Genomic DNA, 56,648 nt, shown 5'->3' on the forward strand with positions numbered 1-56,648 from the left:
ACATCAAACCTTCTGTATGAAGAGAGAAACAATATCATTATATTTCTATTTTCACATAAAAGCTCAATAGCATTTTTACGGACTGCGTAGAGAAATGGAAAAGCGACGATGACAAGTTTTCTTGAGACCGGTGCCATTGTCCTGACAATGGCAGATCTGATCGCGATACTTGGTGCATGTGTCTTTGGAGCCATCGCCTTGCTCCATCACTTCAACCATGATAGAAGCAACGCAACGTTCCACCATACTGAATTAGCGAAGCTCTGTGCACTCTTGTCCTGCGCACTCTCTCTGGCCGTGATGCTGTGCTGGGGATATTACGCCTCATCCTACCTTCATGATTATTTGCAATCATGCCACTCGCTCTTTAACTGCTCATCGCCATCGCAGCCAATAAACTAAATACACTATAAGAACTAATCGGCACACATACGCGTCATGCACACCATTGCCCACACCACAACACCATGAAATTGCCTCACGTTCACACTGAGCCTGCTCCTCGTTCACCTGGAACACCACCCCCGTTTCGAGTTACATTGAGAGTTCGCGTTGCACATTCCTCTGGCAGCCTTCATAGGCCATGCAGAAGCATGAGTGAAGGATGTGGTAGAGTTACATCCCGTTCATGGCAAACGTGAAACGTGTGGTGGAGGAAAGCGGGGAATGCACGATTGTTCTCTCAAGCGAAAAGAGAAGGAGAATTGCAATGAAGGTTTTGATGGTCCTTACCTCCCATGATCAGCTCGGCAACACGGGTAAGAAGACTGGTTTCTGGCTGGAAGAGTTTGCCGCCCCCTATTATGTCCTGAAAGATGCTGGCGTCACCATAACGCTTGCCTCACCAAAGGGCGGGCAGCCACCACTCGATCCGAAAAGCGACCAGCCCGAATTCCAGACGGATTTGACGAGGCGCTTCCACACCGATGCTGCGGCAGCGGCAGAACTTGCCCATACCAGCAAGCTCGCCGATATAGCGGCGAACGATTTTGACGCCGTTTTCTATCCCGGCGGCCATGGTCCGATGTGGGATATGCCAGACAACCCCCACTCCATCGCGATCATTGAGGCCCTGGTGAAGGCCGATAAGCCGGTTGCAGCCGTTTGTCACGCACCAGTCGCATTCATCAATGTCCATGATGCCCATGGTCAGTTCCTCATCAAAGGCAAGCATGTGACAGGATTTACCAATGAGGAAGAGGCAGCGATGGGCCTGACCACAGTCGTCCCATTTCTGCTCGAGGATAAGCTCAAGGAGAGAGGTGGCATCTATAGCAAAGCCGAACCTTTTGTGCCTTATGTGCAAACCGATGGCAAACTGGTAACCGGTCAGAGTCCAGCATCTTCGGGTCCTGCGGCGAAAGCATTATTGCAGGTACTTCGCTCAACTCGATCCAGAGCGATGGCCTGAAGCTCCCCGCGCTAAAACGCTGACACTTACACAGAAATTGTGACGTGCTGCAAAGGAAAGGCCAGAACAAGCAAAGGAAGAAGACATATGGAACAAGCACCCTTGCAACATGCCGACACATGGGCGGTTGAGACCTTTGGAGCAGCAGAATTGGGAGATCCGCGTCGTACTGATCGTTTGATGAAGATTGCTCATGCCCTGGCAGAGAGGCCATCGGCCTCATTGCCTCGCGCTTTAGAGACCTGGGGGGAAACGCAGGGGGGATATCGTTTCCTGAGCAACCCTGCATTCGGGTACGAAGATCTCTTGCTCCCTCACTGGAGTCAAACGTACTACGCGGCGACCCAGTGTGCTCGTACGCTCCTGTTGGCTGACATCACCGAGTTTGATTTCACCAGGCATAACGCACTCAAAGGTCGGGGACCGGTGGGCAACAGTCGTGAGAATATCGGTTTCAGTTTGCACACCGTGCTTGCGATGGACCCACAAACCCAGGCGATCTTAGGATGTATGATGCTCTCACCTTTCATTCGTCAGCTTGCCCCTCTGGGGGAAACAAAGGCGGAGCGCAAAAAGCGGGAGCGAGAATCGCAGGTCTGGGAAGAGAGTATCCAACAGATCGGACGGGTTCCTGAGCGCCACCAATGGATCTACGTAAGCGACAGCAATAGCGATGTCTACACGTTTTGGCAGACGTGCGAGGATCTTGGGTATGACTTCGTGTTGCGAGTGGCTCAGGATCGCAATGTCGAGATTGTTCAAGAGGATGGACAAGTTGAGCTTGACGAAGGGCATCTCAAGTCCCTGGCTCGTGCCCTTCCTAGCGTGGATGCTCATCTGGTGAACATTCCTGCCCAGCATACCCAGCCCAGACGAGAAGCCCTTTTACAGATCAATTTTCAGCAGGTACGTGTCCAGCCTCCTCTGCACGGAGCCTGGTTACGCAAAACGGAGATTGTCGCCTGGATCGTGCGGGTCTGGGAATCCCAGCCACCTGAAGGACAAGAGCCGTTGGAATGGATCTTGTTGACCACGCTGCCAATCACTTGCCCAAGCGAAGCGTGGGAGGTGGGACGATGGTATGGCTGGCGCTGGTTGCTGGAGGATTTTCACAAGGCCCTCAAAACTGGCTGCCGAATGGAACACCACAACCTACAAAGCATCGAGGCCCAATGGAAATTGCTTGCGCTGCTGACTCCCATTGCCTTGCGTTTGTTGATCATTCGGCAAACGGCACAGCAGGCGGGGGAAAGTCCAGCGACTGACGTGGTTTCGCAGAATGCTATCCAGGTTATTATCTTGTTGGATAAACGCCATCGCAGTATCACTACGGTCCAAGAATTGTGGCACGCTATTGCGCGCCTGGGAGGCTACCTCGACCGCAAAAGCGATGGTCCACCTGGATGGCAGACGTTATGGAAAGGATGGATGCGGGTCATGGACGTCTTATTGACCTCAGCATGAGGTTCTAAAGTCGTCCATCCTCAAACCGATACAAGGAGGTATGAGCAAGAAAGAACAACATCCCAGCGATTGGCGTGAATGGCGACGACTGCGCGCTTGGCACCTGTATAAGCAGGGCTGGAGACAGAAAGACATCGCCGTTGCCCTTGGAGTAACCGAAGGAGCGGTGAGTCAGTGGATGAGCCGAGCCAGGAAAGAGGGCTCGGAGTCCTTGCGACACCAACCGCCACCCGGTCCTCAGCCCAAACTGACCGAAGAACAGCGAGCCCAGTTGCCTGATCTGTTGGCCAAGGGGGCCGAGCACTATGGGTTCCGCGGCCAAGTATGGACAACGGCCCGAGTAGCAGTGCTCATCAAGCAGCACTTTGGGGTCAGCTATCATCCTGCCCATTGCAGTCGCCTCCTGCGGAGCCTCAGGCACAGTGTCCAAAAACCGGAGGAACACGCCAGCCAACGCAATGAAGAGGCCATTAACGCCTGGACAGACGAGCGCTGGCCTGCACTTAAAAAAAAGCCGAGCACGAACAGCGGCAGATCGTCTTTGTAGACGAGTCGGGCTTCTACCTGCTGCCGATGGCAGTCCGCACGTATGCTCCGGTGGGCCAGACCCCGGTGCTGCGAGTGCCGTTGACGCGCGATCACGTCTCGGCCATCGGGGCGATCACTCCCGAGGGACGCCTCTTCATGCAATCGCAATCCCGTTCCTACAAAGGAGAAGATGTCGTCAGCTTTCTCAAGCATCTGTTGCGCCACATTCCCGGGAAGCTGTTGGTTATCTGGGACGGATCGAGCATCCATCGTTGCCAGGCTGTCAAAGACTTTTTGGCACAAGGGGCTGCGGCTCGTCTTCACTTGGAACGCTTGCCTGCCTATGCGCCCGAGTTCAATCCACAGGAAGGTGTGTGGAACTTGCTCAAACGTCGTGAGCTCAAGAATGTGTGTTGCAAGGATCCCACCGAGCTGAGTTCTGCCTTGTTGCTGGCTCTCGCCCGCCTTCGGCATCGGAAGCAGACCTTGCGTCACTGTTTCGTTCATGCTGGCTACTCACTTTAGTTTTTTATGCTGAGATCAATAGATGGCGTTCATCTCGCCACGCTTCTCCATCCTTCATGATTTCTGTGTAAGTGTCAGCGCTAAAACGGCGGGGGTTCCAAGGAGGCAACCCCCGCTTCCTGTCGTGCATGCGATAGCAGCACGGTTGGCTCTAGTGAGAGTTCCTCGGGGCTTTCGGACAGACGCGCTCCGGCTCGGGATAGGACCTGCCCCTTACGTCTGATGGGAAGGGAACCATCGCTTCTGATAAGCGAAGACGTTGGGAAAATCAACCGCGAGCGTCAAACCTATGGGAATCGCTTTTCTTGTTCCATGTATGCAGGTCAAGACATTCATCACTAGCATACGCTACAAATGTATTAGAGCAGGGAGCGGAGGTATTTTCTCTTGTTTTAAAACAAGTGTGCGAAGAAAGGCCATTTTACAGATGTGAGATAGCATGATAACTATTTTTCTGGATTCTCATCCAAAAAGCTTGACAGAAAGGGCGGTTTTAGGTAATATCTGTTTTAGAACACAGAGACAAGTAGCTCTGAAGCATGAGAAGAATGGAAGTCAGACTGATGGATGCGAGAATCAAAAGTTTTGACGTGAGTGATCTGCAGATTCCTAAGCAGCGTCGCTCTGAGCAGGCACGACGCACCAACGCCAGGGTGACTGAGGTGTGTGAGCGATTGCGATCACTGGCGTCAGAGCTGGGTCCAGGGAATCGTCTACCGACCATCCGTGAACTGTGTAGCAGGTTGAACACATCCAGTGCCACACTGACGACGGCTCTCGATCTGCTGGAGAATGAGCAGCTATTTTATCGCAAGGAGCGTCAGGGAATCTTTGTTTCGGACCTCCTCCTGAAGCGCTCGGTGCATATTGTATTTAACAACTCTCTGATCGCCAATAACGCAGCCTCGCCCTTCTGGTCGCTCCTCTGCGGGCGCCTGGCGTTGGTCGCGGAACAGCGCGCGAAGAGCAAAAACGAGCACATCTCCTTCCATTTTCTCTGGCGCGATATGCCACAGCCAATACCGGATGAGCATATCGCTCTGCTCAACTCCCCATCTGTTGACGGGAGCCTGATCATCGGTTTTAACGCCCATAGTTTTGAGCATGTGTCATTGCTGTCTAAACCTCACGTAGTGTTTGCGGGAGGCGGAGACTGGATGGTGCAGTATGATGAGGCAACCTCAGCGCGCCTGGCAGCCGATGTTCTGGTGCGCAAAAATTGCCAGCGCATTGGATACTGGTCTGCAAAGGAAGAAGATCCCACCAGCCCTTTCGACCAGGCTCACTACTTCTATCAGGCGTTACAACAGCAGCATTTCCCTGTTGATCGTGCCCAGTTTCGTGCCATCTCCGGCATGTCTACCCCAATGCGTCGTCCGCTTACCTCGCAGGAGCGAGGCTATCTCTTAGTAAAGGATGTATTTGGTTCTGCGCAGGAGGAACGACCGGATGGGATCTATATCAGCGATGACCTGGTAACAGATGGGGCTCTGGTAGCCTTTGATGAGCTAGGGATCCACGTTGGTCAGGATGTCCATCTCGTTTCGCTTGCAAATACTGACTCGCCCATTCTCTTTGGCCGTACACAGAATATAACCCTGCTGGAGCAAGATTCAGAAGAACTGGTACGAGGCATGTTTTCGCTCTTAGAATCCTTGCTGAATGGTATGGGACCAACCCAGCAGAGCGTGTATATTCAACCCCACCTTCGCGAAGTGTAGAGAAGCAGCTCTCCAGCGAGAAGCCAATATTCTCTCTGGAGGGCTCCAGGCACAGGTTACTATAATGGTTTACTTAGCAGACAGTCGTCCGCATGACCGTCTGTCAGGTTATTATTATTTTTTTAAGCAAAGGAGCGTAACAATGACGCGACTTCCGGACATGAATCGTCGCCGATTCATGCAAGCTACCGTAACAACTGCCGCTTTGGCCTCTCTTGGTGATATACTGGCCGCCTGTTCAAACTCGACAGGCAGTAGTGGCAAGACCGTCACCATCAAGTATTGGGACTCTGCTGTGACCCAGGGACCCTACATCGACAAAGAGATCAAGCTGTTCCAGCAGGCACATCCTGACATCAAGATCCAGAAGACAACGCAGGCTGCCGCTCAATACAGCAACCTGGTCTCCTTTGCCCAGCGGAGCACCAATATCCCTGATCTGGCAGCCATTCCCCAGACTCCCACGTTCTATGAACAGATTCAGAAGAACTGGTGGCTCCCCATGAATAAGTGGGCCGATGAGAAGTGGCGCGCCAAATTTCCTCTTCTCGCGCTGCATGAGGGGAGCAATATCTTCAACGGCAAACTCTACAGTGCACCAACAACCACATTGACGGTCCCCTTTCAGCTCTATATCAATAATGATGTATTTCGCAAGGCCGGGCTGGTCAATAGTGATGGCTCGGTCAAGATTCCCCGTACCTGGGATGATGTCACTCATGCCGCCGAGGCGATCACCAAAAAGAGCAGCGGGCAGACCTACGGTCTGGGCTTTGGCAACGGGTCGTTCCCGCTGCTGAACTGGTGGCTCTTCGTTTTTATCATCGGTGCCGATTGTCCTGGTGGCCCTGGCGATCCAGATCTGCGCACAGGCAAGTATACCTTCGCCAGCAATCGCAACTATGCCGACTGGATTCAGCTCTTCAAAGAGTGGAAAACCAAAAACTACATCTACCCCAACTCCCTGACCCTCTCCGACGAGGTCGCACGCGCCTACTTCGAGCGCGGCAAGTTCGGCATGACGGTGGGAGGTGTCTGGAATCAGGCCGAGTGGACGCAGCATCAGTTTACTGACTACAGCCTGACCACCCTGATCACACCAAATGATGAGCCTGAGAACCTCTTCCCGACCAGGCCAGGCGGCTACTCGTACGCGATTTCTGCCAAGGCCAAATACCCGGATGAAGCCTGGGCCTGGTTTGACTGGCTGACCAGCCCGGAGGCGGGCAAGCGCTGGGTTCAGATGGGAGAAGATCTCTCCATTTATCCCCAGAACAATAATCCCGCCTATAACACGTTTAAGCCGTTCTCTCAATATGTCGCGACCGCGAAGTTCGCCGTGACCGGGCCTGATCCCACAATCCGCAACCCGGAGGTGAGTTACGTTTCGCCGCAAACAGTAACCCCGGCGATGAGCGATATTCTAACAGGCTACTATACGGGCCAGGTGAGCGACCTGCAAGGTGCGCTGAAGACCTTTCAGGACAAATCCCAGAAGGCCCTGGATGATGCCATTAAACTGGCTCAGCAACAAGGACACAAGGTGAGCGCGGCCGATTATGTCTTTGCTGATTGGGATCCTAGCAAACCGTATATCACGAAGAAGATGTAGAACGCCGTCATTTCGGACATATTGGCAATCTTGCCATCCAGGAAAGATCCCGGACTTGCTGCGTAGATGAGCGTTCTTCCTGGATGGCGGGGGCAACCCACGTCTATTTCTTGTGCTTGTCTGTCGGTGGCGTATTCCGAGGAAGGAATTTCACTATGCACGTCGTATCTCCTGCGCCCGCTCCAACGCCTACGAGCTCTCGTCGCGATGATCAACATCCAACGGGGGCCGGGCGGCAGGCGCGGACACATATCTGGTCCTATGTCTACTTGCTGCCGATGGTGGTACTGCTGGTGACATTTATTCTCTATCCCAATATTGCCTCTGTGGGCTATACGCTTTACCAGTGGAATGGCATCGGTGATCCCGCCAGCTATGTGGGGCTGGACAACTTTGTCCGTGTTATTCGCGACCCCTTCTTCTGGGGTGCCTTCCAACATACGCTGATCTATACCATGGTACTCGTGCCCATCCAACTCGTGCTGGCGCTGGCTCTCGCGCTGGTTCTCAATAATCCCAGGTTGCGCTTCTCAACGTTCTATCGCGCAATCTACTTTATTCCCGCGGTGACCTCGCCGGCGGTGGTGGCGGTCGTCATCCAGTTGATCCTGACCAACTTTGGCGATAATCTCAATGCGCTCTTGATCCAGCTGCACCTCTCACATGAGCACATCGACTGGTTGGGCAATCCCACCTATGCGTTGGGAATCATTATTGCGATTGGTATCTGGCTGGGCCTGGGCTTTAACCTGGTCTACTTTATGGCGGGCCTGCAGACGATTCCAACCGAGCTCTATGAGGCAGCCCACATTGACGGGGCCAACGGCATCAATCGCTTTGTGTATATTACGATCCCCATGCTGCGTTCCATCGGCCTGATCATCGTCATTCTGGCTATCCTGGGCAGCTTGCAGGTCTTTGATCTGGTGCTGGTCATGACCAATGGTGGTCCCTATGGGGCAACGGAAGTGGTGAATTCATACATCTACCACCAGGCCTTTGGCGATGCGCGTCTGAACTTACAGCCAAATGTTGGTTTCGCCTCGGCGGCCTCGCTCTTCTATGGCCTGATCATCATGGGCCTCTCTATCGCACAAATCTTTATCTTCCGCTCTGTGAAGCGGCAGAATGCACAGGCCACGGGCTAGAAACGGAGTTCATATGCAGACAACGGGTATCCATCCCGCGCGCAACGCGCCAACTGCCAGGCGTCCAGTTCCTGGGAAACGCTTTGGAGCGTTGAAGATGCTTCCTGTCCACCTGATCTTGCTGGTTGGTGGCTTCTTCTGGGTCTATCCTTTCTTGTGGATGCTCGGCAGCTCGTTAAAGACGACCAAAGACTTTTTTGATCGTGGACTGACCATCTGGCCGGGAACGGTGGTCTGGGATAACTATGTGCGCGCCTGGAATGATGGCAACTTTGGTCAATACTTCATCAATACCATTCTCGTATCCGTCCTGGTGGTTGTCTTTGTGATCCTGTTTACGGCCATGGCGGGCTACTCTCTCTCTCGCACCACCTTTCCTGGCAAAGGCCTGGTGCTGGGAGTGATCGCGCTGACGCTGTTTTTGCCACATGGCTATACGATCATTCCAATCTTTGATCTAATCGCGCGTATCGGTTTGCTCAATACGCTGGGATCGGTCATTCTGATCGAGACGGCAGGCGGGGTCGTCTTTAGTACCTTCCTCTTCATGGGGTACTTCTTGTCGATTGACCGAGATATCGAGGACGCGGCGCGCGTCGATGGTGCCAACTTTCATCAACGCTTCTGGCGGATTATGCTGCCGCTGTCAGGACCTATTATCGCTACGGTTGCGCTGATGACCTTTATTGGTTCATGGAACAACTTCTTTGTTCCCCTGGTCTTCACGCTGGGCGTGCCGGAGCTACGCACACTGGCAGTGGGGATGTTCGCCTTTGTGGGCGAGAACACAGTTGACTGGACCTCGCTGGCCGCCGGCTCGGTGATTACGCTAGCTCCCATTATCCTGGTCTTTGTTCTATTGCAGCGCTACTTTATCAATGGTGTGGCGGGTGCCGTCAAGTCATAACTCATTTCATGTACGGATAGGAGAGATCTTTCATGGATAGTCGCCCACGTATTCGTTTGTTGACGCGAGGTGATGATCTGGGTGCCTTTGAGGCCGGCAATCGCGCTATCATTGATGCCTATCAGTATGGCATTTTGCGCAACGCCTCACTGATAGCGCCCGCACCCAACATTCATCACGCCGCCCACCTCGTGAAGCAATTTCCGCGCCTGTGCCTGGGATTGCATATCACGCTGACGTCGGAGTGGGATGCTCCACGTTGGGGGCCGGTCTCTCCTGCTGAAACAGTCCCTTCGCTGGTGAACAGAGATGGTTGCTTTTTTCGCACAACAATGGAGTTATTCCGTCAGGGGATCAATATTGATGAGGCGGTGCGTGAGGTGAAGGCACAGCTGCAGCTGGTACGCTCATTGGGGCTGGATATTTGCTATCTGGATGAGCATATGGTACCTGGCTGGATATTTCACCCGGCTGACACCTTACGCACGCCACTGAGCAGTGCCTTCAAGGCCATTGCCCGGGAAGAGGGGCTGATCTGGTACGGCGACATTACCACCCAGGCCGAAGCACTTCCGGCGTCGCGCGATCTGCCCGAGACCCTGCGCCATATCCAGCCGGGCACGTATCTGTTGGTCACGCACCCGGCTTATGATGATGCCGAGACGCGACAGGTGGTGGGGTCGGGTCACACACAGCCTGGAAACCTGGCGCGCATCCGCGCGCAGGACGCTCAACTGCTGCGCGCGCCAGAGGTTATGCGCATCATCGATGAGCGCCATATCCAGCTTGTTCGCTACGACGAAGTATCTCTTCTATAAGCAAGCATTAAGCCAGGGCAAGCCTGGCACCTACGTTTTCATAATGAAAAGGAGATTCTCATGATACGTGGATTTTTGCAACGGCGCATCCGAGTCATGGCAACATTGGCGGGCATAGGACTCCTGCTTGCCACGTTGCTCATTGTTCCTGCGAGGCTCTACGCAGCGCAGGCAGAACGTCCAGATACCACGGCACCTGATTACACCTGGAACCAGTTAAAGATTGGTGCCGGCGGCTTTGTGACCGGCATCGCGCTTCATCCTACTGTTGCGGGTCTGGCGTATATCCGTACCGATGTCGGTGGCGCGTATAAGCTCGGTCCCAACGATACGTGGCAGCAGCTCATCACGGCCAGTGCCGTTCCTAATCCGACCCCCAATGACTATAGCGTCGAGAGTATCGCGGTCAGCGAATCCAATGCTCAGACGTTGTACGTTGCCGTCGGCAATGATTTGAACAACCAGAATGGCCGCATCCTCAAGAGCAGCAACCAGGGCCAGTCGTTCAGCGATAGCGGCCAGCGCTGGACTATGGGTGGCAACGCAGACTTTCGCCAGGGCGGCGAACGCCTGGCCGTTGATCCTCATAATGATCAGGTGGTCTACTTTGGCTCACGCAAAGAAGGACTGTGGGTAACCACCGATGGAGCTCAGACCTGGAACCAGGTCCCGACCAGCAGTGTGCCCGTTGGCTCGAACGGTGGAAACACACCGGCAGGCGATAAATTCGTCGTCTTTGATCCGAATAGCGGAACCACCAATGGCAAGACCAACCGTATTTATGTGGGTGTCGCTGGTTCGGGTGTGTATATGTCCAATGACGCTGGCGCGACCTGGAGCAATATCATCAGCTCCACCCTGGTTCCATTCAGCGCGGGTGTGGCCTCGGATGGCACGCTCTACGTCGGACTCGATGGCTCACCTGGCGCAGTCGAGGAATATTCACCTTCAACCAATAGCGCGACTGTGATCTCTCCCTCGACGAGCGCGGGTGATTACGAGGTGGCCGTCGATCCCCACAATGCTCAACGCGTCATCGTGGCCTCGGCAGGTGTGACGAATGGCAACCTGTGGCGCACAACCAACGGCGGCGGCAGCTGGGATACACTGCAGACCAGCGTCTCCTCTTCCACCATCCCCTGGGTGACCAATACCGACGAAAACGGCTATCTCTCCAGCGCCCAGATCACCTTTGATCCCCTAGCCGCTGATAAGCTCTGGTTCCCTGAGGGTATCGGGCTCTGGTATTCCAGTGATAACACCGGTTCGACCATTAACTGGAACTTTTACTCCAGGGGAATCGAAGAGACAGTCACCACGGACCTTATCGCCCCTCCGGGTGGCTCGCCCATCACGAATATCTATGATCGTCAGGGCTTCTATCATGCCGACGTCAAGAGCTATCCGGCGCAACCTCTGGTCGATAACGCCTTCTGGGGAGGCACCAGTCTCGATTACAGCGGAGGCCACCCCCAGACGGTCGTGACGGTACAGGTCAAGAATAACTATTATCCCTCGCTGTCGGGTCGTGGCGCCAGCTCGACCGATGGCGGCAAGACCTGGAAGCTCTTTGGCAACACGCCCGCCAATAGTGTCGGTGGCAATATCGCTATCTCGGCGACCGACCCCAATACCCTGGCCTGGCTCCCCAGTACCGGTGACTTTGGTCAGGGCAACGCGCCCTATTACTCAAGCGATGGCGGACAGACCTGGAACCAGAGCAGCGGCATCAGCGATAGCAAAGATACCCACTGGCTCTTCTGGTGGGGCGCCAAGCGCGCACTGGCCTCCGATAAGGTCAATAACGCCTTCTATGCCATCACCTTCTCAACCACAACGTCACCGACCGGGACCTTCTATACCTCAACCGATGGTGGCAAGACCTTCGTACAGGCCGCCAATTCGCCCGCCTGCGAGCAGAACGCCAACTGCCACGTCTATGGTCAGATTCATGCTGCTCCCGATCAAGCCGGAAACGTCTGGTCGAGTGCGGGCAGTGATGGCCTGTGGTATACCACGGACGCCGGGCAGAGCGCATGGACCAAGGTGACCAACGTGCAGGAGGCTCGTTCCTTTGGCTTCGGCAAGGCTCTGCCGGGCTACAGCTATCCCGCCATCTACCTGTATGGCAAGGCCAATGGTGATAGCGCGCTCGGTATCTATCGCTCCGCCGATAAAGGTGCGACCTGGACCCTGGTCTCAGCCGCCCCACTGGGCATCTTTGACCAGGTCAACGTCACCAGTGGCGATATGAACGTAGCGGGGCGCGTCTATGTAGGCTTCACAGGAAACGGTTTTGCCTACGGCGACGATCAGAGTCTCAGCCAGTCGACTCCCACTCCGACTCCCGCGCCCGGTGGTTCCCTACCCGCACCCTGGCAGCATCAGGATGTTGGTAATACCGGCAATGCTGGCAGTGCTTCCTATAAGAGTGGGACCTTTACGGTCAAAGGCTCAGGCAGCGATATCTGGAATACCTCAGATAGCTTCCAGTATGTCTATCAGCCGATGGCCGGAGACGGCACGATCATCGCTCGTGTCGATGGCATCCAACAGACCGATCCGTGGGCCAAGGCCGGTGTGATGATTCGCGAGAGCCTCAACGACAATGCCAGCTTTGCCGATGTGCTGCTGACGCCCAGCCATGGCACCGTCTTTGAGCGGCGCCCAACGACCAACACCGCCGCCGTAGATACAGCGGGTCCCAAAGGGGCCGCACCCTATTGGGTGAAGCTCACCCGTTCCGGGAATACCTTTACGGCCTTCACCTCCAGCAATGGGAAAAGCTGGAAGAAGATCGGTTCGGCCAATATAACGATGGGGAAAACGGCGTATGTCGGCCTTGCGGTCACAGCCCACAGCTACGGGACGCTGAATACCACGACGTTCGACAAGGTCAGCGTTACCATCAAATACAACTCCATCAAAACCCAGGGCTAGCGATCAAAGAGGGCGGGAAAGGGCGGTGATTGCAAGCCTATACACTTGAAAGAAAGGGGGTGGTACACAACAGAATAGGCAATCACGTAGAGATACAGCGATGTATCGACATCCATCCAATAGTTAATACGATGTACGTAATAACAAGAACGAAAGGAATCTGATGCGATGGAACATGCATCTATTACAGGGAAGTCTCCTCACAAACGCAAGTCGATCTGGTCGTACGGCACACGCCTCTTCGCCGTCGGCAGCCTGGCCATATTGCTGGCACTCGTTATCGCGCCCGGAGCCGCGCTGGCTGATACAATCACCAATGTGAACGGCACTATCAACTTTGGCAAGTACTTTATTCAAAACAATGAGTGGGGCAATCAGTACAACGGCTGGGGAAGTGGCTATCAGAGCATCAGCCATGATAGCTCACAGAATAGTACGGGCGCCTGGTCCGCCTCGTTCAACTGGTCAAATGTCCTCTCGGATGACGCCTGGCACATTAAGGCCTGGCCCAGTATTGTTGATGGCTGGCAGTGGGGAACCTGGTCCAATAATACCGACCTGCCCGTCAAGCTGTGGGATAACAAGGACATCACCACTAGCTGGCACTTCAGTCCCAATGGGGGCAGCTCGTACCGGGCTGATGTCGCCTATGATCTCTGGATCCACAATCTCGATGTGGATTCGTACTGGCCGACCGACGAGGTCATGATCTGGCCCTGGTACACGGATGAAGATACGGGCGCCCGTAGTGGAACCTATGTTGGAACCCTGTACGCCAATGGCGCCAACTGGGATCTCTACAAAAGCTGGAACGCCAGCTCGCAGAGTCCCTATGGTGGCTGGACCTTCTGGAAGTTTATCCGCCAGGATAAAACGACCCAGCTCGACAACCTCAACATCAAGGACTTTATGATGTACCTGCAATGGAGCCTGCCTAACGCATCGGATCGCATCTCCAATGCGCTCAGTCTCACAAGCATCCAGGCTGGTAGCGAAATCTGGTACGGCAACGGCACCTTCTCCACCGACTACTACTCGGTCAACATTTCCTGATCCAGACGACGGCTCCGTCGACCTGTTGCAGGTCGACGGAGCGTCATGTGTTGCGTCTATGCCGCGGTGCGGATGCGAGTAAAGACTGCGACACTGCTGAATCTGCACTACCAGGAATTATTGGGGCCGGCCTAAACGCGGTCGGCCCCACAAAGTATTTCGCAGACGCTCCGCGCAGCCAGGTGGTCACGATAACGGACCCGGACCAGCAGCATGCCCGTGCTCTGTCGACGGAAGTTTGGGCCGCATCTCTGACTGACTATCAGGATTTTCTCGCGGGCGTGGATGCAGCCGTTATCTCCTCACCGAATTCTTTGCACCACGAACACGCGATTGCCTGTACGCGAGATGGAAAATATATCTCCAGTGAGAAGCCCATGGGACTTTCACAACAAGGCGCGCAGGAGATCGCCATCGCTGTACGCAGGCGGGGGTCAAATTCACAGTCAGCTTTTCAATCCGCTTTGACCCCGCCATCCAGACTGCACAACACCTGATACGAAAAGGAGAGAGAGCAAAATCCCCCTCTCTCTGTGTTCATGACGAGTAGCCAACCCTATCACAGGAGGAAGGTCGGTATCGTAGCCGTTGTGCTGCTTCTTTCCAAATATCGATCTTCTGGGTCCCTACATTCTTCACGCTCCGCTCGCCCCGGTACTAAAACAGCTTTCCAGGCGATAGGCCTCTTGCCCACTTTCACAATCCCACTAATTCGCCACATGATCGTCGCCGCAGGAGAGCAGTAGGCGCCCACTGGGACTAAACGCCAGGCGTTGAAGCTGGTCTGTGCTTTGGTGCTCGTGCCACACCCACCAATCCTCTTCTATCATCATGGAGACAAGCATGATGATAGAAGAGGATTGGTGGGTGTGGCAGTCTTGACACGGGAAGCTGGAATGGTCTACCATATACTTAAACTGATTAAGTAATAAATAGTTTAAGTATTAATCATATTAACAAAAGAAGAGAAAGGATTGGTATGAGTGAGCCTTCTTCTGGCAGCACCCTGGACATTGCTGATGCGTTGTTGGATATTCTTCCCCGGTTGGCGGGGCGCATTCGCGCGGATCTCCCCCGCGCCTCAGATGATGTATCCCCAGAATGGCGCGACATTTTAGAACTTCGCGCCACCAAGGAGCAGTTCAAGCTGTTGCGCGTGCTGATGACACGTCAACGATGCACCATGCAAGAATTAGCTGAACAGCTAGCAGTTGCGCCGCCAGCCATCACTGCCATGGTGAAACGTCTGCTGGCCCAGGGATTTGTCGCACGGATTCGCGACGAACAGGACTGGAGGGTCGTGCAGGTATCGCTGACTGAGCGCGGTCAACGTGCGGTCTCGCTCTATGCGGAGTACTGGCGTGGGAACTTACAACGTCTTCTCGGCCAACTCAGTCAGGAAGAACTGACGCATTTACGAGGAGCCCTGCCTGTCCTGCGCCATCTAAGTGAGCAAGAGCTCTGAACGGCTTTGCCGTAAAAAGCGCATAACGTACCGGGAGAAACATCTTCTCCCGCAGTCCTCTGTGCTCGCATTGGTATTCCCGGAGGAAACACATATGCAATCAACTGATTCCGGCGGCAAACAACCGCCGCTTCCTGAAGCTGTGCGTGGAGAAACGCAACACACCAGAGGCTTGCCGCGCATGCTGATCGCTTTTCGTCATCGGAACTTCCGATGGTTCTTTTTTGGGCAGATGATTTCCTTGATCGGAACCTGGATGCAGACCGCCGCGCTGGCCTGGCTGGTCCTTGAACTGACGCATAGCGCTTTTCTGCTTGCGCTGGTAGGGGTATTGCAATATCTGCCAGTGATGATATTTTCCCTCTTTGGTGGTGTACTGGCCGACCGGTTACCCAAACGTAGCACCTTGTTCTTTACGCAATCACTCGCGCTACTGCAAGCGACTGTGATGTGGGGACTGGTTGCCATGGGGGCGATCCAGGTCTGGGAGATTCTGTGCCTGGCGGCTGTGCTGGGTCTGAGCACGGCATTTGATCAGCCAACGCGCCAGACCTTTGTGCTTGAAATGGTGGGGCAGGAAGATCTGACGAACGCTGTTGCGCTCAACTCGGCAATTACCAATGTCGCTCGTGTGCTGGGGCCTGGCCTCGGTGGGATACTGATTGCCTGGCTGGGTGTTGCGCCGCTTTTTCTGCTCAATGCCCTCAGCTTTCTCGCGGTGATCTTTGGATTGCTCATGATCGATCTCAAAGCTCTGCATGTCCTGCCTGGCAACCCAACTGGCGAACAAAGGCTGAATGTATTTCAGAGCGCGCGTGAGGGCCTGTCTTACGTCTGGCACGTCCCATCCCTTGCGCTACCAATTGGAGTCCTTGGCGCAGTCATGTTGTTTGGTATCAATTTCAATGTCATGCTGCCCCTCTTCGCGACAGATGTGCTTCATGCGGGATCGATCGGGTACGGTTTCCTCTACTCAGCCTTCGGGATAGGGGCGCTGTTCTCATCGTTATGGCTCGCCTGGGGCAATCAAAAACCGAATATTCACGCGCTGCTTATCGCGGCACTCATCTTTTGTGCCCTTGAGATCGCTTTTGCGCTCTCCCATTTCTATCTCCTTTCGCTTCCGTTAATTGCCGGGATAGGATTCGCGCAAGTGGTGATGGGAACCATTGCCAATATCACTATCCAGACTGTTGCGCCCTCTCACCTGCGCGGCAGGGTGATGAGTGTGTACTTACTGGTCTACTCGGGAGGCATGCCGTTGGGGAACCTGTTCGCGGGCGGCCTGGCGATGCTCTTTGGAGCATCAATTTCACTCTTGATTGGAGGAATACTCAGCCTGGTCGCTGCACTTGCTGGCTGGATAAGACGCCGACCAGCGGAACAAAGCCTTGCCGCATCCATAAACGCCTTGAACATCAAGTAAATCGTGTGTTCTCCGATCCCTTTCGGAGAGCAAGAGAAAGGAAAACAACAATGTCTGAGACTCAAACCCATGCGCATACAGCCCTTTTAGTTATGGATATGCAGGAGGAAATTGTCCGCCGGTATTCACAAACAGAAGATTTCCTGGCTCTCGTAAACGGAGCGATTGCTGCCGCACGCGCAGCCGCAATTCCGGTAATCTACGTGGTTGTAGGTTTCCGTCCTGGCTATCCTGAGGCCAGCCCGAGGAATAAGTCCTTCTCCACCCTCAAACGCCAGGCGTCTTCCTCTGCGCAGGCACCAATGACCGCCCCGACGGTTCATCCGGCCCTTGCCCCACAACCAGAAGATATTTTAATCACCAAACGCCGTGTCAGCGCGTTTAGCGGAAGTGATTTAGAAGTGGTATTGAGGGCACAGAACATTTCTCATCTGGTACTCTGTGGCATCGCGACCAGTGGAGTCGTCTTATCAACGCTGCGGGAAGCGGCGGATAAGGATTATCAGCTGACTGTCCTGGCCGATGGCTGCTTTGATCAAGACGAAGAAGTCCAGCGCGTCCTGCTGTCCAAAGTCTTTCCACGGCAGGCGGACGTGCTTCAGGTTGAAACCTGGAAAATGAAGCTCACGGCGGGAGAGATTCAAGAGTAGGATAGCATGGGCCTGGTATGGATGTGAGAACACACTGCTCCCCAATGGCATAAATACGTTTTACGCCATTGGGGAGCAGTGCTGTTTGTCGAACGACTCAGGTTTCTGCTACAATACCATATATTCTCTCACTCGGCCTCGTTTCACGGCTGGAGTACGTTCCTGAAGGAGGATTCATGGGAACCACAGGCTATCTTCGCTTTCCGACCATCTATGGCGATCAGGTCGTCTTTACCGCAGAGGATGACCTCTGGCGGGTCTCCGTTGGCGGTGGTCACGCCGAACGATTGACCGCTGGCGTGGCGGCGGCCACCAGGGCGCATTTTTCGCCGGATGGTCAGCAGATTGCCTTTACCGGCAGTGGCGAAGGCCCCGATGAAGTCTATGTGATGCCCGCCGACGGCGGGCCGGCGCGTCGCCTGACCTATCAGGCCGGGCGCGCTGAAGTGATTGGCTGGCAGCCCGACGGTGCACAGATCATCTACGCCAGTTCGACCGGATTGCCCTCGCCCCGCTGGCGCATGCTCTCTGGCGTCTCTTCCCAGGGTGAAGAGCCAGTTCGGCTGCCCTATGGCATCGCCAACGCCATCGCCTTTGGACCCGATGGTGCCGTTGTGCTGGGCCGCAATATCCGCGAGCCAGCCTTCTGGAAGCGCTATCGCGGTGGGACCGCTGGCTACCTGTGGATCGATGCGCAGGGAACCGGCGAGTTCAAGCGACTGCTCGACCTCAACAGCAATATCGCTTCCCCGTGCTGGGTGGGGAAGCGTATCTTTTTCCTTTCTGATCACGAGGGCATCGGTAACGTCTATTCCTGCCTGCCCACCGGCAAGGATCTGCGGCGCCATAGCAGCCAGGACACGTTCTATGCTCGCAATCTCGCGACCGATGGGCATCTCTGTGTCTATCACGCGGGTGGCGATCTGTTTGTGCTCGACCCGGCCACCAACCGCGAGGAGCGGCTGAACGTTGATCTCGCGGGATCGCAAACGCAGCGGGCACGCCAGTTTGTTCCCGCAGGCAAGTTCATGGATTCCTATGCGCTGCATCCCAGGGGTCAGGCAGTCGCCCTCACCACGCGCGGCAAAGCCTTCAGCTTGAGCAATTGGGAAGGGGCCGTGTTCCAGCATGGACAAACCGATGGCCCCCGCTATCGCCTGATAGACTGGCTGGCCGATGGCAAGCGTCTGGTCGCGGTCAGCGATGCGGGCGATGAACCGCGCCTGGCTGTCTTTCATTCCGATGGCTCATCACCAGATCGCATCCTGGGCCAGCTTGATATCGGCCATGTCACCGCGCTTTCTGCCGCGCCGGTTGGCGATCAGGTGTTGCTGATAAACCACCGCAACGAACTGCTGCTGGTGGACCTGGCGGCAGAGACGTTGCGCGTGCTTGACCGGAGCGACTATGGCCGCATTGAAGATAGCGACCTCGTCAATGGCATCGCCTGGTCGCCTGATGGACGCTGGGTCGCCTATGAACAGGCGATCCGCGCGCAGCAGATCATCATTAAGCTGTGCCGCATCGAGAGTGGCGAAACCTATCAGGTGACGGACGCGCTGCGGCGCGATACCAAACCGGCGTTCGATCCGGCCGGGCGCTACCTTTACTTCTTGAGCGCGCGCGACTTTGATCCGGTGCCCGATACGATGCACTTTGAATTCGGCTTCCCCAGGGGCATGCGCCCCTATCTGATTACGTTGCGCAAAGATCTGCGCTCGCCGTTTCAGCCGGAATCGGCGCTGCTGCGTTCGGACGGTGAGGTGAAGGCTGAGGAGAGACAGAAAGAGAACGCAAGCCATACCTCCGTACCTGAACGGGTGGAGATTGACCTGGACGGCATCACCAATCGCATCGTGGCCTTCCCCGTTCCCGAGGGCCGCTACGGACAGGTTGTCGGAACCCGCGACGGCGCGCTCTTTACCTCGCTGCCAGTCGAGGGATTGCGAGCTGGTGAGACGTCCGGCGTCAAACCGAAATCGAATGGCAGTCTGGAGTGGTATGACTTCGAGAAGCGCAAGCAGGAGCATATCGCCGATGAGATCGGAGATATCAGCGTCACCACCGATGGCACAATGGCGCTCTGTTACTCACATGATCGGCTGCGCGTCCTCAAGGCTGGTGAGAAGCCACCAGAGATTCCCGCCCATGCCGCTGACAAGCCTGGCCGGGAATCGGGCTGGCTTGATCTGGAGCGCATCAAGGTGTCGATCCGCCCGGGCGCCGAGTGGCGCCAGATGTTTGGCGAGGCGTGGCGCCTGCAACGCGAGCAGTTCTGGGTGGCTGATATGGCGGGTGTGGATTGGCAGGGCATCTACGCGCGCTATGCCCCACTGGTGGAACGGCTGACCTCACGTGGCGAACTCTCGGACCTGTTCTGGGAGATACAGGGCGAGCTCGGCTCGTCGCACGCCTATGAGTCTGGGGGCGAGTATCGCCCCCATCCCGAATATCACCAGGGCTTCCTGGGTGTGGACTGGCGCTTCGATGCAGACGAGGGCGTCTATCGTATCGCTCATATCCTGCGCGGCGATCCCTGGAATCCCAAAGAGACATCGCCGCTGCTGGCACCAGGAGTTAATGCCAGCGTAGGAGACGCGGTGCTGGCGATCAACGGGCAGCGCCTTACGGCGGAACAGGGACCGCAGCATCTGCTGGTGAACCAGGCGGAGACAGAGGTACACATCCTCCTTCAGCCCTCCAATGGCCCGGCACGCAACGTGACCGTACGGACCCTGGCCTCTGAATTCGGCGCGCGCTATCGTGATTGGGTCGAGGCGAACCGCCGTCTGGTCCATGAGCAGACGAATGGCCGCGTGGGCTATGTGCATATTCCCGATATGTGGACGGATGGCTACGCGGAGTTCCACCGCTATTACCTGGCCGAGTATGACTACGATGCGCTGATCGTTGATGTACGCTGGAATGGCGGCGGCGCCGTTTCCGGTCTGGTGCTGGAGAAGTTGGCCCGGCCCCGGCTGGGGTACGCGTTCCAGCGCTGGTCGCCACCCGATCCATATATCTATAATTCCCCGCGAGGCAAGCTGGTAGCCATCACCGACGAGAATGCGGGCTCCGACGGCGACATCTTCTCTCATGCCTTCAAAATGATGGGACTCGGGCCGCTAATTGGCAAGCGCACCTGGGGCGGCGTCATTGGCATCTCTCCCTATATGCCGCTAGCCGATGGGACCAGCACGACCCAGCCAGAGTTTAGTTTCTGGTTTAAGGATGTGGGCTGGGGTGTAGAGAATTATGGCACCGATCCCACGATTGACGTCGACTACACGCCACAGGATTACGCGCGTGGCTTTGATCCACAGCTTGGGCGCGGCATCGCAGAGGCGCTGCGTCTGATAAAGGAGCATCCTGCCACGACGCCGACGCCAGAACAGCACCCCTATCGAGGCTATCCCAGAAAGTAAGCAGCGAAAAGGGAGGATACACTTCTGGTCAGCTGTTGCTGTGACATGGAGCAACAAGATCATCATCCGACATCATTACCCCTCTTAACAGATTTGAGAGGGATAATGATGTCGGATAGCCTACTATGGCTCAAGGGTTGCTTACGATCTTGTGCGTATAGACTGTTCCGATACCTGCTTCTCCAGAGAACCATCGGCGTAGTGGCTCACAATCATACCAGGCCTGCACGCTCAAAAGGTCGAGCACTTCTTGTTCCCTTTTCCACTGTGCTTGTTCCACCAACCCATCTGGATCTTGTGGGTGTATCTCTCCAGTCACTTCGCAAGAAAAATGAAAGGCGAAACCAGCTTCCCGCAGGCCCTGTTCAGTCTCTCGAAATAGTTGAACAACAAAGGCCAGGACCGGCGTTCCTTCGAGCCGCAAGCCCGTTTCTTCAAGCAATTCTCTTCGTAATGCGTCTACAAGTCTTTCTCCCGGTTCCACTACTCCGCCAGGTAACCACCAGGAAAGATCATCTTTCCCGTGATGTTTCACTAACAAACATTTCCCATTCCGTCTTGCTAATGCCAATGCAGTATATTGATCAGCCATTGATGGTTTTTCTCCCGTGTGCTTTATAGATAGGTAGCTCGTGATTATATGGCCGCTGGTATGTCGAGATGGTTGGCGACGAAACGTATCTGAGTCTCGAATGAATGGAGATCATCTGCTCCGTCACCGGACCAGCGTCGCCCGCGTCTGCGCTGGCAGGGCCGCCAGCGCGCGATCCAGCAGGGCCACCAGTTCCTGCCGCTCTAACTCTACCTCGACATCAAAAGGATCCGCCAGCATCTCCTCAGGAGGCACCTGCTCAGGCTCCAGGACCGTCGCCAGCGGCACATAACGCGCCTGATCGCGACCGCGCTGGCGTCCCCAGCGCAGACACACGTTGCGCGCAATCCCAAACAACCAGGGCAGGCGCTTGTGCGTATCGCGCAAACCCTCTAAATGGCGCCAGGCCTCCAACAACGTCTCCTGTGTCAGATCCTCAGCGGCCTCACTATCTCCTACCAGCCTGGCACAAAAACGCACCAGACGCACACGTTCCTCAGACGTGATCAAACGAGCGCTACTTTGGAGCGAGTAAGTCATATCTATCTATCCTTCACCATTTGCCAAATTATACTGCATCACTACCCATATGTCGCATCCAGGCAACGCAATATAACGCAACTTTGCCAGCAATTGATCAGGTACAACGAAAAAGCCAGTTTCCATCCGGGCGGGTCGACAGGCTGGTGCTGGGCTTCATGCACGAAGAGAGCAAGATGCGAGAAGTTTTTTTCGTGCCCTTATGCTATGCTCTGAAAGCGAACCTCGCTCGACATGTCGAGCGAGCAGAGAAGAAACGCGCAAAGCTTTATCTTCACACATACACACGAGATCCATAGGAGAGACCTGGCGGCATTGTCTTTCTCCCATCACCCGACAATTGATAAGGAGTGTTTCTTATGAGAAACATTATCGTTTCACGCTTGATGGCGTCATGCAAGCTCCTGGTGGACCAGAAGAAGATCCGAGTGAGAACTTTACGCAAGGGGGATGGGTGTGGCCCTACTGTCATGGACCCCATGCCTAAAGGCCTGACAATTATACACATTTAACAAAGGAATTGAGTAAAGTGGCTGGAGAAGCAGCCCAATAAGGAAGAGCTTGCAAACAATTGCTTGCAAGCTCAGGCTTGCCGGTCCGCGTCCGATGTCACCTCTCTTTCACCTTTGTTAAATGTGTATAAAAGACAGGCCTCTGCGGCAGGGGCTTGTCGAAGGGCTAAGACAACGTAAGTCATGTCTAGTGAGCTACTTCGGTAGCAGCCGCGGGATGGGCTAATGTTCAAGAACGTTCGAGTACCCCCCTCGCTTGAACCTCTTCTAGCCGCGCCCAAGCTGGCACCCTTCGGGGTTAAGCCCGTCCTCGCTCTCACGAAGGGGAATATTACCCTGGCTTTGACCAGGAGGAAGGAAATCCTTCACCTATGCGCATACCTGTTGTTGATTGTCGTGGCGTCGCACTGATGCCTTGTACCTCTGCGAAAGCACGACAGTTATTCAAGAGTGGACATGCTCGTCCAAAACGCAATCGGCTTGGCATGTTCTTTGTCCAGTTGCGCTACGAGCAGGAACCAAAGAATCAACCTCTTGTCGTAGGGGTTGATCCCGGCAGTACATTCGAAGGCTTGAGTGTCGTTGGCACCCATGATACGGTGCTTCACCTCATGGTGGAAGCGCCTACGCATGTCAAAGATGCCATGGAAACCCGCAGGACCATGCGTCGAGCACGTCGGCATCGCAAATGGCGTCGTCCCATGCGTTCACACAATCGTCTCAATCGGAGAAAACACATCCCACCATCGACACGAAGCCGATGGGAAGCCAAGGCTCGCATTGTGGCTCATCTTACACACATTCTCCCCCTGACGGATGCGGTGGTAGAGGATGTGCAAGCGGTCACCAGAAATGGGAAAGGAGGCACATGGAATCGCTCATTTAGTCCGGTCCAGGTTGGCAAAGACCATCTGTATCGGTTACTCGCTGACATGGGCTTGCAGGTGCATCTCAAGCAAGGATGGGAAACCAAACAATTGCGCGAGAAGTATGGCCTCAAGAAAACAAAGCAGAAAGCCAAACGAAGCTTTGAGTCGCATTGCGTCGATAGTTGGGTCTTAGCAGCTTCAGAGAGTGGGGCAGAAAAACCGACCTGCCAACGGCTCTGGTATGTGATTGGAGCCGTGTTGCACCGTCGCCAACTCCATCGTTTGCAAGCCTCAAAAGGAGGTGTGCGCAAGCCCTATGGGGGCACTCGTTCACTTGGCTTGAAGCGTGGAACGTTGGTGTATCACGCAACATATGGCCTCTGTACGGTAGGTGGCTTTGATCGCAAAAAGCAAACGGTGAGCTTGCATGCCTATCGAACGAACACGCGTCTCACACAGGGAGCGAAGCCTGCGACATGCCACGTCAAAACGTGGGTTGCATGGCGTAGTTGGCTTGTTCCCCAAAATCAAAGAAATGAGCGGCTTTGTTTCCTCTCCATGACTGAAATCAGGGGTCTCCACAAAACCGAGTTTTAAGATGAATTTTGGCTCAAAATCTTTCCTGTGACAGTAGGGTCAGGGAAACGCTTGTTTGCTCAGGGGACGCTTCCCGCTTCTTATACACTGGTTGAATCTCAAGCTTCACCCAGTGGAGTGATTATTGCTACCTTCAAACGTGCGGGCGAGCTCAAAACAGGATCAGTTGCCTGATCGCTTACGATGAACCTCGTGCGCCGAAACGCGCGATCAACGAGTAGATCGAGGAAAACAACGAATGTCGAATAAGGACGGCACCAAGATAATTTACAGCAGGACGCCGGAATCAGCGGCCATGTTGGCAAACGTTAAACGAGCGATGGCGATCACCGCCAAACTTAACCGTTTGACGTTCAACGATGCAGACGAAATTCGGGCCTTGTTCAGCGAACTCATCGGTAAAAAGGTAGACGAGAGCTTTTCACTGATCCCGCCATTCTATACTGCCGGCGGGGACGAAATCCGCGTCGGGCACAATGTCTTCGTCAATCAGAACTGCACTTTCTATGATCTTGGCGGCCTCAACATCGCGGACGATGTGATGATCGGGCCGAATGTGAGCATCATCACGGCGGGCCATCCTCTTGAACCTTTGCAGCGCCGCGCCACCACAATCGGAAAACCAATCGTGATTGAGAGAAACGTCTGGATCGCAGCCGGCGCGACGATTGTCGGCGGGGTGACGGTAGGCGAAAACTCGGTTGTGGCTGCGGGTTCGGTAGTCACCAAGGACGTTCCCCCAAATACCCTTGTCGGAGGAAATCCAGCGCGGGTCATTCGTTCGATTGGAGACGACGAAAGGAACAACCGCCAGGGGTCGTGAGCGGAAATTCAAACTGAGACACTGCTAAGGCTACCACAGAATTGACAGGCATCGACACTTATATGGGGCCCAGGATCAAAGCCACACAGCTTATCGAGCCCGGAAGTGTCCACGAGATCTCGGCAATTGGTGATGAGCAGAAATCTCCTCATGGAGGCGCTGGCGTAGGCAAGGACACCACCCGCCTTCCCCTGACAAGAGGATGGTAGCCAGGTTCATCAGGTCTCAAGAATTCGTAGGCAGTTTGTTCAGACCATAGCGTGTATTGTTGAATGGTTTTCCAATCTTCGGTATGCTCTCGCTGAACCCGTTTGCGCTTTGGCATCGCGTACCCCCAACACGATGAGATAGGCTGATGCATCAATCATACCCAGATTTTTGCCATTTTCAAACCTCCGGACGTTTTTTGCCCAATTGGAGTGCGCACCCCTTTCAAGCATCATTGCGGCGAGATATCCGATGATCATGGTAAAATGAGAGAAAAGAGAGGGTACATATCGATGCATGTCCCGGTAGAGGTCACACAACAGGCCAGCATCCATCATCTGGGTTCTCCACAAAAACGCTATACCCGCTTCTGGCAAACGGTGCCATATCTTTTTGTCGCCATCATCACGCTCCTTCTCAGCGTCTCTTTATTCGTGCTCGCGATACTCACTGGCCCCATTCCAGTTATCTCTGATGCTCCGGACTGGAAAAGCTTTTGGACCTTCATCACGTTCGGTATCCTCATTGGCGCAACGTCTGTACTCTATCTCTACCTCAGCATCCCTCCATTGGCCTTTATCGCCTATGTATATAGCGAGGGCTTTATCGAATTCAATCGATGGAAGCACAGCATCGTCCACACGCTCCGCTGGAGCCAGGTGGAAGGGACACACATCAATCGTTCTCGCTACGGCACCACCTATAGCATTTATGCGTTCACGGCCTCCCCACCAGACAACGTTTTCACCATCCCCTACCGTGGTATCTGGAAACGCTGTGAGCAAGCAGCCACAGCAAACAAATTGTCCATACATATGTATAGGTAAAATCGCCTGGAAAGGAGAAAAACAAGGGGGTACATTTCGCCCGCACTGATGTAAAATGGCTTTCCGCCTAACTCTTCGAAAAATCACGGAATGATAGCCTGGGTCGGATCATTGTTGAGCACAATCGCATCTGCTCGTTCCTGGGGATGATCCCGTTGCAAATACAGCTGCTGCCCAGGAATATAACGCTGCAAATAGCGTCTGCGCACAGCCATGGCATCACCAAAGAGTGGCTGATCCCTCTCCACAGCTCGCCGCAGCGCTACCTCGAAATCCGCCTGGACAAAGATCCGATAGTCCCACAACGGATCGAGCTCAGAACGGAGAAGAAAAACACCATCCACAAGCAAGATTGCGTTGAGTGGCGCATACTCTTCTTTTGTAACAAGGGGGGTATCGGTAGAAACATCGAATTACCGCTCGACGATAGTGCCCATTTCCCTTTGGGCCAAGGGGCTGCAGAAGGACTTGTTGAAAAGCTGGATAATCAAACGCATCTTCGTAATAACCGTGGGGAGAATCTGATCCCTGCCGATATCGTTCGCGACGAGGTCGCTGAAAGTCGTCAATGGAAGCACGGATCACGACCCGCCCCTGTTCCTCAAGAAGGGAAGCGAGTTCGTTTGCCAGTGTCGTTTTGCCGGCCGCGTCAATTCCATCGATGGCGACGCGAAGAGGATGAGGGTGATGAAAAGCGGTGATCCTATGTACAAGTTGCTGAAGCGTGTGCTGGCGCGTCATACCTGTTCGTCCTTTCCCACTGTTGTGGACGTGCTTTCATGAAGTCGAAGAACTGGAAGTTCACGTCTCTCATTGTTCATATCTTACTAGATTGAGAGAGCCCTGTGTTAAACAGGGGCTCACGGTATGTTGGCATTCTTCGGCGCAGCAAGAATGCAACACGAGGGGCGAAGAGTGAACGTGAGGAGGCGCCCATCGAGCAGACGAGGCGACGCCTCGTGAACCTATTTACACAGAACGGCCAGATCTCGATTTTCCTTTGCATATGGGCGGCACTTTGTTCCATGTGAGCCTTGAGGTTTCGTTCCTCCCCTGCTATACTCGGTGTTAGGGAACTGTTCGGCTCATCCCTAACATCTCTCACCTTTCTCGCGGAGTGTCATTTCATGAAGATCTCACTAACCGCCGGAGCGGTTTGCAACGGCTGTTTGGTGTATGAACAGCAGGGTCAGAACGTCGTGGTACTAATCGGTACCCCTTCCTGGTATGCCTGGCTGGAAACGGCCACCACCTTTACCTTTACCTGCGATGAGGGCATCTTTACCGCGCACAAAGCACCTGCTGGCAATCGGCGCGGTGGGTGGTACTGGCGCGCCTATCGTCGCAGACAAGGACGGCTCTTCCGCTGTTACCTGGGTGTCTCCACCAATCTCACGCTGGCGAACCTGCAGGAGGCGGCCCGCCGCCTGGCGGGAGATGCTGAGGACACGCCACCTCCTGCGCCTGTTCCCCTTGCATCTCAAAGGCGAACGCCGAGCGTGATCCTCCAGAGCAGCATCACTCCCCCGCACCTCCCCGTGCAGCATGTGGCGCGTCCTCGCCTGCTCGCGCTCCTGGAGCAGGGCCTGAGAGGGCCAGTGATCGTGGTCTCGGCTCCTGCTGGCTCTGGCAAGACGACCCTGCTGGCCGAATGGGCTGCTACGACCACGAGACCAGTGGCCTGGCTTTCCTGCGAAGAGGGAGAGAACGACCCGGTGCGCTTCCTCTCCTCGCTCACTGCGGCTCTGGCGCGCATCGATGCGCGCCTGGACATCGCGGATCAGACTGAGCGCCCCTGGCATCCCCCCGAGCATGAACAGGTGCTGACGCGCCTCCTTAACGACCTTGAGGGTGTACTCCAGCACGACACTGTCTTGATCCTGAATGACGTTCACTCTCTCACGACTGAGGCAAGTCAGGCCCTCTTGCTCTTTCTGTTGAACCACCTCCCCTCGCGCCTACATGTGCTGATCGGCACGCGGGTAGATCCGCCAGGGCTCGCACGCTTGCGGGCGTGTAATCAGATCGCTGAACTGCGCAGTCAGGAGCTGAAGTTTCTGTCCGCGGAAGTCGAGGTGTTTGCGCAGGAGATGGGACTCTCGCTCGGCTCCGAGGCGATCCGTCTGCTCCAAGAGCGGACCGAGGGCTGGATTGCCGGGATTCAATTGCTCACACTCGCCCTGCGCGGGCACAACGACGCGACAGAAGTGCTCCGGGCAGCAAGCATGGCCCCTCGCTTCCTCCTGGACTACGTGCATGAAGAAATCTTGTCCCAGCAACCACCTGAGATGCAGCGTTTTTTGCTCCAAACAAGCGTGCTGGAGCGCCTCACCGGGCCGCTTTGCGAGAGCGTGACCGCAGAGAGTGGTGGACAGCAGAAACTGGCAAGCCTGCTCCAGGCAAATCTCTTTGTCAGCGCACTCGATGACACCGGCACCTGGTATCGCTACCATCCGCTCTTCGCCGAAACGCTGCGCACCCTGCTCCAGCAACAGGAGCCAGCGCTGGTGCCGGAACTGTATCGTCGAGCCAGTCGCTGGTATGAACAGCATGGGGGGGCAGAGGAGGCCTGTGAGTATGCGTATCGAGCAGGCGACCTGCCTCACGCAGCACACTTGCTGGCGGAGTTGGTGCCATCTTTCGTAGAACGGGGAAAGCTGGTGCGCCTGAGCCACTGGTTGGATCGGCTTCCGCAGGAGGTCATTGCGGCCTCGGTGTATCTCTCCCTTGCCTTGATCTGGACCCGGCCCCTACGCACGTCGCAGTCGCCTGACCCGGAAGAGGTCATCAAACACCTCACAGCGCTGCTCAAGACGCACGCAAAGGACGATCCCGAGGTACAGGCAGAATTGCAACGAGAGCTGGCGCTGCAACAGGCAACGCAGGCGCTGGCCCGAGGGGAGATCGCGCAGGCGCTTTCCCGCGCTGCGGAGATGACGCGTTCGCTTACGGGACCTGAGACAACCTGGAGTCGGTTCACCCTCTGGCGTCAGCGCGTGCTCCTTGGGGCTGCCTATCACGTCAGCGGGGATCTCCTGGCCTCGGAGCAGACCTTGCGGCAAGCCTTGCCTGAGAGCTCACCCAGCCCCAATTTCGTGGTCATTGCCAGTCTCGATGAGCTGTACGAAGAGTTGGGGCGATTACGCGAACTGGGACGGCTCTATGAAGACTTGTTCCGCGAGCTCGCCAGGCACCACCATCTCCCGTCTCTGGCTCTCGCCATGGTGCATCAGCGCTATGGAATCCTGTTGTATGAGTGGAATCGCCTGCAAGAAGCCGAGTCCTCTGCGCAGCAATTCCTCGCACTGGTTCCACATCTGGATCTGGCTCGCCCCAGCCCCTGGCTGACACTGCTCGGGCTCGGAGTCCTGGCGCGTGTGGCCCTGGCGCAAGGCAACAGCGAGCGTGCCAGGCAGATCCTGGAGAGCGAAGCGTTTGATGTGGCGAGGTTTCCAGTTCCCCAGGCGAGCAAAGACGTGTTGATGCTGCTTCCTGTCCGCCTTGCCCTGCGCTGCGGACAGCTTGATCCTGCCTTGCAGTGGGCCTCGACCTGCGGGTTACACGCTGACGATCCGCTCACGAGCCCCCTGGGGAAGGGTCGCTATGCGGGCTATGTCACGTTGGCGCGGGTTTTGATCGCACGTGGACGAAGCCACCCAAATGCTCGGACGCTCTCTCAAGCACAGATTCTGTTGGACCATCTGCTGGAGACCTCCGTCGGGACAGGCGCTCACGGTCGGCTTATCGAGATCCAGATGCTGCGCGCGCTAGCGCTGCACGCCCAGGGCAAGGCCAGGCAGGCACTAGCCACCCTGGGACCCATCCTCGCTCAAGCCGAGCCAGAAGGGTATCTGCGCCTGTTTGCCGATGAAGGCGAGGGAATGGCGCACCTGCTTGCGCTGATTGCCCCCTTTACGACCGCCTCGCCTGACTACCTTCAGCGCATCCAGGCGGCGATCGTACCCATCTGGCAGATCCAGCCCGATGCGGCGACGCAACCAGTACCACGCTCGACGCTCTATAAGCCGCTAAGTGCACGGGAGCGGGACGTCTTGCAACTGGTAGCCGAGGGCCTCTCCAACCAGCAAATCGCCGAGCACCTGGTGCTCAGCCAGTACACCGTCAAACTCCATGTCAAGCATCTCCTGACGAAACTGGGCGCCACGAATCGCACCCAGGCCGTAGCCCGTGCGCGTGCCTTGCATATCCTCTCTCCCTTCTGAAGGGGTCATGATCCCCCCAAAAATACCTCTTTGGAGGGAAGACAGCGTGGCCGTATTGCGGTAGACTCTTCAACAACAGGTGAATAACAATATGTTATATGCCTCTAGCAAGCTGCCAGAGGCATATCGTCTGGCACCTTTCCCCACCTGGGGACGTGGCTCCCACGGACGAATGTCAGCCGCGAGAGAACCGAGTGTTCACCTGCTACCCTGGAGCATAGGTGCTCTCACATGAAAGGATGTTTCTCTATCATGCTCTCAGACTCTCACGTCGTGCAAGGAATCATCGTCGGCGGCGTGCTGGCGTTTCTCACGGCACAGATCATTATGAACGCGGTGGTGAAAGCCATGACAACGACCGTCAACGGGTGGAGCACCACTACCAAATGCGGCCAACCCGGTAATGGCATCCTCCTACGGGCCGCATGCGCCCGGACCCTTCCCGCCACCAATGTGGTGCAAGAGGCTGCCTACTGGACGACGACCGTCGACAGCGCAGGGCGGCGGCTCTCCGGCCAGCGCGATTACGTCCTGCATTTTCCTTCCGGACACCTCCCGCCCAACGATGCCTTCTGGTCGCTGACCATGACTGATGTGGTTGGGTATATGGTGAGCAACCCCACCGATCGCTCCAGCGTCGGCTCTCGCTCCGGCCTCGTGCCGAACGCCGATGGCTCAATCGACATTTATCTTCAGCGCGCGGCTCCCGCAGGGCACGAGTCCAACTGGCTGCCTGCACCGGCGGGCTACTTCAAGCTGATGCTGCGCGCGTATCTGCCCGGCCGGGCTATCCTCGACGGCGAATACCACGTACCGCCAGTCATGAAAGTGCAATGAGATGAACAGATTGATTCTGAAATATAAATATCCCATTACGTTCGCCATCCTGGCCATCCTCGCATGGGTCGTCTACAGGTATTTCTCGATGGGGGGGGAGCCAGCTCATTTCATTCGTCGTCGTGGCAGTTATCGTATGGGGACTCGGCACGTTCGTTTTCCTGTATTTTTGGCCGCATATGACGTACAGTGCCTACAAACGAGCGGTAGTTCGGCATGGGCTCGGCGGCGACCCAATCCCAGTCAATACGCTGGACGCGGCGCCCACTCTCTCTTCGCCCGCGGCGCCAAACTCCAGTTTATTAGCAACAGGAACCAACGATGTGCTCTATGTCGGCGGCTGGCTCGACCTCTCTAGAGGGGCGCAGGTTTTGCACGTGCCGGACATGGCGGGCCGATACTACAGCGTGCAGTTCACTGATCCCTCGGACGGCACGAATTTTGCCTACGTCGGCAAACGCACCACGGGAACCGAAGCTGGCGATTATCTCATGAGCGGACCGGGCTGGAAAGGAGCCGTGTCGCAGGGAATGACACAGATTGCTTCGCCGCACAATTCGGTGCTCGTTATCGGTCGTATATTTGTGGAGAACGACAGTGATCTCTCGACCGCCTATGGGCTGGCGAAGCAGATCCAGGTCACCCCACTGAGCCGTTGGCAATCCAACCACTAGCACTCCATTGAAAGGCGAAGCTACCATATCAAAGGTGGACAGTCGCGCCTTTTGAAGCGTACAATAGATGCAACGATCTGTCCACTCACTTGTGAGTGAGTGGCTTGGGTGTGTTATCTCTCCTGAAAGCTGCAGATAACAATGGACTCGTGAAGGGAAGGTTTGTTGCTCTGGATGGGAACGTCACATCCAACGTGTGATTGTGAACATCAGGAAACACTTGACATCCACTCTGTTAACAGAGATATCTCTTCACCAGAAATGGTAGTAGAAAGCGAAACGGCATGCCAGATGGACGCACCCGCCAGGATATACGTTTGGGAATCACCGTGTCAATCGTCCTCAAGCAAGACCAGCGAACGGGAAAACTGACCCGAGGAATCGTCAAGGACATTTTGACAAACTCCGCTTATCACCCGCATGGGATCAAGGTACGGCTGGTCGATGGACAGGTTGGGCGCGTACAGAATATCGAGGAGTAGTATGGCACACGAGGAAGAGAGACACATGAATGGAACGGGTCGCATCGCTCTCGTGACTGGTGCTGGAACTGGTATTGGCAAACGAACGGCATTACTGCTCTTAGAAGCCGGGTATTCCGTCGTGCTAGCAGGCCGCCGAATCGAACCCCTGGAGCAGACGGTTCAGGAAGCTGGGGTGCCGAAGTCGCGCACGCTGGTGATGTCTACAAACGTGAGCGATCCTGAAGCTGTGTCGGCGCTATTCGCGGCAACGCAGGACACATTCGGACGGCTGGATGTGTTATTCAATAATGCAGGCGTGGGTGCGCCCCCCATCCCGATCGAAGACCTGGGGTATGAGCAGTGGTGTCGTGTGCTGGATACGTGCGTGACGGGAACATTTCTTTGCACGCAGCATGCCTTCAGGATGATGAAGCAGCAACATCCACGCGGCGGACGTATCATCAATAATGGATCGATTTCCGCGCATACCCCCCGACCCAATTCCGCCCCGTATACTGCAGCAAAACATGCGATCACCGGCCTCACCAAATCAACGGCGTTGGATGGCCGCCCATTTGACATTACCTGTGGGCAGATTGACATCGGCAACGCGGCAACCGAGATGACAGCCAGCATGGAAAATGGAGTGCTCCAGGCCAATGGCACCGTTGCCATCGAACCAACGATGAGTGCCGATCATGTTGCGCAGGCGGTGCTCTATATGGCGAGTTTGCCACTCGATGTCAATGTCCCGTTTCTCACCGTGATGGCAACCAGGATGCCTTTTATCGGTCGCGGATAAGGCTATGAGGGTGCCCCGTTGTTGTCCTGCCATTCTCTCCCATCTCCGCGAACCGTATTGAGAAGCATTTAGTCTCTCACATTCGTCTCACTCAATGCATCGGCCAAAAATCTGCGCACGTCTTCGCTCACTGGAAAAGGGATGTTATGAGGGTCGACAAAGCACAAGGACGTACCCGATGGTGGCTCATGCTGGATCTCCACGATGTCGCAGATGAAACCATTGGTAATATGCTGTACGACCTCACCTGTAGATAAAGCGCGTACCTGTATCTCCGGATCCGAATAGACGCCGCACAGTCGCTGTACCTGCACTCGCAGGCCAGCCTGTGCCTCAACCTCGCGTAGTACCGCTTCTTGCACCGTTTCTCCTGGTCCCACCACTCCCTGCGGCACATGCCAGACTTCGCCTTCACGTTGCAGAAGCGCTATTTTCCCCTCATGATCCCGCACCAATGCCATCACGGCGGGCACGACACGCTGTGGCCACGCATAGGGCACCGGTTCCCATGGATGGATCATGATGGTGTCATCAAAGAGTGCCGCCAGATCAGGAATGTATCCATCTGGTTGGCGCAAGTCACGGATACCTGGATAAAGCCGTGTAGACGTTGGCAGGCGCGAGATCAGCAGCGCCGTCATACCTGCTTGATGGGCACCAAGAATATCGCTCATCGGGTTATCCCCAATCATAACAATGCGTTCAAGCTCGATATGGGGCAAACCACGGCACGCCTCCCGAAACATCGTGGGTGCAGGCTTGCCAACGATCTCAGGATAGCGTTCAGTCGAAGCCTGAAGAGCGGCTATCAACGCACCGGTGGCTGGCGAAGGTCCTCCTTCATCAGGAAACCAGGCATCCACCATTGTTGCCACAAAGCGTACGCCTTTGCGTAGAAAACGGGTTGCAAGCTGCAGCTGTTCATAATCAATAGCCGTTTCACAACCAACCACCACCACCTCGGGATCCGTCCGAGTAGTGCTGATCCCAACTTCTGCCAGTTCCAATACCATATCAGGGCTCCCGATGGCATACACTTTATGGATTTCCTGCTGCTGCAGGTACAGGCAGGTAGCCCAGGAAGATGTAAACAATTCTTCTTTATATGCCTCAATGCCCAAAGTGTGCAAACGGTCGATCAACCCATCACGCGTTGGACAGGGATTATTCGTCAGGAAACGAATCGCTTTGCCCTGCTGGCGCAATCGCGCTAATGAGGAGATCACGTGAGGAAGAACCTGGCGTCCAACATAAATCACACCATCGAGGTCAAAGAAAAAGGCATCAAATTGATCAACTAACACTATACTTCCCTCTTCCCTAAACATTGCGAGAGACGATACGTAAGCGGCTCGTCTTTCTGTGAATCTAGCACCAGTGTAGCGCTTTTTCGCTCGGAAGAAAACAGCCAAGTAGAGAGTCACAGCTAAGCCAATGTGGGCCAAACCGTGGTTTCTCCACGGTTTGGACAGAAGTTTATCAAAATGAGTGTGCAATGGGATCAAGAAGCGGCGTCCTTTTGCAGAATGCGGATGAGCATGTCGAGAGTATGATGCAGGTTCTCTATTTCACATGTGCTATGGTTTCAATGCCTTCCTCCGTAGCTCTTTGTGTAGGGGAGAGAATCAGCGTATGGGCGAATCAACTCTTCTGATACGCACCAGAGGCGTGTGCGCACTGCCATGTCATATGAACGTTTGGAGGAAGGGACCTGCTTGCTCTTGGAGAAATACTTCCCACTTACTCCCTCCACCTCGGGCGAGGTTGCCAGGTAGAGTGTCGTCTGCGCTCCTTTCTCCGGCCTTGTTCCCACCACATTGTTGAACATTCCAATCAGACGCACAAAGCCTTTCAGGTTGTCATTAAAGTTGGTGGCGACAGCCCCTGGATGCAGCGCGTTCACGGTGATCCCCGTTCCTTTGAGCTGTTCAGCCCATTCATAGGTGGCATAGAGTTGCGCCAGTTTGGAATCAGCATAGGCTCGTGAGGGACTATACCCTCGTTCCCCTTGCAAATTGGCAAAATCGATGCGCCCGAGGGTATGCCCGGCGGAGCTGACATTGATGATACGCGCCGGGGCACTGGCCTTAAGCGTATCCAGGAGCAGGTGGGTAAGCAGGAATGGAGCCAGGTAATTGGTCGCAAAGGCGTATTCCAGGCCATCAGGGGTGACTTCCCGTTCGCTCTTCAACCCACCAACGTTATTGATCAACACGTGAAGCTGCGGGTATGTTTTCGTAAACTCACCTGCGGCACGGCGAACCTGGGAAAGCTGCGAGAGGTCGGCGACAATCAGGTCCACCTGCGCATGTGCGTTCGCCTCTTTGATCTCTGCCTGTACGGCTTCACCTTTGGCGCGATTGCGACAGACCATCACCACCGTCGCGCCCATCCCGGCCAGTTCTTTGGCCGTCGCCTTCCCTATTCCCGAACTGCTCCCCGTCACCAGACACACTTTTCCCTGCATGTTTATTGCTGCCATGATAGATATCCCTCCAAACTTGAAAACTGAAACACCTTTCTTCTGTGACCCTGATGTACGTATGAGAGAAGGAGAGGTGCTCTTCCCTTCTAAGAACGCCTAAAAGCCAAGCTGCTGCTTGACCAGAACTACCGTAATACGACCAGGCTCGTGCTCTGCATTGATGGTCAACAGTTTATTGATGGCGCTGCCCTGGCCGTAGACGTGCTGGGCGCGTTCATTTTCTAAGGGAAGGCTATAGGTGTGGATGCGGCGAAGTCCGTCTTCTCGCGTCCGCACGAGCTTTTGCGTGCCCACCACCCAGATCACCGTGCTCGCGCCAAAGACAGCGGCCCCTAACTGGCTACCGGATGCTGATGCAATGAGCACCTCGCCCTGTTCAGTGATCGCCTGGACGCTGCCTACCAGGACATCGGGGGCCGCAACCAGTTTGCGCATCTCGTGGCGCTGGGTCATAGGATCAAAGGTCGATAACCGGGCGCGCACCGATTGAAAGCGGTTTGCGTGCTCGATCTGCTCTGGCAGACCGAGTGCCTCAAGGGTACGCGAGGGCGCGTCATAGACCTGTGCACCAGTGGGGATCAGGTCAAGTACAAACGTTCTTGCCTCTTCGATGGTCGCAAAGATGACCACGTGTATGCCGTGCGTTTGCAGGGCCTGAACGGTTTGCTCGATCTGCTTCTCTGATGCCAGGTGCGTGAACTCAGACTGTGAGAGATTGGTAGTCATAGCGATTGGTTTCCCTTTCTTATCTATTCTCTATTGTCACATTCGTGGGGGTTCCTTTGTCATTCTTATGACAAAACAAAACGAGGAAGTGTGACCAATGATAAAGACACAGAACTGGTTGGCTGCGCAATTTGAGGTGGAGCGTCCTCGATTGCGAGCGATGGCCTATCGCATGCTTGGCTCACTCGCCGAGGCAGAGGATGCCGTCCAGGAGACCTGGCTCCATCTCATCCGTGCCGATACAAGTAATGTCTCAAACCTGGGTGGATGGCTGACGACAGTGCTAGCACGCATCTGCCTCAATATGTTGCATGCGCGGAAATCGCGACGTGAAGAGTCTCTAGAAGCGTCTCTGTCTCTCCCTGTCACCGACCACGAGGGCGGGATTGACCCTGAGGAAGAGGCGGAACTTGCCGATGGGGTGGGCCTGGCGCTGCTGGTCGTCCTGGACACGCTTGCCCCCGCCGAGCGTCTCGCCTTCGTTCTGCACGATGTTTTCGCCGTGCCCTTCGATGAGATTGCGCCTCTTGTGGAACGTTCTCCGATGACGACCAGACAGCTTGCCAGCCGTGCCCGCCGTCGGATACAAGGGGTGGCAATGGTAAAAGATGCCGATCTGGCCTTCCAGCGAGAAGTCGTTGATGCGTTCCTCACCGCCGCGCGCGAAGGATCCTTCGACGCACTCCTGACAATACTCGACCCGGATATTGTGTTCCGAGCCGACCACGTAGCCGTCTCCCGAGGCGCTGTAAGGGAGGTTTGTGGCGCACAGGCCGTCGCCAGGGGAGCGCGACAGATCCTGGAACGCATCCCGTTCGCACAACCAGTGCTCGTAGACGGGGCGGTGGGAATCGTTATTGCTCCGCGTGGACGGCTCCTGCTCCTCTTGCGTCTCACCATCAGAGACGGCAAAATCGCGACCATCGATGCGATTACCGATCCAGAACATCTGCGCCAGTTGCACCTTGCAGTCCCGCCCAGTTGACGCGTCATAGGTGGACTTGATCCGCTTTCGTAGCGTGCCCAAAGATGAGAGCTTTCTTTAGAGCGCATCGTGCAAGTGGCATGACAGCCAGGCAAGAGCACAGAAGAGGAGGCCTCGAGAAACCATGTGCCCTAGATAAGATTTTGGGTCATAAATTGGTGCACCGTCAGCGATGCCTGTGTGGTAGGAGCACCGTATGATAGGTGCTCCTGCTGCCAGCTTATCATGCCTATCACGGCCAACCCCTGGAGAATCCCGCTATAGCCCTCTGCCCTACGGGCTCTCTTTCCACTTCGGCTTGTCGCGAACCATCATATACTCGTTGTATCCGTCTAGCGTCGCCTCAAGATGTTTTCCTCCAAATTCGTCGAGCTCATAGTACCCGGCTTCCAGCCACTGCGCCCACTGAGCAAGGAGCGCCGCGAAGCTGGGAGCAATCACCCAATCGGGGCCATAGTCATAAGAGAACACCTGGCCCGCCTGTCCTCCAGCCGTAGGGGCCATGTCCAAACACAACAAGGATCCACCCCCATTCTCAGCCATCACTACCCACCCATTATGCCACAGCACTGGTTGCACCGGCGGATGCTTCCGGTGCGGATCGGTCACAAAGCCTGCCGGTTCATTGTCGATCTGACGTCATGCTTGTATCAAGTCGTGCAACGGTAACAGCTCACTCATTCCCTCGATATCCAGAAGACCGGAACCTCCTCCGTTGTGGATGCGATAGAAGGTTTTGAAATCTTCGGGAAGAACGAAACCCAGCAGTGTTTCTGCTTCCACAATCTGCGCCTCAGAGGCCCCTGGGTTGAAGTTCTCCAAGATATGAGGGGTATGTACCGTGAGCCAGTGTTCAATCCGTTGCCAGAATTCAATAACCGATTGCATAGTCAGTCTGCCTTTCTTCGAAACAGTTGCGCCAGGTACCCAATGCCAGAGAACGCTGTCCCCTATGATTGCTCTTTGCATTAGAAGTGATAGCGCAAGATCCAACCGCCCTCCTTTCTCAATGCGGGCACGCAATACATCAAGTGGCAGATGGCGCGATAGGTACCGGGTGCCCTGGCAACATACGGCGATCCTATGATGGATTGCGCGTCAATAAGCTTGAGATGAGGGTCCCATGTTTCAGGTTCATGGGGATCGTCGAAGCCCGAATTGGCAGGCGCGATACCAATCGCTTTGATGGAAGGGTGCGCAACCATCAGTCGCGACGCCAGCCTGCTATAGCCATTGAATGCCAGTTGGCCGCCTGGAAAGTGAGCAGTTAAGCGCCTGAAAAGCTGTTTGATCTCTTCCTCCGTCAGAAAAGGGAGCAAGCCATCCGCGACGATGATCGCGGGACGGTCCATTGGAATACAATGTAAGAAGTCGGGACTGGTCAGCGAGGCGCCAATCATCTGATATCCAGCGGTCTCGCTATAAAAGCGTTGGCGTAACGCGATCACATCGGGATAGTCGATGTCGAACCAGCGCGCATCCTTTGGTGGATCTACCCGCTCTCTGCGATCATCTAGCCCGCACCCCAGGTCTAATACGGTCGCGTCAGGGTGTGCGGCGAGAAATTCCACCGTGCACGCATCAAGCATTTTAGCTCTGATCGCTCCGCCCAGGCTTTCTTTTTTGAGGCACCCTCAATCTGCTGAAATCATAATCGAGGTGCTGGACAATCTCTTCCGCTTTCCTGTCACCCAGAAGTGGATGCCTGGAGCGGCTATCCATCGCCCTGGTATAGAGCGTCAGAAGGAGCGTTTCTTTTATCCCTGTAAAAGGAACATCAACAGTCTTCATCACCGTATCCTTTGTGCAGCCCTGCATGTACAACATACTTCTGGTATCACAACTTATCTGGCCCCATTGCTTTTTGGTGCATCGAGGATGATGCCAGCAACTACTGAAGCGACAAGGTATTCCCGCGCCTGGGCCAGATTTGAAACCGTGGAGGCATCGGCTTCAGATAGCATGGCATGGTAGAGAGGCATTGAGGCCAGGTAGGACAGACAGGTCTGCAGCGCCTGCATCAACTGAACGGTGGGAGAGAAACCTGAGCGCAGCCATCCTGCCTGCCGGGCTGGTTGAAATATGGCCTCAAACTTCTCAATCTTGTCCGTGGGCATTTGCGTACTGATTCTGGCATAGGTTTGCCATCCATCCGCCATCTCCCAGAGCAAGATGCGCATCAGTCGTGGATGTCCAACCAAGTGATCAAACAATCCACCAATCGCCGTTTCGAGGAAGATCCGGAACTGGCTCGCATCCCGAAAAGGGTCTTTTTGCTCAAGTAGAGGCGCAAAGGCACGCGCCCGCACATTGGTCGCCTCTTCATGCGCTCGCCTGAGTACCTCGGTGTAGAGATTGAGTTTATCGCCAAAGTATTGAAAAAGTAGGCTTACGTTATAGCCCGAAGCCTTCGCGATCGTATCGATACGCGCCCCAGCGAACCCATGCTCGGCAAAGACCTCCACCGCGGCTTCAAGGATCGCCTCACGCGTTCTCTGCGCGTCACGTGTTCGCTTCCCTTCTGCTGGAGACATATAGCTCTTCCTCTCGATGTCACACCTGTTAATAACTAAGTAATTACTTAGATAATAGCGGCGTTTTGGCGGCGCGTCAAGAGAAGATGTTTAAGATAACCTGTCGCGCGATATCATTCCCGACTGGATGTTACAACCAAATCGATGTGAGGTGGCTCCGTTTTTGTCCAGTCAAAAAATGTAGAGTCTAATAGGAAGCTCGCGACACAGGGAAGGATGAAGACGTCACGTTCAACGTCCGTTCTTTTTTCGCCACAGTTGTTGCTCTTCATAGATCATCCGACTGACATAGCCAGGCGCTAAATGACGTCGTTTTCGGTTGTCATATCGTGCATGTGTTAAAAGATCCAGTCCTGTTGAAGAGGCTCGTTACAGTCTTTTTGCTATATCAGCGTTGGCATTCTCAAGCCAGGATAGGCAACTCTTTTCTTCACATTTCTTTTGTATCCAAATGACGATATCGGCATAACTTTGCTCACCTTTTTCAGCCTGGTTCATTTGCAAAGGAACAGTGTGAAAGATATCAGCAAGCACAAAACAGGTGTGGCAATCTTTTGAGTAACTCGCTACACGGATATCTAGAAAAGCTCGATACAATAATTTGAAAAGGTACTCTTTTTCTGCCATGAATGCTTCCCTTCCCTTCCCTTCGGGAGAGCCATGGAAGTTTACTTCTTGGAGTGAACCCCCAAGTCCGGACAGTAAAGGAAGTCAACTTCTCCGAAATGTCGTAGACTTAAGAACAGCACCAGCAAAGGAGAAGAGACGATGCACAAACGCCAGCACAGTCCTGAGTTTAAATTGGAGGTTGTTCGGCAAGTCGCTTCTGGAGAGAAACGGCCCGCCCAAGTCTGCCGTGAACATGGTCTGGCCGAGAGCGTGCTGTCGCGCTGGCGCAAGGGGTACCAGGAGCGCGGAGAGGCTGCCTTCCGGTCCCAGACACCTGCCACCTCAGAAGCGGCACGCATTGCCGAATTGGAGCAATTCTGTGGACAGTTGGCTCTGGAGAATGCCGTGCTAAAAAAAACATTGCAGGCTTTGAGATCCAGGAGCGACATGCGATGATTGTTCAGGCTCATCGGCTGCATCCCCAGCTTTCGGTCCAGCAGCTGTGTGATCTCTTTGCAGTCAGTCGGAGTTGGTACTACGAGCAACTGAACCACTTGCCCGACGAAGAGGAACTGGCACTGCGTGATGAGATTGAGCGTATCATTTTGGAATTCCCTGGCTATGGCTATCGGCGAGTGACGCGGGCATTGCATCGGCAGGGGCAGTTCGTCAACCACAAACGGGTGCTGCGGATCATGCGTGAAGAGTCACTCTTATGTCATCTGAAGAAACGCTTCGTGGTCAAAACGACGGATTCGCATCATCGTTTGCCGGTGTACCCAAATGCCTTGGCAGGGATGCAGCTTGAGAGACTTGATCAAGCCTGGGTGGCTGATATCACCTACATTCGCTTGAACAATGCATTTGTGTACCTGGCGTGCCTTCTCGATGCCTTCTCGCGGCGTTGCGTGGGCTGGCATCTCTCGCATGAGATGACCACCTCGCTCCCTCTGGCCGCATTGAGACAAGCTGTCCTTGCTCGTCATCCTGGTTCTGGGTTGATTCACCACAGTGATCGGGGAGTTCAATACGCCAGTCAGGCGTATGTGGAACAGCTCAAGCAGATTGGCGCCGTGATCAGTATGTCGGATGTGGATAATCCTTATGACAATGCCAAAGCCGAATCATTTTTCAAGACCCTCAAACAGGAAGAGGTGTATCTGAAAGACTATCAGAGTTTTGCAGATGCTCAAGCGAATTTGATGGTTTTTATCGAGAAGGTGTACAATGTCAAACGGTTGCATTCCAGTTTGGGATACCTCCCACCTGTTGAGTTTGAGGCGCTGTATACCTCACTCCCACGAAGTTGACTTGCTTGCTGTCCGGTAAAATGGGTTCACTCCATCTCGCTCTCTCATCATGCGAATAACCACGCCTGCCCATTAAACAAAGGGGGGCACCCGTTATGCAAACTCTCGGTGCCTGATTGTTTAATCAATGGCGCAGACATGGTCAATTTGTTAAAGTGCAAACTGCGAATGACCGCGTAAAAGAGTAATATACACAACTGCTCCGATTTTGATACGCAGATGTGTGCAGCAAGCTAACACATCTGGCAAATTTCGTTGTTCCTGCTTCATCGACCACTGCCATCGCACCGGGCCTTGAGATCAGCTACCGGCTTCGGTCTCACACGGCCTCCACAGGCGTTTTTCCGTTGGGCCTGAGCCACTATCCACAACGGGAACGAGAAGCTCTTCTTGAAGAATGCGGCGGGCTTCCCGCTCCAGGTTCAGCGCCGCATTCACGTCGCGGTCCTCACCAGACCACATTTCAGGCAGCAATAGGTGCGGTATTTCAAGGGCATGCGCTTCTTCACGTGCCCACACCCAGAGCATCGTTTTGTCGAAGGGAAGAAGCGATCCACCACGATGGCCTGCCCTCCCACGGCCTGCATTTTCGTCTCAAAGAACTGCAACAACTGGCCAAGCCCGGCGTCCGCCATCGTTCTGGCCAACTTGCGGTTCTTCAACAGGCCTTTGACGTGCAGGTCTTCCAACCCCACGACGCTGCATGTCCGAGCCATCTCGGTGGTGAGCTTGTGCTGGCTATCTCGCCGGATGTTGGCAAGTTGGCCGTGCAAGCGAGCCAGTTTCACCCTGGCCTTCTCGCGGTTCTTGCTGCCCTGTTTGCTCTCTTGATCATACTGTTTCCGACTCAACGAGCGTGAGAGACGTTTCAGCTTCTTGATCTGCCTGGCAAGCGGTTTTTGGTTTTCAAACCGCCGACCATCGCTCACAATGGCTGCTTCTTTGATGCCCACATCGACGCCAACAATCGGATGCGTATTGATCACCGAGATGGCAGGCACTTCCACATGAATGCTCACATACCAATACCCGCCAGACAGGCCAATCGTCGCACCTACCATTTTGACGGAGGAACAGAGGACTTTCTTCTTTTCGTTGCGCCATGTGCCAGCCTTCTGTGAAGAATCAGCAACCACAAAGCGCAGCGATTCCGCCATGTTGACCTTCCCCAGGCCACGCTTGTACTTCGTCTTGTTGCGGATCTTCTGGGGCAGGGTGCCATCGGCTTGCTGCTTGTCCAGAAGAAACTGACCTAACACCGGGACCACGATCCAATGGTCCCCAACCGAAAACTTATCATTGGCAACGTAGAAAGACTCCCGACTCTTGTTCTTCTTTTTGAAGGTGGGGTGGTCATTCTGTCCCTTGAAGAAGCGGGAGAAGGCGTCTCCCAAGTCCTCAAAGGCCCCTTCAATCACACACTTGGTGACCTCAAAGGTCCAGGGGAAATCCTTTTCTCGGATTGCCTGGAAGTGTTTCTTGAGTGCGTTGGCCGTGGGCTTCTTCTCCCGCTTGCCTTCCTTGTACTCAGCGTACTGCTTGTTCCATTCTGCCAGGCCCCAGTTGTAGACAAAGCGGCGCGTGCCTGCCGCCCGTCGAAGATAGTCTTCCTGCTCAGGCGTTGGGTGCAGACGAATCTTGTGGGCTTTGATCATGGTCGCTGCCATATGCCAACGCCTCCTTCACCGTTTTTCGATAGTTCCGCAAGCCGTATAACCGGCTCGAGAAGCACTGCAGAATAGTGAGCACATCTTGAGTGAGTTCTTGCTCTGGACTCAACGATTGGGTATTGAGGACAATGAGGTCGCACTGATGCATCACACACAGGTGCTCGATGAGCGGAAACCCAAACCGGACCAGACGATCCTTGTGGGCAATGACCAGGGAACCGATCTCACCAGCAACGATGTCGTCCACCACGGTGAGAAACTTTTTTCGTTGGAAGTTCAGACCACCGCCGATTTCTTCGATCCACTCATCGACGACAAGACCACGCGCGATGCAGAACTGCTCAAGGTGGTGCCGTTGCTTGAGAAGATCGGGCTTTTGTGCAGAACTGGAAACACGACAATAGGCAACACACCGCTTCTTCTTTGTGGTTTTTTCCAGCCCAAGTACCATGGAGAGATCTTCATCGGTATAATAGCGCTGATTGGTAACCGTGCGGTGTGCCTTCAGTCGGCCTTCTCGGTCCCATCGCTGCAAGGTCTTGGGAACAACCCCTATCCGTTTTGCAAACTCACCTGTCGTGTACATGTGCGTAGTATAACACACATGTACACACTATTTCAACTATCTAGTTCCATCTCCCTTCCGTGTGAAAAGCCGCCGCCAATTTATGTGAACAGCGCTTGACAAAAGAGGCAGAGAAGCGAAAATTCCTCACGGCTTCGCACTTGTACTCCTTCATTTGTCACCGTAACATAATAACATGTTCCTTAATAGGCAAGACAACAAAACGTAAAAAAGGTAATATATCATTGTGCGGAAAAAGCCGCACCTGGCCTGTAGCGAAAAAAGAGGGAGAGACTGTGCAAACTATTGCCATTGTCGATTCACATACCGCGGGCGAGCCAACACGGGTCGTGCTTGATGGAGGGCCGAACCTTGGACCGGGTAGCCTTGCCGAGCGCTTGAACGTCTTCCGTGATCAGTTTGATTGGTTCCGTTCCGCTGTCGCCAACGAGCCGCGCGGCTCAGATACCATGGTGGGGGCACTCCTCTGTGAGGCAACAAGAGCCGAGTGCGTGGCAGGCGTTATTTTCTTTAACAACGTTTCCTATTTAGGCATGTGCGGACATGGCACGATGGGACTGGTAACGACGCTGGCGCATCTGGGGCGCATCGGTGTAGGCAAACACCTTATCGAGACGCCCGTGGGCATCGTGACGGCCGAACTGCTGGCGGATGGCCGTGTGACCGTACATAATGTGCCGGCATATCGCTCTGCCAGCAACGTGCGCGTTGAGGTCGAGGGATATGGTCCGATCACAGGCGATATCGCCTGGGGTGGCAACTGGTTTTTCCTGGTGGAGCATCACGGTCAGGATCTCCAGTTCGCACGTGTAGAGGCGCTCACCGACTTCACCTGGCGCATCCGCACAGCGCTTGAGCGTGCTGGGATAACCGGGGCCAATGGGGCGCTGATCGACCATATCGAGCTCTTTGTCCCCGGCAGCAACGGCGCGCACACCAAAAATTTCGTGCTCTGCCCCGGGAAAGCCTACGATCGTTCCCCCTGCGGCACCGGGACCAGCGCGAAGGTCGCGTGCCTGGCGGCGGACGGCAAGCTGCGGGAAGGAGACGTGTGGATACAGGAGGGCATTCTCAACACCCGCTTTGAGGCCTCCTACCACTACCAGGATGGTCAGCTATGGCCCGCGATTACGGGCTCAGCATTCATCACCATGGAGGGCCGACTCATCCTCGATGACCGCGATCCTTTCCAGCGGGGCATTCGTGATGTCTAAAGCATTTGACGCGCTCATTGTGGGTGCCGGCATCGTCGGCGCCGCCTGCGCCTATGAATTGGCAACGGCGGGTATGTCCGTGGGCATCATTGAGCGGGACACCATAGGCAGCGGCGCGACGGCGGCCGGCATGGGTCACATTGTGGTGATGGATGACAGCCCGGCGCAACTGCGCCTGACGCGCTACTCACAGCTGCTCTGGGATACCCTTGTACAGGGGACTCCCGGGGACCACGAGTATACGCGCTGCGGCACGATCTGGGTCGCGGCCGATGACGCTGAGATGGAGGCTGTACACGCCAAACACGCCCTTTTCAGCGCCAACGGGATTCCCAGCGAGGTACTCGATGCGCCTCAATTGTACGCGCACGAGCCACGCCTGCGTCCTGGCCTGTCCGGTGGTCTACTCGTCCCCGGAGATGGCGTGGTCTATCCACCTCGCAGCGCGGCCGCGCTGATCAGGGCCGCTGAACAGTTCAAGGTCAGCGTGCTGTATGGCACGGCCACGCGCCTGGTAGATGGCGGAGTGGAAATGGCGGATGGGCAGATCGTCAGGGGTGGCATCGTCGTGATTGCCAATGGCGCGTGCGCCACCGATCTGCTCCCCGAGTTGCCTATCCGCCAGAAGAAAGGGCACCTGGTGATTACCGACCGCTATCCGGATTTTGTGCGTCACCAGCTGGTTGAGATGGGGTACATCAAAAATGCGCATGCCACCAGCGGCGATTCAGTGGCCTTCAATGTGCAGCCGCGTGGCACCGGGCAAGTATTAATCGGCTCCTCCAGACAGTTTGAGGCTCCTGGCAATGAGATCGACTATACCATCCTTTCCCGTATGCTCGCCTGCGCCCAGGCCTACCTGCCAGACCTGGGCCAGCTCAACGGTGTGCGCTGCTGGACAGGGCAGCGCGCCGCCACGCCCGATGGGCTCCCTCTGATTGGTCCCCATCCTGAACGTGCGGACCTCTGGCTGGCGACCGGCCATGAGGGTCTGGGCATCACCACGGCCCCGGCCACCGCCCGGCTGCTCGCCGATCAGCTGCTCGGCCGGAGTCCGGCCCTGCCCACCGAACCCTATCTGCCGCAACGCACCTTTCTGGAGGAGCAGCATGTCTGACATACGCCTCACCGTCAACGGACAAGAAGTCCTCGTTCCCGCTGGCAGCATGGTCGCGGCGGCGATCGCACGCGCCGGCGTCAACACCTATCGCCGCTCCGTACGCGGTGACGCGCGTGCCCCGCTCTGTGGCATGGGCATCTGCTTCGAGTGCCGCGTGACCATCAACGGCCTGCCCCACTGCCTGAGCTGTCAGACACCCTGCGAAGACGGGATGGAGGTGGTAACGACATGGAAGAGCTAAGCTTTGATATCGTCATCGTCGGCGCGGGACCGGCCGGCCTGGCCGCAGCAGCGAGTGCGGCGCGCAGCGGGGCCAGCATCGGGCTGCTCGATGATAACCCGCGGGTGGGTGGCCAGATCTGGCGCGGCGGCAGCGAGCAGGTCCATACACTCCAGGCCAGGCGCTGGATGGCGCGCGCCACGACCGATACCATCACCGCACTCCAGCGGGCCAGGGTACTCGCGCCACTCTCAACTGAGACGCTGCTGGTCGAGCTGCCAGATGGAGCCGTAAAGCTCCATTTCAAGCGCCTGATTCTGGCGACCGGGGCACGCGAGCGCTTTCTTCCCTTCCCCGGCTGGACCCTACCGGGGGTGATGGGCGCTGGAGGGCTTCAAGCGCTGGTCAAAGGAGGACTGCCCATCGCTGGTCAGCGCGTGGTCGTAGCCGGTAGCGGACCGCTGCTGCTCGCCGTCGCGAGCTATCTCACACAGAAAGGGGCGCGTATACAATATATCGCCGAACAGACCCCCTGGGCCAAACTCGCGGCATTTGGTCTACGCCTACCCGGCTATCCCAAACAGCTCAAACAGGCCAGCGCGCTAGGTTGGAGCCTGCGCGGCGTGCCGCTTCATGCGGATGCCTGGGTAACAGGCGCGCATGGTGCAGAACGACTGGAAACCGTCACCATTCAAAGCAGACAGGGTCAAACAGAGATTGCCTGCGACTATCTCGCCTGTGGCTTCGGTCTGTGGCCCAATACAGAACTGGCCGCCTCCCTGGGCTGTGAGATCCTTGACCACGCGGTACGGGTAGACCCATGGCAGCAAACGAGCCGCAGGGATATCTATTGCGCGGGCGAGGCAACCGGCATCGGAGGATTGGATCTGGCGCTGCTGGAAGGCCAGATCGCCGGGTTCGCGGCTAGCGGACAGCAAGATGCGGCCCGTACCTGTCTACCAGAGCGCGAACGGACTCGATCGTTCGCTAGGCACCTGGAGCACACCTTCAGTCTGCGACCCGAGCTCAAAAAGCTTCCCGCCGCCGATACCATCATCTGTCGCTGCGAAGACGTCACCTATCAAGAAGTGCAGAGACATCCAGGCTGGCGCAGCGCCAAACTGCAGGCACGCTGCGGCATGGGACCCTGCCAGGGGCGCATCTGTGGCACCGCTACCGTATTCCTCTTTGGCTGGACCCAGGATTCCGTCCGTCCGCCCGTGACCGTCGGGCGCGTGGCCAGCCTGATACACACACAGGAAGATGCGCATCATAATCATGCAGAGGAGAGTACACAATGACCATCAATTGGGGCGGGGTTATCCCCGCCATTACGACTAGCTTCAATCAGGATTACAGTATTGACTTTGCGTTTTTCGCCGAGCATTGCCGCTGGCTGGTCGATGCGGGCTGCCTCGGCCTGGTGCCGTGCGGCTCGCTCGGTGAGGGCGCAACGCTGAGCGCCGAAGAAAAAATCGCGATCATTGAAACGGCCCTGAATGCCGTTGGCGAACGCGTACCAGTCATTCCTGGCATCGCCTCCCTCTCCACGGCGGAGGCGGTATGGCTCGCGCAAGCCGCCGAATCCGCAGGATGTCACGGCCTGATGGTCCTGCCGCCCTATGTGTATTCCACGGACTGGCGCGAAATGAAGGCGCACGTAGAGGCGGTGATGCGTGCCACCAACCTGCCTATCTTGCTGTACAACAATCCACCCGCCTACAAAACAGATTTTCTGCCCGAGCAGATAGCCGAGCTCGCACAGGAGAACGCCAACCTGGTCGCGGTCAAAGAATCCAGCAGCGATGTGCGCCGTGTCACCGCGATTCGCGCCCTCATCGGCGAGCGTTTAGAGATCCTGGTCGGCGTAGACGATGAGATTGTAGAGGGCATGCAGGCCGGCGCGGTCGGCTGGATCGCGGGCCTGGTCAATGCTTTCCCACGCGAATCGGTGACGCTCTTTCATCTGGCCGAGCAGGTACGCACCGGCCAGGATGATCGCGCCCAGCTCGACGCGCTCTACGCCTGGTTCCTTCCCCTGTTGAGAATGGATACCGTGCCAAAGTTCGTGCAGCTCATCAAGCTGGCTCAGGAGATGGTTGGCATGGGGAACGCCCGTGTGCGTGCCCCCCGCCTCGAACTCCACCGCGCCGAGTTGGAAAACGCCCGTAGGACAATCCAGCATGCGCTTGAACATCGATCCGGGCTTGATATCGCCTAAGATAGAGCTGGTGAAGTGCATTTAGTACGATATCATGTTAAACGCGATTCACCATTGCAGTACTGAATGTTTGAGGATCACAACAGTAGAGTAACAGAGAGGGGGCAAGGCGCAGAAACATGTGCATCGAATGATGCGACACTCTTCCTATGCCTTGCCCCCTCTGTCTTTGAGGCAAACAGTGATTTAGAGCATGCTGCCCGTTCCCACGTAGGAGATCAGAGCAACGTCTCAGGAACAATAGCAGGCGTACTGACATTCACCCCTGCCGCCTGGACCTGCACGCCACTCACACCCACGCTCCCCACCGTCTGTGTGGCGGTGGTAACAACGTTGCCGAGGATTCCATCGACGACATTCAGCTGCGTGCCAGCATGCAACAGGCTCCCACCGGAGACCTGACGCAACTGCTCATCTGATACCTCTTCCAGAACCTGCTCGGAAACGTCTGCCTGTTTCTTCCAAAATTCAACATGATTGACTCCTTTCGTCTTCATCACATACTTGCTCGTGCCACTCCCATCCTGTGCAAGCGGCATACACGCGCACATAAACCACTCTCACTGGGACCGCGCATGACCATTCGGGTCCATGCTTCCAACGTTCGCTCTGCGAGAGGAACTGCCCAGAGCTGTGCGCATCATACAGGCCATGCAACACCACACAACCGATTCATGCATGGCTGAAGATTGTAGATCCTCCTCTCGTCTCGCCTCATATCTGGCGTTATTTCTTCCCTCACTTCTGTTCTACAACCTCTATCTGGTTATCGGAACACCGCGCAAAGTGTTGCAGGTGCGAGTCAAACCCACCCATTTGGGTCACTGTCGGACCTGGGAAGTTGCATCTGGCCGTTTTCCGAAGGATGTTTGACCGTTTTCCAGGGGGAGCACACCTCCTTTTCTCTCATCCAGAAGAAAAGTTGAGCCGTCATATGGGTCCCAGAAGGAAAGTTTGGCTATCAATCGACAAAAAGCGTGAAATGATGCTACTCTACTGTATAAGAAAAAGAGACGAAAACACTGTTTGTAGGGAATGGTATGGCAAACGATTCAAACCAATTTGGCCTGTGGCAACCATGGCAACCAGAGGCAGTTGCCCGCTTTTTTTCCGCACTCACGGTTCCCTGGTGGATCGCTGGTGGATGGGCAATCGATCTCTTCCTCGGCATGCAAACACGAGAGCATGAGGATATAGATATCCTTTTTCTGCGTCGAGATCAGCACGAGATCCGTGCGCTACTCCAAGGATGGGATGTTCAAGAAGCGCATCCCGAGCTGTTACCCAGTTCGTGGCCATTCCAGGAATGGAAACAGGATACGATTCTGCCAGCTTCGGTCCACGACATTTGGTGCCGTCCGCACGAGAATGCTCCCTGGGCGCTCCAATTGATGGTCATAAACACCGACCATGATCAATGGATTTCTCGTCGCACGGCACAGATCCGTGGTTCTCTCTCGACTCTGGGATCAGTAACCAAGGATGGCATTCCCTATCTTGCTCCAGAAATTCAGTTGTTCTACAAAGCGAAGGGACTACGTCCTAAGGACGAGGCGGATTTCGCCAGGGCACTCCCTGCTCTTGATGGAAAGCGTCGCCAATGGTTGGCTCAGTCTCTTGCTCTCGTCCATCCTGGGCATGCTTGGCTGAGTGAACTCACTTGAATGACGCCTTTCCAGCAAGCGCGCTCAGGAGGGTATCTACACCACCCACATTCAGGGGCACAGAGCTCGCCTTCTACAGGATGAAGTAGGCAGAAAACGATAAGCATAGTCCTTCTTCCATCAATGTATTATTTACTTGTTATGAACTCGTTACGCACCCCATCTGCTGTTCAACCAGATATTTGAAGGTCAACAACTGTTTGCGCATCATGACAAAATCTCCCCATGATAACATTGGACGCATCATAGTCCCGATAAACCCGGGAGGATAACGCACGAGTACCTTAGCCACGAGACGACACCGCACGTCATCCTGAGGAAAGATCACATAACTGATGGTGACCTCCCCAAAGAACATTTGGGCCCGCTTATCCTTGAGAAGCAGCGTAAGATGTCGATCAGGCTCAAAGTTCACCAGATCAAAAATTGAGCACACACGTTGCCCAACCTGAAGCTGCTCCAGACCCGGGATAAGTACGCGAGGGCTGCGCCTGCCACGGTTATCGATCCAGTCGTAGCTATAGGGTGCCACACGCAATTGACAGAGCCAGCGAAAGACAATGGGGGCTGGTGCTTGCACCGATACAGCACGGAAGTAGGATACATCGTATGGAGTTAGATAGTGATCGCAAGGAAACGACATCATTCTCTCAGAGGCGGTCGCTCCCCAATTGTCAGCAAGAGATCTCGGTAGTGTTTTCACAATTGCATCCTCTCCTGAGAAGCACCATAACCTGTTTGTTCTCTCCTTTGCTCGACTCACGTCTCTTACTCAGATCATACCATACGGTATGGTATGTTTTCAAGAGGAGCAAAAGATGAGCATTGCATCCGATCATAGTGATCAAATGGAAACGTCTCAAATGAGCATTGCATCCGATGGAGTCGATCCGTTGGCAGATCAGAAAGAAGTTTCAGAGATGCTGCTTCTTGATCCACAGCGGTAACGTGGAATCCGTACTTGATCAGATAAAGAGTATCACGGCCTACACCACGTCCCAGATCTACTGCCTCGCTACCATGCTTCTGCAGTTCTACCGCCCGAACGAGGCGCCGAAACCAAAAAGACCACCAATGCCCTACCGCTTCTCATTCCACCTCCCATCCCAGCAAAACAACAAATAAATAGAACCGACTGAAGAGTTCACACGAGTATGTGTGCGTTGAGCTGGTTATTTCACCTGAAGCAGATCAGCATCCTTGTGTGTCTGACATCACTAGTGGGTCACTTGCCAGATCCAGTGGCATTGCTGGCCGGTTTGTAATAGCGCACCGAACGAATGCGCCGCGGCACCACGTATTGAGATGTTGCTCCTGACCCGCCTTGCCGATGACGACGCGCATAGGCACGGTCGCGACGAGCATGCCGTTTGCCTCCCCAGATGAACGGGGTCGGATGACGATTCCATCCCTCGATGGTGTCGGTGAGCCAATCTTTGAGAATTTCGACATCATAAACATGATGCCCCTCCAGTGCCCTCCGGATAATGATCCGTTGCACAGACTCAGCCATGTTGAGCCAGGATCCAGCACACGGGGTATACAACAGTCCAATGCCGCGTTCATGGCACCAGCTCACCAAATCGCGACTGTAATGACCTGCCAGGTTATCTAAAATCAGCAACATGCGCAAGGGAGGCAAGAACCGATCCAGTTGTTCGGCGGCAGGAAAGGGATCCCAGTTTTGCCAGAGTCGCTCCTCTGGAACCGCCTCTAGAACTGGCGGACACTCTTTGAGAAGAGCCTCCAATTCTTCCTTGAGCCAGGGATGCAAGATGGCATTGGTACTTTGATCAACTGGTTTGGCTCGCAGTTCCCCCGTGGCTGGCCGAAACAAGGTCAAGAATTTGCAGGTCTTCCCGCGGATATATTGATGGTCCTGTCGCCCTGGTTCTCCCTCTGGCTGCCAGACGAAGCCGGGGTGAGGAATGGTCTGATACGGACCTGCCTCGTCTTCACACCACAAGGGGAGACCCACATGCTCGGCCTGCACGTAGGCACGCTCAATCACCGTTTTTTTTCCTGGGTGTAGGGGTCTTCGCTCTGATACACCGTCCCGTCTTTTCCTTTCTTGAGGGTTCTTCCCGTATGGCACCAGGTGCGATCTTTCTGCCAACTGTAGCCTGCCTCATGCAAGGTATGCAGGATCGTAAAGGTACTCACCTTCGGAAGCCCATCGCTAGCTTGGCGCAGGGCGCGTTGCAAGAGTGTGAGGGACCAGGTGGCTGTTGCATCTTCCTTGCGATCAGGCGTGCGGCGTGCCTCCTGCTCAATCCGTGCTCGTTCCACTGGCCCATAGGTTCGCGGGGCTCCCGATCGGGGCAAATCATCGAGCGCCGCCAACCCCATGAGATTGAATCGCCTGGTTAGCCGTGTGACTGGGTCGTGGCTTTTCCATCCAACGAGGCGCGCCGCCTCGCTCAAGCTCTTCCCCTCCGCAACGGCTACGAGCGCGACGGCTCGCTGGTGACGGTTACGCGATTCACTAGAGGCTCTGCTCACACGCTGAAGTTCTTTGGCTTCTTCTTCCGAAAACAGCCGCAGGGGTTGTGATGCTCGACGGGACATGGCTGGTCTCCTTCCAGACTTTTTGTTGAGCATCGCACATTCCTACAGCAGTTGGCAAATGACCCACTAGTTGTGGAGTGCTGATGTTTTTATATGAGGCACATCGATCACAAACGCTGCCCAGGTCCGACGGTGACCCAAATGGGTGGGGGTGACTCACACCTGCGCAACACTTTGCGCGGTGTTCCGATAACCAGATAGAGGTTGTAGAACAGAAGTGAGGGAAGAAATAACGCCAGATATGAGGCGAGACGAGAGGAGGATCTACAATCTTCAGCCATGCATGAATCGGTTGTGTGGTGTTGCATGGCCTGTATGATGCGCACAGCTCTGGGCAGTTCCTCTCGCAGAGCGAACGTTGGAAGCATGGACCCGAATGGTCATGCGCGGTCCCAGTGAGAGTGGTTTATGTGCGCGTGTATGCCGCTTGCACAGGATGGGAGTGGCACGAGCAAGTATGTGATGAAGACGAAAGGAGTCAATCATGTTGAATTTTGGAAGAAACAGGCAGACGTTTCCGAGCAGGTTCTGGAAGAGGTATCAGATGAGCAGTTGCGTCAGGTCTCCGGTGGGAGCCTGTTGCATGCTGGCACGCAGCTGAATGTCGTCGATGGAATCCTCGGCAACGTTGTTACCACCGCCACACAGACGGTGGGGAGCGTGGGTGTGAGTGGCGTGCAGGTCCAGGCGGCAGGGGTGAATGTCAGTACGCCTGCTATTGTTCCTGAGACGTTGCTCTGATCTCCTACGTGGGAACGGGCAGCATGCTCTAGATCATTGTTTGCCTCAAAGACAGAGGGGGCAAGGCATAGGAAGAGTGTCGCATCATTCGATGCACGTATTCCTGCGTCTTGCCCCCAGTTCAATGTATCCGATGTTTTCACATACATTGAGGATTCCATCACAAAAAGAGGAGGATAACAAGCATATCAAAGAGGTAAAGAATCCGCGCCTGATCGAGACGGGCTATCAGTCGCCACAATTCACCTTGTGGACACTCGGACCTGATGAATGGTTACTCTTTCTGAAATTGTTTGATTACGCAGCGCAGAAAAAGCCGCAGAGGAAGCCGGATGTGATCCAACTTCCTCTGCTTGATCCCGATGAAAACCAGCGCGAGCCTCGTCTCATCATGAGGTGACTCTTCCTCCTACTCTGTCGGCGGAGAGCTGGTAAATTCCCTAAACGCTCTCTCCTTTACCAGATGCCGACGTGTCGCTCGTCCGTTTAGGTCCGACGTGTCGCTCCGCTCAACCGCTTCACGACATTGGGGTCACGGTGGTCGAAGAAGCTACTGGTTTTGGTGTCCAGCGTCCTGATCGCCGCCATATCTTCCTGGCTCAGATCAAAATCGAAGATGGTGAAGTTTTCCACGATTCGGTCCTTGCGAACTGATTTGGGAATTGCCACGACCCCTCTCTGGGTGAGCCAGCGCAAAGTGACCTGCCCTACAGTTTTCTGATATTTGCTTGCGATGGAACGCAGCACCTCGTTCTCGAATATGTTGTGCTTGCCTTCCGCAAACGGCCCCCAGGATTCGATCTGAACATGGTTGTCCTGCAAGAAGGTCTGGGTGTCTATTTGCTGGTTGAACGGATGGGTTTCCACCTGATTGACGGCAGGAACAATCTGGTGATGCATGATCAGGTCCATCAACCGGTCAGGTGCGAAGTTGCTGACCCCGATGGCGCGTATCCGGCCTTCCTGGTACAACTGCTCCATCACGCGCCACGCGCCATACACATCCCCAAAGGGCTGGTGAATCAGGTAGAGATCCAGATACTCCAGTTGTAACCGCTGCAATGATCGTTCAAACGCTGGTCTGGTGCGTTCGTCCCCAGCATCCGGAATCCAGAGCTTGGTGGTAATAAACAGTTCTTCCCGTGGCACGCCGCTCCGCTTGATGGCTTTGCCGACGGCTTCTTCATTGCCATAGGATGCCGCCGTATCAATCAGGCGGTAGCCGGTGCGGAGAGCATCGTACACGCTGCGTTCGCATTCTTCAGCATCCTGCATTTGAAAGACACCAAACCCCAAGAGGGGCATGCTCACCCCGTTATTGAGGCTGACCGATGGAATAGCTGACATGTGTATTTCTCCTTTCCTCAAAGTTCCTGGCTGGTGGGCCGGAACAGGATTTCATTGATATCCACGTCGTCGGGTTGGCTCATGGCAAAGGCAACGGCCCGTGCAAACGAGTCAGCCGGAATAGCTCCCGCTTCATAGTTTTTCCGCACAGCTTCCGCAATATCTGGCTCAGTGATGCTGGTGGGCAGTTCCGTGTCTAAGGCTCCCGGCGAGATCACCGTCGTGCGAATGTGATAGGGTTTGACTTCCTGGCGCAGCCCTTCGGAGATCATCAGGACAGCTGCCTTGGTCGCTGCATAGACCGCGCTGCTGGGACGAACCTTATGGCCTGCCACTGAGGACACATTGATGATGTGTCCGGCATGTTGCTCTTTCATGTAGGGCAACGCGGCGGCAATGCCGTAGAGAACCCCTTTGATGTTGACATCAATGGTGCGGTTCCAGTCGTCGATCTTGAGGCGTTCCAGGGGCGAGTGCGGCATCAAACCAGCGTTGTTGAGCATCACGTCGATGCGTCCATAGGTTTGGACAGCGGCGTCCACCAGGCGCTTCACCCGCTCGGCATCTGTGACATCCGTCTGGAGGGCATGTGCCTTGCCACCGCGCTTGTTCAGTTCGTTCGCCAGGGCCTGGATGCGCTCGGTGCGGCGCGCTCCCAGCACAACCGTTGCTCCCTGCGCGGAAAGATGCCGGGCTGTCGCTTCTCCCAGCCCACTACTCGCGCCAGTGATCACCACGACTTTTCCGTGGATGTTCGTATTCTCGTTCATAAGATACCTTCTTTTTCTTACTTGTACACCCTGCTCAGGGTGCTGGAATGGGTGAACAGAGGAGTCTCAAACGTACCGCTCTCGTCCATTTCCCCTGGCTCCCTGCACCGTGATCTGCGAAGCAACACTCTCGATGTCACTGAGATCATCAGATGTCAGTTCGATGGCAACAGCAGCAAGGTTTTCCTCCAGGCGAGAAAACTTCGTGGTCCCTGGGATCGGCACGATCCACGGTTTCTGCGCCAGCAACCAGGCCAGCGCAATCTGAGCAGGCGTCACCCGTTTCTGCGCGGCGATTCTCACCAGCAGATCGACCAGGGCCTGATTCGCTTGCATGGCTTCAGGAGTAAAGCGAGGGAAAATAGACCGAATATCGGATTGCTCGAACGTTTTGTTTGGATCAACCGTTGCGGTGAGGAATCCTTGTCCAAGAGGACTCCAAGGCACGAAGCCGATGCCAAGCTCTTCACACGTTGGAAGGACCTCGGCTTCTGGGTCTCGCGTCCACAGCGAGTATTCGCTCTGGATAGCTGTGACTGGTTGTACAGCATGCGCCCGACGGATCGTCTGTGCTGCTGCCTCGGAAAGACCGAAGTATTTCACCTTTCCAGCCTCGATCAGTTTCTTGACGGTGCCAGCCACATCTTCAATGGGCACCTCTGGGTCCACACGGTGCTGATAGAGGAGATCGATGGTCTCGACTCGGAGCCGCCTGAGTGAATCCTCGACACTCTGCTTGATCTGCTCTGGCTGACTGGAAAGGCCCAACCGTTCTCCATTGGGGCCAAATCGAAAGCCGAATTTAGTGGCGATGACCA

Annotated in this window: 56 protein-coding genes and 4 pseudogenes (1 of these 60 cut by a window edge); 39 read left to right on the forward strand and 21 right to left on the reverse strand. The window is 55.3% G+C overall.

Annotated features, from left to right (window positions below; genetic code table 11):
- Positions 1–108 precede the first annotated feature (108 nt).
- From AABA21_RS04345 to AABA21_RS04425, 17 genes are all read left to right on the forward strand, one after another.
- Positions 109–402 carry a hypothetical protein gene (locus AABA21_RS04345; RefSeq protein ID WP_338247766.1) on the forward strand — a complete coding sequence of 98 codons (294 nt, stop codon included), beginning with the start codon at positions 109–111 and terminating at the stop codon, positions 400–402.
- A 307-nt stretch (positions 403–709) separates the two neighbouring features.
- Positions 710–1,411, forward strand: coding sequence for a type 1 glutamine amidotransferase domain-containing protein (locus AABA21_RS04350; protein ID WP_338247767.1), 702 nt, complete (start codon positions 710–712; stop codon positions 1,409–1,411).
- Between the two features lie 87 nt (positions 1,412–1,498).
- Positions 1,499–2,875 (forward strand): IS4 family transposase, encoded by a 1,377-nt coding sequence (locus tag AABA21_RS04355; RefSeq protein WP_338247768.1) that lies wholly within the window; start codon positions 1,499–1,501, stop codon positions 2,873–2,875.
- A 40-nt stretch (positions 2,876–2,915) separates the two neighbouring features.
- Entirely contained in the window at positions 2,916–3,422 is a 507-nt protein-coding gene (locus AABA21_RS04360; RefSeq protein ID WP_338247769.1) for a winged helix-turn-helix domain-containing protein, read from the forward strand.
- A gap of 20 nt (positions 3,423–3,442) precedes the next feature.
- Positions 3,443–3,928 (forward strand): transposase, encoded by a 486-nt coding sequence (locus tag AABA21_RS04365; RefSeq protein ID WP_338250995.1) that lies wholly within the window; start codon positions 3,443–3,445, stop codon positions 3,926–3,928.
- Between the two features lie 563 nt (positions 3,929–4,491).
- A complete protein-coding gene (locus tag AABA21_RS04370) occupies positions 4,492–5,649 on the forward strand; it encodes a substrate-binding domain-containing protein (RefSeq protein WP_338247770.1) in 1,158 nt (385 codons plus the stop codon).
- Between the two features lie 142 nt (positions 5,650–5,791).
- The gene (locus AABA21_RS04375; RefSeq protein WP_338247771.1) at positions 5,792–7,261 is read left to right on the forward strand and encodes an ABC transporter substrate-binding protein; all 1,470 of its coding nucleotides are present in this window, start codon (positions 5,792–5,794) and stop codon (positions 7,259–7,261) included.
- A 155-nt stretch (positions 7,262–7,416) separates the two neighbouring features.
- A complete protein-coding gene (locus AABA21_RS04380) occupies positions 7,417–8,409 on the forward strand; it encodes a carbohydrate ABC transporter permease (RefSeq protein ID WP_338247772.1) in 993 nt (330 codons plus the stop codon).
- Positions 8,410–8,422: 13 nt separating this feature from the next.
- On the forward strand, positions 8,423–9,316 hold the full coding sequence (locus AABA21_RS04385) for a carbohydrate ABC transporter permease (protein ID WP_338247773.1): 894 nt from the start codon (positions 8,423–8,425) through the stop codon (positions 9,314–9,316).
- Between the two features lie 32 nt (positions 9,317–9,348).
- On the forward strand, positions 9,349–10,134 hold the full coding sequence (locus tag AABA21_RS04390) for a ChbG/HpnK family deacetylase (RefSeq protein ID WP_338247774.1): 786 nt from the start codon (positions 9,349–9,351) through the stop codon (positions 10,132–10,134).
- 60 nt (positions 10,135–10,194) lie between these two features.
- On the forward strand, positions 10,195–13,074 hold the full coding sequence (locus tag AABA21_RS04395; protein ID WP_338247775.1) for a hypothetical protein: 2,880 nt from the start codon (positions 10,195–10,197) through the stop codon (positions 13,072–13,074).
- A gap of 168 nt (positions 13,075–13,242) precedes the next feature.
- A complete protein-coding gene (locus AABA21_RS04400; protein ID WP_338247776.1) occupies positions 13,243–14,127 on the forward strand; it encodes a glycoside hydrolase family 12 protein in 885 nt (294 codons plus the stop codon).
- Between the two features lie 47 nt (positions 14,128–14,174).
- Entirely contained in the window at positions 14,175–14,624 is a 450-nt protein-coding gene (locus AABA21_RS04405; protein WP_338247777.1) for a Gfo/Idh/MocA family protein, read from the forward strand.
- Positions 14,625–15,106: 482 nt separating this feature from the next.
- Positions 15,107–15,592: a MarR family winged helix-turn-helix transcriptional regulator gene (locus AABA21_RS04410; RefSeq protein ID WP_338247778.1), complete on the forward strand. Its 486-nt coding sequence runs from the start codon at positions 15,107–15,109 to the stop codon at positions 15,590–15,592.
- A 94-nt stretch (positions 15,593–15,686) separates the two neighbouring features.
- Complete coding sequence (locus AABA21_RS04415) at positions 15,687–17,018, forward strand: MFS transporter (RefSeq protein WP_338247779.1); 1,332 nt, start codon at positions 15,687–15,689, stop codon at positions 17,016–17,018.
- A gap of 50 nt (positions 17,019–17,068) precedes the next feature.
- Entirely contained in the window at positions 17,069–17,668 is a 600-nt protein-coding gene (locus tag AABA21_RS04420) for a cysteine hydrolase family protein (protein ID WP_338247780.1), read from the forward strand.
- Between the two features lie 176 nt (positions 17,669–17,844).
- Positions 17,845–21,093 carry a S41 family peptidase gene (locus AABA21_RS04425; protein WP_338247781.1) on the forward strand — a complete coding sequence of 1,083 codons (3,249 nt, stop codon included), beginning with the start codon at positions 17,845–17,847 and terminating at the stop codon, positions 21,091–21,093.
- Positions 21,094–21,223: 130 nt separating this feature from the next.
- Here AABA21_RS04425 and AABA21_RS04430 read toward each other — a convergent pair whose 3' ends face one another.
- Both AABA21_RS04430 and AABA21_RS04435 read right to left on the reverse strand, forming a co-directional pair.
- Positions 21,224–21,685 carry an NUDIX hydrolase gene (locus tag AABA21_RS04430; RefSeq protein WP_338247782.1) on the reverse strand — a complete coding sequence of 154 codons (462 nt, stop codon included), beginning with the start codon at positions 21,683–21,685 and terminating at the stop codon, positions 21,224–21,226.
- Between the two features lie 123 nt (positions 21,686–21,808).
- Positions 21,809–22,225 (reverse strand): RNA polymerase sigma factor, encoded by a 417-nt coding sequence (locus AABA21_RS04435; protein WP_338247783.1) that lies wholly within the window; start codon positions 22,223–22,225, stop codon positions 21,809–21,811.
- Between the two features lie 394 nt (positions 22,226–22,619).
- On the opposite strand from AABA21_RS04435, the pseudogene AABA21_RS39230 reads away from it, so the two are divergent.
- The 5 genes and pseudogenes from AABA21_RS39230 to AABA21_RS04450 form a co-directional block, all read left to right on the forward strand.
- Positions 22,620–22,691 (forward strand): annotated as a pseudogene (locus AABA21_RS39230) (dihydrofolate reductase family protein); the annotation flags it as partial.
- A 417-nt stretch (positions 22,692–23,108) separates the two neighbouring features.
- On the forward strand, positions 23,109–24,203 hold the full coding sequence (locus AABA21_RS04440) for an RRXRR domain-containing protein (RefSeq protein WP_338247784.1): 1,095 nt from the start codon (positions 23,109–23,111) through the stop codon (positions 24,201–24,203).
- Positions 24,204–24,377 (forward strand): annotated as a pseudogene (locus AABA21_RS39235) (dihydrofolate reductase family protein); the annotation flags it as partial. It abuts the gene before it with no gap.
- Positions 24,378–24,441: 64 nt separating this feature from the next.
- Entirely contained in the window at positions 24,442–25,026 is a 585-nt protein-coding gene (locus AABA21_RS04445) for a sugar O-acetyltransferase (protein WP_338247785.1), read from the forward strand.
- Between the two features lie 500 nt (positions 25,027–25,526).
- Positions 25,527–26,060 carry a DUF6585 family protein gene (locus AABA21_RS04450; protein ID WP_338247786.1) on the forward strand — a complete coding sequence of 178 codons (534 nt, stop codon included), beginning with the start codon at positions 25,527–25,529 and terminating at the stop codon, positions 26,058–26,060.
- Between the two features lie 83 nt (positions 26,061–26,143).
- Here AABA21_RS04450 and AABA21_RS04455 read toward each other — a convergent pair whose 3' ends face one another.
- The gene (locus AABA21_RS04455) at positions 26,144–26,404 is read right to left on the reverse strand and encodes a nucleoside/nucleotide kinase family protein (protein ID WP_338247787.1); all 261 of its coding nucleotides are present in this window, start codon (positions 26,402–26,404) and stop codon (positions 26,144–26,146) included.
- Between the two features lie 783 nt (positions 26,405–27,187).
- Between AABA21_RS04455 and AABA21_RS04460 the strand changes: the two genes are divergently transcribed.
- From AABA21_RS04460 to AABA21_RS04480, 5 genes are all read left to right on the forward strand, one after another.
- On the forward strand, positions 27,188–30,283 hold the full coding sequence (locus AABA21_RS04460; protein WP_338247788.1) for a winged helix-turn-helix domain-containing protein: 3,096 nt from the start codon (positions 27,188–27,190) through the stop codon (positions 30,281–30,283).
- A 252-nt stretch (positions 30,284–30,535) separates the two neighbouring features.
- The gene (locus AABA21_RS04465) at positions 30,536–31,120 is read left to right on the forward strand and encodes a DUF1214 domain-containing protein (protein ID WP_338247789.1); all 585 of its coding nucleotides are present in this window, start codon (positions 30,536–30,538) and stop codon (positions 31,118–31,120) included.
- A gap of 179 nt (positions 31,121–31,299) precedes the next feature.
- Positions 31,300–31,794 carry a DUF1254 domain-containing protein gene (locus AABA21_RS04470; protein WP_338247790.1) on the forward strand — a complete coding sequence of 165 codons (495 nt, stop codon included), beginning with the start codon at positions 31,300–31,302 and terminating at the stop codon, positions 31,792–31,794.
- A gap of 284 nt (positions 31,795–32,078) precedes the next feature.
- Complete coding sequence (locus tag AABA21_RS04475) at positions 32,079–32,276, forward strand: YwbE family protein (RefSeq protein ID WP_338247791.1); 198 nt, start codon at positions 32,079–32,081, stop codon at positions 32,274–32,276.
- Positions 32,277–32,301: 25 nt separating this feature from the next.
- Positions 32,302–33,060 (forward strand): SDR family oxidoreductase, encoded by a 759-nt coding sequence (locus AABA21_RS04480; protein WP_420917130.1) that lies wholly within the window; start codon positions 32,302–32,304, stop codon positions 33,058–33,060.
- Positions 33,061–33,128: 68 nt separating this feature from the next.
- On the opposite strand, the gene AABA21_RS04485 is transcribed toward AABA21_RS04480, so the two are convergent.
- From AABA21_RS04485 to AABA21_RS04495, 3 genes are all read right to left on the reverse strand, one after another.
- Positions 33,129–34,364, reverse strand: coding sequence for an HAD-IIA family hydrolase (locus AABA21_RS04485; RefSeq protein WP_338247793.1), 1,236 nt, complete (start codon positions 34,362–34,364; stop codon positions 33,129–33,131).
- A gap of 281 nt (positions 34,365–34,645) precedes the next feature.
- Positions 34,646–35,542 carry an SDR family oxidoreductase gene (locus tag AABA21_RS04490; RefSeq protein WP_338247794.1) on the reverse strand — a complete coding sequence of 299 codons (897 nt, stop codon included), beginning with the start codon at positions 35,540–35,542 and terminating at the stop codon, positions 34,646–34,648.
- A 99-nt stretch (positions 35,543–35,641) separates the two neighbouring features.
- On the reverse strand, positions 35,642–36,271 hold the full coding sequence (locus AABA21_RS04495) for a lactate utilization protein (RefSeq protein WP_338247795.1): 630 nt from the start codon (positions 36,269–36,271) through the stop codon (positions 35,642–35,644).
- A gap of 97 nt (positions 36,272–36,368) precedes the next feature.
- Here AABA21_RS04495 and AABA21_RS04500 point away from each other — a divergent pair, with 97 nt between their 5' ends.
- Positions 36,369–37,256 (forward strand): sigma-70 family RNA polymerase sigma factor, encoded by an 888-nt coding sequence (locus tag AABA21_RS04500; RefSeq protein WP_338247796.1) that lies wholly within the window; start codon positions 36,369–36,371, stop codon positions 37,254–37,256.
- Between the two features lie 273 nt (positions 37,257–37,529).
- Here AABA21_RS04500 and AABA21_RS04505 read toward each other — a convergent pair.
- The 5 genes and pseudogenes from AABA21_RS04505 to AABA21_RS04525 form a co-directional block, all read right to left on the reverse strand.
- A pseudogene (locus AABA21_RS04505) lies at positions 37,530–38,225 on the reverse strand (SMI1/KNR4 family protein).
- Positions 38,225–38,845: a class I SAM-dependent methyltransferase gene (locus AABA21_RS04510; protein ID WP_338247797.1), complete on the reverse strand. Its 621-nt coding sequence runs from the start codon at positions 38,843–38,845 to the stop codon at positions 38,225–38,227. The pseudogene AABA21_RS04505 and the gene AABA21_RS04510 overlap by 1 nt, the downstream one beginning before the upstream one ends.
- 1 nt (position 38,846) lies before the next feature.
- Complete coding sequence (locus tag AABA21_RS04515; protein ID WP_338247798.1) at positions 38,847–39,047, reverse strand: hypothetical protein; 201 nt, start codon at positions 39,045–39,047, stop codon at positions 38,847–38,849.
- A gap of 53 nt (positions 39,048–39,100) precedes the next feature.
- Positions 39,101–39,790 (reverse strand): TetR/AcrR family transcriptional regulator, encoded by a 690-nt coding sequence (locus AABA21_RS04520; protein WP_338247799.1) that lies wholly within the window; start codon positions 39,788–39,790, stop codon positions 39,101–39,103.
- A 369-nt stretch (positions 39,791–40,159) separates the two neighbouring features.
- Positions 40,160–40,417 (reverse strand): hypothetical protein, encoded by a 258-nt coding sequence (locus AABA21_RS04525; RefSeq protein WP_338247800.1) that lies wholly within the window; start codon positions 40,415–40,417, stop codon positions 40,160–40,162.
- 141 nt (positions 40,418–40,558) lie between these two features.
- Here AABA21_RS04525 and AABA21_RS04530 point away from each other — a divergent pair, with 141 nt between their 5' ends.
- Together AABA21_RS04530 and AABA21_RS04535 are read left to right on the forward strand one after the other, a co-directional pair.
- A complete protein-coding gene (locus AABA21_RS04530; protein WP_338247801.1) occupies positions 40,559–40,855 on the forward strand; it encodes a transposase in 297 nt (98 codons plus the stop codon).
- A complete protein-coding gene (locus AABA21_RS04535) occupies positions 40,852–41,709 on the forward strand; it encodes an IS3 family transposase (RefSeq protein WP_338247802.1) in 858 nt (285 codons plus the stop codon). Before AABA21_RS04530 ends, AABA21_RS04535 begins: the two co-directional genes overlap by 4 nt.
- Positions 41,710–42,143: 434 nt before the next feature.
- Here AABA21_RS04535 and AABA21_RS04540 read toward each other — a convergent pair whose 3' ends face one another.
- Both AABA21_RS04540 and AABA21_RS04545 read right to left on the reverse strand, forming a co-directional pair.
- Entirely contained in the window at positions 42,144–43,376 is a 1,233-nt protein-coding gene (locus AABA21_RS04540; protein ID WP_338247803.1) for an RNA-guided endonuclease InsQ/TnpB family protein, read from the reverse strand.
- Positions 43,324–43,965: an IS607 family transposase gene (locus AABA21_RS04545; RefSeq protein ID WP_338247804.1), complete on the reverse strand. Its 642-nt coding sequence runs from the start codon at positions 43,963–43,965 to the stop codon at positions 43,324–43,326. The genes AABA21_RS04540 and AABA21_RS04545 overlap by 53 nt, the downstream gene beginning before the upstream one ends.
- A gap of 275 nt (positions 43,966–44,240) precedes the next feature.
- On the opposite strand from AABA21_RS04545, the gene AABA21_RS04550 reads away from it, so the two are divergent.
- From AABA21_RS04550 to AABA21_RS04570, 5 genes are read left to right on the forward strand one after another with little or no spacing between them, the layout of a single operon-like run.
- On the forward strand, positions 44,241–45,179 hold the full coding sequence (locus tag AABA21_RS04550; protein WP_338247805.1) for a proline racemase family protein: 939 nt from the start codon (positions 44,241–44,243) through the stop codon (positions 45,177–45,179).
- Entirely contained in the window at positions 45,172–46,296 is a 1,125-nt protein-coding gene (locus AABA21_RS04555) for an NAD(P)/FAD-dependent oxidoreductase (protein ID WP_338247806.1), read from the forward strand. The genes AABA21_RS04550 and AABA21_RS04555 overlap by 8 nt, the downstream gene beginning before the upstream one ends.
- A complete protein-coding gene (locus AABA21_RS04560) occupies positions 46,289–46,540 on the forward strand; it encodes a (2Fe-2S)-binding protein (RefSeq protein WP_338247807.1) in 252 nt (83 codons plus the stop codon). The genes AABA21_RS04555 and AABA21_RS04560 overlap by 8 nt, the downstream gene beginning before the upstream one ends.
- Positions 46,528–47,820, forward strand: coding sequence for an FAD-dependent oxidoreductase (locus tag AABA21_RS04565; protein ID WP_338247808.1), 1,293 nt, complete (start codon positions 46,528–46,530; stop codon positions 47,818–47,820). Before AABA21_RS04560 ends, AABA21_RS04565 begins: the two co-directional genes overlap by 13 nt.
- Entirely contained in the window at positions 47,817–48,740 is a 924-nt protein-coding gene (locus tag AABA21_RS04570; protein ID WP_338247809.1) for a dihydrodipicolinate synthase family protein, read from the forward strand. Before AABA21_RS04565 ends, AABA21_RS04570 begins: the two co-directional genes overlap by 4 nt.
- A gap of 218 nt (positions 48,741–48,958) precedes the next feature.
- Here AABA21_RS04570 and AABA21_RS04575 read toward each other — a convergent pair whose 3' ends face one another.
- Positions 48,959–49,237 carry a bacteriocin leader domain-containing protein gene (locus tag AABA21_RS04575; RefSeq protein WP_338247810.1) on the reverse strand — a complete coding sequence of 93 codons (279 nt, stop codon included), beginning with the start codon at positions 49,235–49,237 and terminating at the stop codon, positions 48,959–48,961.
- Between the two features lie 543 nt (positions 49,238–49,780).
- On the opposite strand from AABA21_RS04575, the gene AABA21_RS04580 reads away from it, so the two are divergent.
- Entirely contained in the window at positions 49,781–50,404 is a 624-nt protein-coding gene (locus AABA21_RS04580; protein WP_338247811.1) for a nucleotidyltransferase domain-containing protein, read from the forward strand.
- A gap of 139 nt (positions 50,405–50,543) precedes the next feature.
- Here AABA21_RS04580 and AABA21_RS04585 read toward each other — a convergent pair whose 3' ends face one another.
- A complete protein-coding gene (locus AABA21_RS04585) occupies positions 50,544–51,107 on the reverse strand; it encodes a hypothetical protein (protein ID WP_338247812.1) in 564 nt (187 codons plus the stop codon).
- A gap of 115 nt (positions 51,108–51,222) precedes the next feature.
- Here AABA21_RS04585 and AABA21_RS04590 point away from each other — a divergent pair, with 115 nt between their 5' ends.
- Positions 51,223–51,351 carry a hypothetical protein gene (locus tag AABA21_RS04590; protein ID WP_338247813.1) on the forward strand — a complete coding sequence of 43 codons (129 nt, stop codon included), beginning with the start codon at positions 51,223–51,225 and terminating at the stop codon, positions 51,349–51,351.
- 10 nt (positions 51,352–51,361) lie between these two features.
- Here the strand turns inward: AABA21_RS04590 and AABA21_RS39240 are convergent.
- From AABA21_RS39240 to AABA21_RS04600, 3 genes and pseudogenes are all read right to left on the reverse strand, one after another.
- Positions 51,362–51,436, reverse strand: a pseudogene (locus AABA21_RS39240) (hypothetical protein); the annotation flags it as partial.
- Between the two features lie 193 nt (positions 51,437–51,629).
- Entirely contained in the window at positions 51,630–52,415 is a 786-nt protein-coding gene (locus tag AABA21_RS04595) for a transposase (RefSeq protein ID WP_338247814.1), read from the reverse strand.
- A complete protein-coding gene (locus tag AABA21_RS04600; RefSeq protein WP_338247815.1) occupies positions 52,412–52,972 on the reverse strand; it encodes a helix-turn-helix domain-containing protein in 561 nt (186 codons plus the stop codon). The genes AABA21_RS04595 and AABA21_RS04600 overlap by 4 nt, the downstream gene beginning before the upstream one ends.
- A gap of 462 nt (positions 52,973–53,434) precedes the next feature.
- Here AABA21_RS04600 and AABA21_RS04605 point away from each other — a divergent pair, with 462 nt between their 5' ends.
- Positions 53,435–53,713 (forward strand): bacteriocin leader domain-containing protein, encoded by a 279-nt coding sequence (locus tag AABA21_RS04605; RefSeq protein ID WP_338247810.1) that lies wholly within the window; start codon positions 53,435–53,437, stop codon positions 53,711–53,713.
- Positions 53,714–53,804: 91 nt separating this feature from the next.
- Positions 53,805–54,113, forward strand: coding sequence for a hypothetical protein (locus AABA21_RS04610; protein ID WP_338247816.1), 309 nt, complete (start codon positions 53,805–53,807; stop codon positions 54,111–54,113).
- Between the two features lie 86 nt (positions 54,114–54,199).
- Here AABA21_RS04610 and AABA21_RS04615 read toward each other — a convergent pair whose 3' ends face one another.
- The 3 genes from AABA21_RS04615 to AABA21_RS04625 form a co-directional block, all read right to left on the reverse strand.
- Entirely contained in the window at positions 54,200–55,060 is an 861-nt protein-coding gene (locus tag AABA21_RS04615; protein ID WP_338247817.1) for an aldo/keto reductase, read from the reverse strand.
- 17 nt (positions 55,061–55,077) lie between these two features.
- The gene (locus AABA21_RS04620) at positions 55,078–55,830 is read right to left on the reverse strand and encodes an SDR family oxidoreductase (RefSeq protein WP_338247818.1); all 753 of its coding nucleotides are present in this window, start codon (positions 55,828–55,830) and stop codon (positions 55,078–55,080) included.
- Positions 55,831–55,896: 66 nt separating this feature from the next.
- Positions 55,897–56,648, reverse strand: the 3' portion of a protein-coding gene (locus tag AABA21_RS04625; protein ID WP_338247819.1) for an aldo/keto reductase. The gene runs 229 nt beyond the window's last position; the window shows 752 of its 981 coding nt (coding positions 230–981); its start codon lies off the right edge, out of view — the gene reads right to left on this strand; the stop codon is at positions 55,897–55,899.

It is taken from the genome of Dictyobacter halimunensis (assembly GCF_036245075.1).

Bases quoted from the DNA above. Each gene is read 5' to 3' on its own strand.
- AABA21_RS04345 (WP_338247766.1), top strand. From the start codon at position 109: ATGACAAGTTTTCTTGAGACCGGTGCCATTGTCCTGACAATGGCAGAT.
- AABA21_RS04350 (WP_338247767.1), top strand. From the start codon at position 710: ATGAAGGTTTTGATGGTCCTTACCTCCCATGATCAGCTCGGCAACACG.
- AABA21_RS04355 (WP_338247768.1), top strand. From the start codon at position 1,499: ATGGAACAAGCACCCTTGCAACATGCCGACACATGGGCGGTTGAGACC.
- AABA21_RS04360 (WP_338247769.1), top strand. From the start codon at position 2,916: ATGAGCAAGAAAGAACAACATCCCAGCGATTGGCGTGAATGGCGACGA.
- AABA21_RS04370 (WP_338247770.1), top strand. From the start codon at position 4,492: ATGGATGCGAGAATCAAAAGTTTTGACGTGAGTGATCTGCAGATTCCT.
- AABA21_RS04375 (WP_338247771.1), top strand. From the start codon at position 5,792: ATGACGCGACTTCCGGACATGAATCGTCGCCGATTCATGCAAGCTACC.
- AABA21_RS04380 (WP_338247772.1), top strand. From the start codon at position 7,417: ATGCACGTCGTATCTCCTGCGCCCGCTCCAACGCCTACGAGCTCTCGT.
- AABA21_RS04385 (WP_338247773.1), top strand. From the start codon at position 8,423: ATGCAGACAACGGGTATCCATCCCGCGCGCAACGCGCCAACTGCCAGG.
- AABA21_RS04390 (WP_338247774.1), top strand. From the start codon at position 9,349: ATGGATAGTCGCCCACGTATTCGTTTGTTGACGCGAGGTGATGATCTG.
- AABA21_RS04395 (WP_338247775.1), top strand. From the start codon at position 10,195: ATGATACGTGGATTTTTGCAACGGCGCATCCGAGTCATGGCAACATTG.
- AABA21_RS04400 (WP_338247776.1), top strand. From the start codon at position 13,243: ATGGAACATGCATCTATTACAGGGAAGTCTCCTCACAAACGCAAGTCG.
- AABA21_RS04410 (WP_338247778.1), top strand. From the start codon at position 15,107: ATGAGTGAGCCTTCTTCTGGCAGCACCCTGGACATTGCTGATGCGTTG.
- AABA21_RS04415 (WP_338247779.1), top strand. From the start codon at position 15,687: ATGCAATCAACTGATTCCGGCGGCAAACAACCGCCGCTTCCTGAAGCT.
- AABA21_RS04420 (WP_338247780.1), top strand. From the start codon at position 17,069: ATGTCTGAGACTCAAACCCATGCGCATACAGCCCTTTTAGTTATGGAT.
- AABA21_RS04425 (WP_338247781.1), top strand. From the start codon at position 17,845: ATGGGAACCACAGGCTATCTTCGCTTTCCGACCATCTATGGCGATCAG.
- AABA21_RS04430 (WP_338247782.1), bottom strand. From the start codon at position 21,685: ATGGCTGATCAATATACTGCATTGGCATTAGCAAGACGGAATGGGAAA.
- AABA21_RS04435 (WP_338247783.1), bottom strand. From the start codon at position 22,225: ATGACTTACTCGCTCCAAAGTAGCGCTCGTTTGATCACGTCTGAGGAA.
- AABA21_RS04440 (WP_338247784.1), top strand. From the start codon at position 23,109: ATGCGCATACCTGTTGTTGATTGTCGTGGCGTCGCACTGATGCCTTGT.
- AABA21_RS04445 (WP_338247785.1), top strand. From the start codon at position 24,442: ATGTCGAATAAGGACGGCACCAAGATAATTTACAGCAGGACGCCGGAA.
- AABA21_RS04450 (WP_338247786.1), top strand. From the start codon at position 25,527: ATGCATGTCCCGGTAGAGGTCACACAACAGGCCAGCATCCATCATCTG.
- AABA21_RS04460 (WP_338247788.1), top strand. From the start codon at position 27,188: ATGAAGATCTCACTAACCGCCGGAGCGGTTTGCAACGGCTGTTTGGTG.
- AABA21_RS04465 (WP_338247789.1), top strand. From the start codon at position 30,536: ATGCTCTCAGACTCTCACGTCGTGCAAGGAATCATCGTCGGCGGCGTG.
- AABA21_RS04470 (WP_338247790.1), top strand. From the start codon at position 31,300: ATGACGTACAGTGCCTACAAACGAGCGGTAGTTCGGCATGGGCTCGGC.
- AABA21_RS04475 (WP_338247791.1), top strand. From the start codon at position 32,079: ATGCCAGATGGACGCACCCGCCAGGATATACGTTTGGGAATCACCGTG.
- AABA21_RS04480 (WP_420917130.1), top strand. From the start codon at position 32,302: ATGAATGGAACGGGTCGCATCGCTCTCGTGACTGGTGCTGGAACTGGT.
- AABA21_RS04490 (WP_338247794.1), bottom strand. From the start codon at position 35,542: ATGGCAGCAATAAACATGCAGGGAAAAGTGTGTCTGGTGACGGGGAGC.
- AABA21_RS04495 (WP_338247795.1), bottom strand. From the start codon at position 36,271: ATGACTACCAATCTCTCACAGTCTGAGTTCACGCACCTGGCATCAGAG.
- AABA21_RS04500 (WP_338247796.1), top strand. From the start codon at position 36,369: ATGATAAAGACACAGAACTGGTTGGCTGCGCAATTTGAGGTGGAGCGT.
- AABA21_RS04510 (WP_338247797.1), bottom strand. From the start codon at position 38,845: ATGCTTGATGCGTGCACGGTGGAATTTCTCGCCGCACACCCTGACGCG.
- AABA21_RS04515 (WP_338247798.1), bottom strand. From the start codon at position 39,047: ATGAAGACTGTTGATGTTCCTTTTACAGGGATAAAAGAAACGCTCCTT.
- AABA21_RS04520 (WP_338247799.1), bottom strand. From the start codon at position 39,790: ATGTCTCCAGCAGAAGGGAAGCGAACACGTGACGCGCAGAGAACGCGT.
- AABA21_RS04525 (WP_338247800.1), bottom strand. From the start codon at position 40,417: ATGGCAGAAAAAGAGTACCTTTTCAAATTATTGTATCGAGCTTTTCTA.
- AABA21_RS04530 (WP_338247801.1), top strand. From the start codon at position 40,559: ATGCACAAACGCCAGCACAGTCCTGAGTTTAAATTGGAGGTTGTTCGG.
- AABA21_RS04535 (WP_338247802.1), top strand. From the start codon at position 40,852: ATGATTGTTCAGGCTCATCGGCTGCATCCCCAGCTTTCGGTCCAGCAG.
- AABA21_RS04540 (WP_338247803.1), bottom strand. From the start codon at position 43,376: ATGGCAGCGACCATGATCAAAGCCCACAAGATTCGTCTGCACCCAACG.
- AABA21_RS04545 (WP_338247804.1), bottom strand. From the start codon at position 43,965: ATGTACACGACAGGTGAGTTTGCAAAACGGATAGGGGTTGTTCCCAAG.
- AABA21_RS04555 (WP_338247806.1), top strand. From the start codon at position 45,172: ATGTCTAAAGCATTTGACGCGCTCATTGTGGGTGCCGGCATCGTCGGC.
- AABA21_RS04560 (WP_338247807.1), top strand. From the start codon at position 46,289: ATGTCTGACATACGCCTCACCGTCAACGGACAAGAAGTCCTCGTTCCC.
- AABA21_RS04565 (WP_338247808.1), top strand. From the start codon at position 46,528: ATGGAAGAGCTAAGCTTTGATATCGTCATCGTCGGCGCGGGACCGGCC.
- AABA21_RS04570 (WP_338247809.1), top strand. From the start codon at position 47,817: ATGACCATCAATTGGGGCGGGGTTATCCCCGCCATTACGACTAGCTTC.
- AABA21_RS04575 (WP_338247810.1), bottom strand. From the start codon at position 49,237: ATGAAGACGAAAGGAGTCAATCATGTTGAATTTTGGAAGAAACAGGCA.
- AABA21_RS04580 (WP_338247811.1), top strand. From the start codon at position 49,781: ATGGCAAACGATTCAAACCAATTTGGCCTGTGGCAACCATGGCAACCA.
- AABA21_RS04590 (WP_338247813.1), top strand. From the start codon at position 51,223: ATGAGCATTGCATCCGATCATAGTGATCAAATGGAAACGTCTCAAATG.
- AABA21_RS04600 (WP_338247815.1), bottom strand. From the start codon at position 52,972: ATGTCCCGTCGAGCATCACAACCCCTGCGGCTGTTTTCGGAAGAAGAA.
- AABA21_RS04605 (WP_338247810.1), top strand. From the start codon at position 53,435: ATGAAGACGAAAGGAGTCAATCATGTTGAATTTTGGAAGAAACAGGCA.
- AABA21_RS04610 (WP_338247816.1), top strand. From the start codon at position 53,805: ATGCACGTATTCCTGCGTCTTGCCCCCAGTTCAATGTATCCGATGTTT.
- AABA21_RS04615 (WP_338247817.1), bottom strand. From the start codon at position 55,060: ATGTCAGCTATTCCATCGGTCAGCCTCAATAACGGGGTGAGCATGCCC.
- AABA21_RS04620 (WP_338247818.1), bottom strand. From the start codon at position 55,830: ATGAACGAGAATACGAACATCCACGGAAAAGTCGTGGTGATCACTGGC.